The organism is Vibrio sp., from assembly GCF_047973365.1.
In the GTDB taxonomy this organism is placed as follows: Bacteria; Pseudomonadota; Gammaproteobacteria; order Enterobacterales; family Vibrionaceae; genus Vibrio.
In genome coordinates this window covers 1-46,912 of record NZ_JBKEBW010000157.1, presented here as the reverse complement: position 1 = coordinate 46,912, position 46,912 = coordinate 1, and the positions used below count along the sequence as shown (strand labels likewise).

General features: G+C 42.6%; 43 protein-coding genes, 1 pseudogene and 1 other annotated feature. Of the genes and pseudogenes, 28 read left to right on the top strand and 16 right to left on the bottom strand.

Annotated features, from left to right (window positions below; all coding sequences use genetic code 11):
- Positions 1-199 (bottom strand): annotated as a pseudogene (locus ACK5MF_RS18440) (helix-turn-helix domain-containing protein); the annotation flags it as partial.
- Positions 200-354: 155 nt separating this feature from the next.
- A complete protein-coding gene (arcA, locus tag ACK5MF_RS18435) occupies positions 355-1,071 on the bottom strand; it encodes a two-component system response regulator ArcA (protein ID WP_416923984.1) in 717 nt (238 codons plus the stop codon).
- Positions 1,072-1,388: 317 nt separating this feature from the next.
- Here arcA and ACK5MF_RS18430 point away from each other — a divergent pair, with 317 nt between their 5' ends.
- From ACK5MF_RS18430 to thrC, 6 genes are all read left to right on the top strand, one after another.
- On the top strand, positions 1,389-1,778 hold the full coding sequence (locus ACK5MF_RS18430; RefSeq protein ID WP_416923983.1) for a DUF3293 domain-containing protein: 390 nt from the start codon (positions 1,389-1,391) through the stop codon (positions 1,776-1,778).
- A gap of 73 nt (positions 1,779-1,851) precedes the next feature.
- A complete protein-coding gene (locus ACK5MF_RS18425) occupies positions 1,852-2,337 on the top strand; it encodes a putative 4-hydroxy-4-methyl-2-oxoglutarate aldolase (protein ID WP_416923982.1) in 486 nt (161 codons plus the stop codon).
- Between the two features lie 109 nt (positions 2,338-2,446).
- The gene (gene thrL / locus ACK5MF_RS18420) at positions 2,447-2,524 is read left to right on the top strand and encodes a thr operon leader peptide (RefSeq protein ID WP_416923987.1); all 78 of its coding nucleotides are present in this window, start codon (positions 2,447-2,449) and stop codon (positions 2,522-2,524) included.
- Positions 2,463-2,577, top strand: a sequence feature (Thr leader region). It overlaps the preceding gene by 62 nt.
- A gap of 30 nt (positions 2,578-2,607) precedes the next feature.
- On the top strand, positions 2,608-5,067 hold the full coding sequence (gene thrA / locus ACK5MF_RS18415) for a bifunctional aspartate kinase/homoserine dehydrogenase I (RefSeq protein ID WP_416923981.1): 2,460 nt from the start codon (positions 2,608-2,610) through the stop codon (positions 5,065-5,067).
- 18 nt (positions 5,068-5,085) lie between these two features.
- Positions 5,086-6,042, top strand: a complete 957-nt coding sequence (thrB, locus tag ACK5MF_RS18410) for a homoserine kinase (RefSeq protein ID WP_416923986.1) — start codon at positions 5,086-5,088, stop codon at positions 6,040-6,042.
- Positions 6,039-7,325, top strand: a complete 1,287-nt coding sequence (gene thrC / locus ACK5MF_RS18405) for a threonine synthase (protein WP_416923980.1) — start codon at positions 6,039-6,041, stop codon at positions 7,323-7,325. The genes thrB and thrC overlap by 4 nt, the downstream gene beginning before the upstream one ends.
- Before the next feature lie 110 nt (positions 7,326-7,435).
- Here the strand turns inward: thrC and grcA are convergent, their stop codons facing one another.
- Complete coding sequence (gene grcA / locus ACK5MF_RS18400) at positions 7,436-7,813, bottom strand: autonomous glycyl radical cofactor GrcA (RefSeq protein WP_416923979.1); 378 nt, start codon at positions 7,811-7,813, stop codon at positions 7,436-7,438.
- A 339-nt stretch (positions 7,814-8,152) separates the two neighbouring features.
- Here grcA and nfo point away from each other — a divergent pair, with 339 nt between their 5' ends.
- The 4 genes from nfo (at position 8,153) to ACK5MF_RS18380 (ending at position 10,699) form a co-directional block, all read left to right on the top strand.
- On the top strand, positions 8,153-9,028 hold the full coding sequence (gene nfo, locus ACK5MF_RS18395; RefSeq protein WP_416923978.1) for a deoxyribonuclease IV: 876 nt from the start codon (positions 8,153-8,155) through the stop codon (positions 9,026-9,028).
- 79 nt (positions 9,029-9,107) lie between these two features.
- Entirely contained in the window at positions 9,108-9,233 is a 126-nt protein-coding gene (locus tag ACK5MF_RS18390) for a hypothetical protein (protein ID WP_416923977.1), read from the top strand.
- A 120-nt stretch (positions 9,234-9,353) separates the two neighbouring features.
- Entirely contained in the window at positions 9,354-10,040 is a 687-nt protein-coding gene (ung, locus tag ACK5MF_RS18385) for a uracil-DNA glycosylase (RefSeq protein WP_416923976.1), read from the top strand.
- A gap of 107 nt (positions 10,041-10,147) precedes the next feature.
- Positions 10,148-10,699, top strand: coding sequence for a hemerythrin domain-containing protein (locus ACK5MF_RS18380; RefSeq protein ID WP_416923975.1), 552 nt, complete (start codon positions 10,148-10,150; stop codon positions 10,697-10,699).
- Between the two features lie 47 nt (positions 10,700-10,746).
- On the opposite strand, the gene ACK5MF_RS18375 is transcribed toward ACK5MF_RS18380, so the two are convergent.
- Positions 10,747-10,935 carry a DUF3545 family protein gene (locus ACK5MF_RS18375; protein ID WP_416923974.1) on the bottom strand — a complete coding sequence of 63 codons (189 nt, stop codon included), beginning with the start codon at positions 10,933-10,935 and terminating at the stop codon, positions 10,747-10,749.
- Between the two features lie 675 nt (positions 10,936-11,610).
- On the opposite strand from ACK5MF_RS18375, the gene ACK5MF_RS18370 reads away from it, so the two are divergent.
- The 4 genes from ACK5MF_RS18370 (at position 11,611) to ACK5MF_RS18355 (ending at position 14,922) form a co-directional block, all read left to right on the top strand.
- Positions 11,611-13,050 (top strand): alanine/glycine:cation symporter family protein, encoded by a 1,440-nt coding sequence (locus tag ACK5MF_RS18370; protein ID WP_416923973.1) that lies wholly within the window; start codon positions 11,611-11,613, stop codon positions 13,048-13,050.
- Positions 13,051-13,177: 127 nt separating this feature from the next.
- A complete protein-coding gene (gene yaaA / locus ACK5MF_RS18365) occupies positions 13,178-13,951 on the top strand; it encodes a peroxide stress protein YaaA (protein WP_416923972.1) in 774 nt (257 codons plus the stop codon).
- A 19-nt stretch (positions 13,952-13,970) separates the two neighbouring features.
- Positions 13,971-14,144 carry a DUF5363 family protein gene (locus tag ACK5MF_RS18360; protein WP_416923971.1) on the top strand — a complete coding sequence of 58 codons (174 nt, stop codon included), beginning with the start codon at positions 13,971-13,973 and terminating at the stop codon, positions 14,142-14,144.
- Positions 14,101-14,922, top strand: a complete 822-nt coding sequence (locus tag ACK5MF_RS18355) for a TatD family hydrolase (protein ID WP_416923970.1) — start codon at positions 14,101-14,103, stop codon at positions 14,920-14,922. Before ACK5MF_RS18360 ends, ACK5MF_RS18355 begins: the two co-directional genes overlap by 44 nt.
- A 52-nt stretch (positions 14,923-14,974) precedes the next feature.
- On the opposite strand, the gene ACK5MF_RS18350 is transcribed toward ACK5MF_RS18355, so the two are convergent.
- The 4 genes from ACK5MF_RS18350 to ACK5MF_RS18335 all read right to left on the bottom strand — a co-directional run bounded on the left by ACK5MF_RS18350 (position 14,975) and on the right by ACK5MF_RS18335 (position 19,764).
- Positions 14,975-15,940, bottom strand: a complete 966-nt coding sequence (locus tag ACK5MF_RS18350) for an ABC transporter permease (protein WP_416923969.1) — start codon at positions 15,938-15,940, stop codon at positions 14,975-14,977.
- A 2-nt stretch (positions 15,941-15,942) separates the two neighbouring features.
- A complete protein-coding gene (locus ACK5MF_RS18345) occupies positions 15,943-17,055 on the bottom strand; it encodes an ABC transporter permease (protein ID WP_416923968.1) in 1,113 nt (370 codons plus the stop codon).
- A complete protein-coding gene (locus ACK5MF_RS18340; RefSeq protein WP_416923967.1) occupies positions 17,052-18,650 on the bottom strand; it encodes an ABC transporter ATP-binding protein in 1,599 nt (532 codons plus the stop codon). Before ACK5MF_RS18340 ends, ACK5MF_RS18345 begins: the two co-directional genes overlap by 4 nt.
- Positions 18,651-18,768: 118 nt before the next feature.
- On the bottom strand, positions 18,769-19,764 hold the full coding sequence (locus tag ACK5MF_RS18335) for a BMP family lipoprotein (protein WP_416923966.1): 996 nt from the start codon (positions 19,762-19,764) through the stop codon (positions 18,769-18,771).
- 888 nt (positions 19,765-20,652) lie between these two features.
- Here ACK5MF_RS18335 and ACK5MF_RS18330 point away from each other — a divergent pair.
- From ACK5MF_RS18330 to deoD, 5 genes are all read left to right on the top strand, one after another.
- Positions 20,653-21,927 carry a NupC/NupG family nucleoside CNT transporter gene (locus tag ACK5MF_RS18330; RefSeq protein WP_416923965.1) on the top strand — a complete coding sequence of 425 codons (1,275 nt, stop codon included), beginning with the start codon at positions 20,653-20,655 and terminating at the stop codon, positions 21,925-21,927.
- A gap of 457 nt (positions 21,928-22,384) precedes the next feature.
- The gene (gene deoC / locus ACK5MF_RS18325) at positions 22,385-23,164 is read left to right on the top strand and encodes a deoxyribose-phosphate aldolase (protein ID WP_416923964.1); all 780 of its coding nucleotides are present in this window, start codon (positions 22,385-22,387) and stop codon (positions 23,162-23,164) included.
- 270 nt (positions 23,165-23,434) lie between these two features.
- The gene (deoA, locus tag ACK5MF_RS18320; RefSeq protein WP_416923963.1) at positions 23,435-24,778 is read left to right on the top strand and encodes a thymidine phosphorylase; all 1,344 of its coding nucleotides are present in this window, start codon (positions 23,435-23,437) and stop codon (positions 24,776-24,778) included.
- A 32-nt stretch (positions 24,779-24,810) separates the two neighbouring features.
- Complete coding sequence (locus ACK5MF_RS18315; RefSeq protein ID WP_416923962.1) at positions 24,811-26,031, top strand: phosphopentomutase; 1,221 nt, start codon at positions 24,811-24,813, stop codon at positions 26,029-26,031.
- A 15-nt stretch (positions 26,032-26,046) separates the two neighbouring features.
- Positions 26,047-26,772 (top strand): purine-nucleoside phosphorylase, encoded by a 726-nt coding sequence (gene deoD / locus ACK5MF_RS18310; protein ID WP_416923961.1) that lies wholly within the window; start codon positions 26,047-26,049, stop codon positions 26,770-26,772.
- A 76-nt stretch (positions 26,773-26,848) separates the two neighbouring features.
- Here deoD and ACK5MF_RS18305 read toward each other — a convergent pair whose 3' ends face one another.
- Positions 26,849-28,666, bottom strand: a complete 1,818-nt coding sequence (locus ACK5MF_RS18305) for an aryl-sulfate sulfotransferase (RefSeq protein WP_416923960.1) — start codon at positions 28,664-28,666, stop codon at positions 26,849-26,851.
- Positions 28,667-29,123: 457 nt separating this feature from the next.
- On the opposite strand from ACK5MF_RS18305, the gene ACK5MF_RS18300 reads away from it, so the two are divergent.
- The 3 genes from ACK5MF_RS18300 to ACK5MF_RS18290 all read left to right on the top strand — a co-directional run bounded on the left by ACK5MF_RS18300 (position 29,124) and on the right by ACK5MF_RS18290 (position 32,666).
- A complete protein-coding gene (locus ACK5MF_RS18300; RefSeq protein ID WP_416923959.1) occupies positions 29,124-29,885 on the top strand; it encodes an outer membrane protein OmpK in 762 nt (253 codons plus the stop codon).
- Between the two features lie 19 nt (positions 29,886-29,904).
- The gene (locus tag ACK5MF_RS18295) at positions 29,905-31,371 is read left to right on the top strand and encodes a sulfatase (protein ID WP_416923958.1); all 1,467 of its coding nucleotides are present in this window, start codon (positions 29,905-29,907) and stop codon (positions 31,369-31,371) included.
- Between the two features lie 86 nt (positions 31,372-31,457).
- The gene (locus ACK5MF_RS18290; protein ID WP_416923957.1) at positions 31,458-32,666 is read left to right on the top strand and encodes an anaerobic sulfatase maturase; all 1,209 of its coding nucleotides are present in this window, start codon (positions 31,458-31,460) and stop codon (positions 32,664-32,666) included.
- On the opposite strand, the gene ACK5MF_RS18285 is transcribed toward ACK5MF_RS18290, so the two are convergent.
- Positions 32,658-33,818 carry a hypothetical protein gene (locus ACK5MF_RS18285; RefSeq protein WP_416923956.1) on the bottom strand — a complete coding sequence of 387 codons (1,161 nt, stop codon included), beginning with the start codon at positions 33,816-33,818 and terminating at the stop codon, positions 32,658-32,660. The genes ACK5MF_RS18290 and ACK5MF_RS18285 overlap by 9 nt on opposite strands.
- Before the next feature lie 261 nt (positions 33,819-34,079).
- Entirely contained in the window at positions 34,080-34,685 is a 606-nt protein-coding gene (locus ACK5MF_RS18280; protein ID WP_416923955.1) for a YtjB family periplasmic protein, read from the bottom strand.
- A gap of 107 nt (positions 34,686-34,792) precedes the next feature.
- On the opposite strand from ACK5MF_RS18280, the gene serB reads away from it, so the two are divergent.
- Entirely contained in the window at positions 34,793-35,758 is a 966-nt protein-coding gene (gene serB / locus ACK5MF_RS18275) for a phosphoserine phosphatase (RefSeq protein WP_416923954.1), read from the top strand.
- A 62-nt stretch (positions 35,759-35,820) separates the two neighbouring features.
- On the opposite strand, the gene ACK5MF_RS18270 is transcribed toward serB, so the two are convergent.
- The 3 genes from ACK5MF_RS18270 to ACK5MF_RS18260 form a co-directional block, all read right to left on the bottom strand.
- Positions 35,821-36,702 carry a U32 family peptidase gene (locus ACK5MF_RS18270; protein WP_416923953.1) on the bottom strand — a complete coding sequence of 294 codons (882 nt, stop codon included), beginning with the start codon at positions 36,700-36,702 and terminating at the stop codon, positions 35,821-35,823.
- A 15-nt stretch (positions 36,703-36,717) separates the two neighbouring features.
- Complete coding sequence (ubiU, locus tag ACK5MF_RS18265; RefSeq protein ID WP_416923952.1) at positions 36,718-37,731, bottom strand: ubiquinone anaerobic biosynthesis protein UbiU; 1,014 nt, start codon at positions 37,729-37,731, stop codon at positions 36,718-36,720.
- Between the two features lie 171 nt (positions 37,732-37,902).
- Positions 37,903-39,951, bottom strand: a complete 2,049-nt coding sequence (locus ACK5MF_RS18260) for an EAL domain-containing protein (RefSeq protein ID WP_416923985.1) — start codon at positions 39,949-39,951, stop codon at positions 37,903-37,905.
- Positions 39,952-40,161: 210 nt separating this feature from the next.
- Between ACK5MF_RS18260 and ubiT the strand changes: the two genes are divergently transcribed.
- The 4 genes from ubiT to rimI all read left to right on the top strand — a co-directional run bounded on the left by ubiT (position 40,162) and on the right by rimI (position 42,385).
- On the top strand, positions 40,162-40,683 hold the full coding sequence (gene ubiT, locus ACK5MF_RS18255; RefSeq protein WP_416923951.1) for a ubiquinone anaerobic biosynthesis accessory factor UbiT: 522 nt from the start codon (positions 40,162-40,164) through the stop codon (positions 40,681-40,683).
- Positions 40,673-41,179: a GNAT family N-acetyltransferase gene (locus ACK5MF_RS18250; RefSeq protein WP_416923950.1), complete on the top strand. Its 507-nt coding sequence runs from the start codon at positions 40,673-40,675 to the stop codon at positions 41,177-41,179. Before ubiT ends, ACK5MF_RS18250 begins: the two co-directional genes overlap by 11 nt.
- Positions 41,180-41,526: 347 nt before the next feature.
- Entirely contained in the window at positions 41,527-41,931 is a 405-nt protein-coding gene (locus ACK5MF_RS18245) for a DNA polymerase III subunit psi (protein ID WP_416923949.1), read from the top strand.
- Between the two features lie 4 nt (positions 41,932-41,935).
- On the top strand, positions 41,936-42,385 hold the full coding sequence (rimI, locus tag ACK5MF_RS18240; RefSeq protein WP_416923948.1) for a ribosomal protein S18-alanine N-acetyltransferase: 450 nt from the start codon (positions 41,936-41,938) through the stop codon (positions 42,383-42,385).
- Positions 42,386-42,472: 87 nt separating this feature from the next.
- Here rimI and ACK5MF_RS18235 read toward each other — a convergent pair whose 3' ends face one another.
- Complete coding sequence (locus ACK5MF_RS18235; protein ID WP_416923947.1) at positions 42,473-44,530, bottom strand: putative bifunctional diguanylate cyclase/phosphodiesterase; 2,058 nt, start codon at positions 44,528-44,530, stop codon at positions 42,473-42,475.
- Positions 44,531-45,033: 503 nt separating this feature from the next.
- Here ACK5MF_RS18235 and prfC point away from each other — a divergent pair.
- On the top strand, positions 45,034-46,623 hold the full coding sequence (prfC, locus tag ACK5MF_RS18230) for a peptide chain release factor 3 (protein ID WP_416923946.1): 1,590 nt from the start codon (positions 45,034-45,036) through the stop codon (positions 46,621-46,623).
- Positions 46,624-46,707: 84 nt separating this feature from the next.
- Here prfC and ACK5MF_RS18225 read toward each other — a convergent pair.
- Positions 46,708-46,912: IS3 family transposase (locus ACK5MF_RS18225; RefSeq protein ID WP_416920240.1), on the bottom strand; the 205-nt coding region annotated here is incomplete at its 5' end.

Sequence of the window (46,912 nt, the reverse complement as noted above, 5' to 3'; positions counted from 1 at the left end):
ACGCTTCCAGCTTAGCTTCCGCACTAAGAGAATGGCCATCAATTAAAAATGAATTTGAACCATGCATAGTGAAAACATGAGCCCAATAACGAACATGTTTTGTTGGGACAGAATATTTTTCAGCGAGCTCTCGAGGAGTGGAGCCATCAAGATACTTTTTAGCTACTTTGAACTTTAACTCGCGACTGTATTTGGACATAAATAAAAGACCCCCAATAATTGGTTGTCCAACTATTGGGGGTCACTTCAGATCGTGGGAACGAGAATTAAAACACTTGATCAAATAAACAAAAGTAAAGCCCCATTAAGAAGGGGCTTTCTAGTATTCTTTTTTTAGAGGAATTCGCTGTTGGCTTATTCTTCTAAATCACCACAAAAACGGTAACCTTCACCGTGAATGGTTGCGATGATTTCTGGTGTACCAGATACAGACTCGAAATGTTTACGGATACGACGAATCGTTACGTCTACAGTACGGTCATGTGGTTTTAGCTCGCGACCCGTCATCTTCTTCAGAAGATCGGCACGAGTTTGAATTTTACCTGGGTTCTCACAGAAGTGCAGTAGAGCACGGAATTCTGAACGAGGTAGTTTATAACCATCACCACTTGGGCTAACAAGAGAACGGCTGTTGATATCCAATACCCAACCGTTAAATTCGTATTTCTCAACTGAGCGTTTCTCATCTTGAGTTGCACCCGTGTTCATAGAACGGCTAAGTAGGTTACGAGCACGAATCGTCAGTTCACGAGGGTTAAATGGTTTAGTGATGTAGTCATCTGCACCAATTTCCAGACCTAGGATTTTATCGACTTCGTTGTCACGGCCCGTTAAGAACATTAGTGCAACGTCAGCTTGCTCACGAAGCTCACGAGCCAGTAACAAACCGTTTTTACCCGGTAGGTTGATGTCCATAATGACTAGGTTGATGCTGTTGTCAGATAGCTCATGGTGCATCTCTTCACCGTTACTAGCTTCAAAAACAGTGTATCCCTCGGCTTCAAAAATACTCTTTAGAGTGTTACGAGTTACTTGCTCATCTTCAACGATAAGAATCTGCGGGGTTTGCATTGGCGGTACCTAAACTTGTGAATAATTTGTGCTAATAGAACTCATTCTAGGCAAAAACATAACATAGGGTAGCTTGATGTTAACAATAAATCTTAATTTACGTAAAAAATCTACTCTCGGGTTGCCCGTCATCCATGGGCACTAGTTGAAGAGGAATCCAATACCTCTTTGGTCCTACTAGTCTTTGAGCCGGATTCTATAATGTTAACAGCATGCTAACAATGACCAAATGTTAATTCCAATCACTTTGTTGATTTATATCAATTGGTAAAATGTAACGTATATTAAAGCTAATAACGAATTGTAAAATTTGCAACATGATGAAAATAAATGCAAAGCTGTGGCAAGCCTATTCCATTGTGAAGTTTGACCTTCAATATAAGATTACCTTTGAAAATTATGCCATTATTACCGCATGGAACCCTGAAAGTGCTAAGTTGTCACAATATGAGAATTGCGTAAATAATCAACATTTACAGAATGAATTGATTGGTTATGATTGGTATTGTGTTCGCGTTGGTGACCCTGATTTCAATTGGTTTGAAGAGAGCTTTGCAGTGAATATGCCTTTGGATAAGGCGTTAGCACTCGGCAGAGTTTATAGGCAGAATGCCATTTATTACGTGTGTAACAACATGCTTTATTTACATTCCTGTAAGGGAGAACTACGGGAATGTTTAGGGGATTTCAATTTATTCAAACTGTAACCCAAATGAGGTTGCTCCCCCTTTAAAGCCTAATTATTTTTAAATTTACAATTACGAGAATCATGGAGGAACGATGAAAGATATCACACCGGATATATGTGATCGTTATGAATCACAAGTGACTTTACTCGACTTACCTTTGCAGAATTACGGTATGAGAAGCGATTTTTGCGGACAAATAGTGACCGTTCGTTGCTATCACGATAATTCCAAGGTCCGCGAAGTGCTGAGCCAGAATGGCAAAGGTAAAGTATTGGTGGTTGATGGTAATGGATCTCGTCGAAAAGCCCTGCTAGGTGACCAGATCGCTATGACGGCGATTGATAATGGTTGGGAAGGCGTGATCATCTACGGTGCTGTTCGAGATGTTGTTGCGCTATCCCAGATGGATTTGGGTATCAAAGCGTTAGATGCCTGTCCATTTAAAACCGAAAAACGAGGTGTCGGCAAGGTGAACGTTACCTTGACCATGCAGAATCAAATGGTGCAACCGGGTGATTATATTTATGCGGATTGGAATGGAATTTTGCTGTCAAAACATGCGCTCGATTTGAGTTAGCTAACCAATCCGCATGAAACTTAAAAAAAAACGACTTTTTCATTGACTATACGATGAAAAATAAGGTAAACGTAGTAGTAAGCAAACACACAAACGAAGTAAGATTTCTATGTTTAATCACAGCCTAGTAATGATGATCACCACCATTATTATTACCGACATTACGCATGTTGGGGCAGGCTGCTAAGCGTAAAATTTACAAAAAAGGCCTGTATCCCCACCGATACAGGCCTTTTTTTATGTCTATTTAAAATGACTTGGAGTAAAGGAATGCGAGTTCTAAAGTTTGGAGGTTCATCGTTAGCAGATGCTGACCGTTTATTACGGGCAGCCGATATCATTGCCAATAATGCTCAGCAGGAAGACGTTGCCGTTGTTCTTTCTGCACCGGGTAAAACAACTAATAAATTGGTGGCAGTGATTGAAAGCGCGATGCGTAATGGAGAAGCAGAGCTACAAATCAAAGAGTTAGAATCGTCTTTCAACACTTTGTTTGCCGATGTAAAAGCAGTGTTGCCAAACATCGATGGCACTGCGTATGAGAATCAAGTCAATACATCAATGTTACAACTGCGTCAGTTCGTACACGGTATCAGCCTATTAGGTATGTGTCCTGACAACGTCAATGCTCGTATCATCAGTAAAGGTGAGCGTGTTTCAATCCAGCTAATGAAAGCGGTGATGGAAGCCAAAGGATTAGCCGCTAACCTGATTGACCCGGTTCAATATCTGCTAGCCAAAGGCGATTACTTAGAAGCTATGGTGGATGTGGAAGTATCAACACAAAACTTCAAGTTGAACCCACTTCCGGAAAAACACGTTCATATTATGCCGGGCTTTACCGCCGGCAATAAAAAAGGCGAGTTGGTTTGCCTTGGCCGTAACGGCTCTGACTACTCCGCTGCTGTATTAGCTGCGTGTTTACGTGCTGAGTGCTGTGAAATTTGGACTGACGTGGACGGTGTTTACAACTGTGACCCACGTTTAGTTGAAGATGCTCGTTTGTTGAAGTCTCTGAGTTATCAAGAAGCGATGGAGCTTTCTTATTTTGGCGCTTCGGTTCTTCATCCAAAAACTATCGCTCCAATTGCTCAATTTCACATCCCTTGTCTAATCAAAAACAGTTTCAATCCTCAAGGCCCTGGTACTTTAATTGGTCTTGATACTGGTGAAGACAATCTAGCAATCAAAGGCATCACAACGCTAAATAATCTGACTATGGTTAACGTTTCAGGCCCTGGCATGAAAGGCATGGTGGGTATGGCGAGTCGCGTATTTGGTGCGATGTCTGCATCCGGAGTGTCTATCGTTCTGATCACTCAATCTTCGTCTGAATACAGCATCAGTTTCTGTATTGAAGCTGAGCACAAAGTGCTTGCTCAACAAGCTCTGTCAGAAGCGTTTGAGTTGGAACTGAAAGAGGGGCTGTTAGAGCCAGTTGAGTTTACCGAAGATCTTTCGATCATCACGCTGGTTGGTGATGGTATGCGGACTTCTCGCGGTGTGGCATCTCAGTTCTTTGCATCTCTGGCAGAAGCTCATGTGAATATTGTCGCTATTGCTCAAGGTTCATCAGAGCGTGCAATTTCAGCGGTTATCCCTGAGGACAAAGTCTCTTTAGCTATCAAAGCGTGTCACGAAAACTTGTTCAATTCTAAACACTTCCTTGATGTATTCGTTGTCGGCGTTGGTGGTGTCGGTGGAGAGCTGGTTGATCAAATTAACCGCCAACAAGCGAAGCTGGCTGAAAAAGGTATCGTGATTCGTGTATGTGGTTTGGCAAACAGCAAAGGCTTACTGCTTGATAGCGAAGGCCTACCTCTTGATAACTGGCGTGACCGTATGGGATCTGCGTCTGAAGAGTTCTCGCTGGCTCGCTTGATCGCGTTAGTTAACCGTAACCACATCATTAACCCTGTGTTGGTGGACTGTACTTCAAGTGAAGCGATTGCCAATCAATACACAGACTTCTTGGCGGCGGGTTTCCACGTTGTCACGCCAAACAAAAAAGCGAACACAGCAAGCATGGCGTACTACCATCAGTTACGCGAAGTGGCGCGTCACTCTCGCCGTAAATTGATGTATGAAACAACTGTTGGTGCGGGTCTGCCTGTGATTGAAAACTTGCAGAACCTGATTGCTGCGGGGGATGAACTGGAGAAGTTCAACGGTATCTTATCCGGCTCGTTATCATTCATCTTCGGTAAGTTAGACGAAGGATTGACGCTTAGCCAAGCAACCGCTATCGCCAAAGAGAAAGGTTTCACTGAGCCAGATCCACGTGATGATCTATCGGGTATGGATGTCGCCCGTAAGCTACTTATTCTTGCGCGTGAAGCGGGAATGGTATTAGAGCTAGAAGATATTAAAGTGCAACAAGCGCTACCACCGGGCTTTGATGCATCAGGCAGTATTGACGACTTTATGGCTCGTCTGCCGCAAGCGGATGAATACTTCCAGCAGTTGTCAGCTACAGCGGCGGCTGAAGGCAAAGTTCTGCGCTATGTGGGGGAAATCGCGCAAGGTCAATGTCAAGTACACATCACTATGGTCGATGAAAATGGCCCAATGTTCAAAATTAAGGATGGCGAGAACGCATTAGCATTCTACAGCCGCTACTATCAGCCGATTCCATTAGTGCTACGCGGTTACGGTGCGGGTACTGAAGTAACAGCAGCAGGTGTATTCTCGGATGTCATGCGTACGCTTGGCTGGAAATTAGGGATTTAATCAATGAGTTCAAGTGACATGGGCGTAGTGGTCTACGCCCCAGCCTCAATCGGTAACGTAAGTGTCGGTTTCGACGTATTAGGCGCGGCGGTTTCGCCGATTGACGGAACGCTGCTTGGTGACCGAGTTCAAGTTAAAGCAGGCTCAGAGCCTTTTACACTTAAAACAGCAGGCAGCTTTGTTTCCAAGCTGCCTGAAAACCCAAAAGAAAACATCGTTTATGATTGTTGGGTAGTGTTTGCTCGTGAGTTAGAGAAAAAGCAGATTGCTCTTAAACCACTCGAAATGACGTTAGAAAAAAACATGCCTATCGGTTCTGGTTTAGGCTCAAGTGCCTGTTCAATTGTGGCTGCACTGGATGCGCTCAACCGATTCCACGCTCAACCATTAAATGAAACAGAGCTGTTGGCGTTAATGGGGGAGATGGAAGGTAAGATCTCTGGTGGCATTCACTATGACAACGTAGCACCTTGTTATCTTGGTGGCGTGCAATTGATGCTGGAAGAGCTTGGCATTATCAGCCAAGAGGTGCCGTGCTTTGATGACTGGTATTGGGTCATGGCTTATCCGGGTATTAAGGTTTCAACGGCTGAAGCGCGAGCTATTTTGCCAGCTCAATACCGTCGTCAGGATATTATTGCTCATGGTCGCTATTTGGCGGGCTTTATCCATGCTTGCCACAGTAATCAGCCAGAACTCGCGGCAAAAATGATCAAAGACGTGATCGCAGAACCTTATCGTGAGAAACTGCTGCCTGGTTTTGCTAAAGCTCGCCAATATGCGCTTTCTGCTGGCGCTCTGGCGACAGGCATTTCTGGTAGTGGTCCAACGCTATTTAGTGTGTGTAAAGAGCAAGATGTTGCTGAGCGCGTTGCGCGTTGGCTAGAGCAAAACTACGTACAAAACGAAGAAGGATTCGTTCACGTTTGTCGTCTAGACAAAAACGGTTCAAAAGTGACAGGAAGTGAGCTATGAAGCTTTACAACATAAAAGAAAATGATCAACAAGTATCCTTTGGCCAAGCCGTACGCCAAGGGTTAGGCCGTAATCAAGGTCTGTTTTTCCCGTCGGAATTACCTAAATTTAATGATATTGATGCGCTATTAGCCGAAGATTTCGTTACTCGCAGCACTAAAATTCTATCCGCTTTGATCGGTGATGAACTGCCAAGCAAGAAAGTGAATGAGATGGTGGCATCTGCGTTCCAATTCCCTGCGCCAATCAAAGCGGTAAAAGAGGGTGTTTATGCGCTTGAACTGTTCCATGGTCCAACGCTTGCGTTTAAAGACTTTGGTGGCCGTTTTATGGCTCAGTCTCTTGCAGCAGTATCTAATGGCGGAAAAATCACCATTCTAACAGCAACTTCTGGCGATACCGGCGCGGCAGTTGCTCATGCTTTCTACGGCATGGAAGATATCAATGTCGTGATCCTCTATCCAAAAGGCAAAATCAGTCCACTTCAGGAGAAGCTGTTCTGTACTCTAGGCAAGAACATTCACACTGTAGCGGTCAATGGCGATTTTGATGCGTGCCAAGCATTAGTTAAAAGTGCTTTTGATGATGCAGAGCTGCGTGAGAAAGTTGGCCTAAACTCGGCTAACTCAATCAATATTAGCCGTTTGATGGCACAAATCTGCTATTACTTCGAAGCTGCGGCGCAAATGAGCAAAGCTGAGCGCGAAAACTTAGTTATCTCAGTACCCAGTGGTAACTTCGGCAACCTTACTGCTGGTCTATTGGCAAAAGCATTAGGCTTGCCAGTGAAGCGTTTTATTGCCGCAACTAACGCTAATGACACAGTACCTCGTTACCTGGAAACCGGCAAATGGGATCCAAAACCAACAGTGGCGACCACTTCAAATGCGATGGATGTGAGCCAGCCAAACAACTGGCCGCGTATCGAAGAGCTGTGCAGAATCAAAGACTGGGGCTTGGAAACCTTAGGTAAAGGTGCGGTTCTGGATGCGGAAAGTGCCGAGTCGGTAAAAGAGCTGAACGCATTGGGATATCTGTGTGAACCACACGGTGCCATTGCTTACCGCGTACTTGATCAGCAACTTCAACAAGGTGAAACCGGTCTGTTCTTATGTACTGCGCACCCAGCTAAGTTCAAAGAAGTGGTGGATGATATTTTAGGTACCGATATCGAGCTACCAGCACCTTTGGCTAAACATGCTGTGATGGAACTACTGTCTGATGAGATGGACGTTGACTTCGCTGCACTGAGAAAGCTTCTGATCAAGGTTCGTGGCGAGTAATACAAGTTAGAGAATCATGACTGATTCTCTACCAACAAAGCATAAAAAAGCGGTGCTCTTATTTTACACAATAGTAAGGGCACCGCTTTTTTTTAATTTGCGAAACTGAATTATAGCGATTCAGTAAAAGTACGTGCGATAACGTCGCGTTGTTGCTCTGGCGTTAGAGAGTTAAAACGAACAGCATAACCTGATACACGGATAGTTAGCTGTGGGTATTTCTCTGGATGAGCAACGGCATCTTCCAATGTTTCACGTTTAAGTACGTTAACGTTTAGGTGTTGACCGCCTTCAATTTTTGGCGCTGTTTCAATCGCCACTTCGCGGCTTTCGTATTCGCCAAGGTCTGATACTGGAACAACTTGATCGGCAGCGTAGCGACCAGATGCTGCAACGCAACGAGCTTCATTTGTTTCGCTATCGATTAGCCAAATTGAGTTAAGTAGATCATCATTAGCTGCTTTAGTGATTTGAATACCTTGGATCATCAATATCTCCTAATCCACTTTAAGTGGCGTATTATTGGTGTTAATTTTCGTAAATTCTGTTGAGCTTGGTATTATATAGTTTATGTCCATAATTATAGTATTGATTTAGATCAAAATACAACAATAAACCTTTCTTGTTTTAGGGTTTAAAATTTGACTTTAATCAATAACTAGTTAATAAATATAGATATTCAATTAAATTTTAACTATTAAAAAAATATTTTATTACTGTTTTTTGTTCTATATGTTGTAATAAAACTACATTTTTGTGTGCTGGAAGGTAACAAATAGAACAAATCAGCAACTTATACAGCCAAATTGAAAGTAGAAAGTGATTAAATGACAAAAGAAGTAAAGCTTGTGGGTAATAAGTACATTGGTGCACATGTGTCTGCTGCTGGCGGTGTCGATCAGGCGCCATTAAGAGCCAAAGAAATTGGCGCGAATGCGTTTGCGATCTTCACCAAAAACCAACGTCAATGGGTGGCGAAGCCGCTAGAAGCCTCAACAATAAGACGCTTTAAAGATCAGTGTCAGCGATTGGGATTTTCTGCCGATTATATTCTGCCTCACGACTCATATTTAATTAACTTAGGTGCTCCGGAAGCCGATAAGCTGGAAAAATCACGTGCGGCCTTTATTGATGAGATGGAACGTTGTAACCAGTTGGGCTTGAAACTACTCAACTTCCATCCAGGCAGCCATTTAAAGATGGTTTCAGAGCAGGAGTGCCTCAGCACTATTGCTGAATCCATTAATCTGGCGCATAAAGCGGTACCTGAGGTGATTGCCGTGATCGAAAACACCGCAGGGCAAGGGACTAACCTTGGATGGCGTTTTGAACATCTAGCGGCAATTATTGAGCAAGTGGAAGACAAATCGCGTGTTGGTGTTTGCCTTGATACTTGCCACACCTTTGCCGCTGGGTACGATTTAAGTAGCTTTGACGCTTGTAAGGCAACCTTTGCCGAGTTTGATCAAATTGTCGGTATGCACTATTTGAGAGCAATGCATATTAATGATTCAAAAGGTGGATTGGGCAGCAAACTTGATCGTCACCACTCTTTGGGCAAAGGTGAAATCGGTTGGGACTGTTTTGAATATATTGCTAAAGATCCACGTTTCGATTATATCCCATTGATTTTAGAAACAATTGATCCTGAAATTTGGCATCTGGAAATCCAAGCTATGCGTGATCATCATTTAAGTGCGTAATTCCCTCGTTTGAGATCACAATATTGGCATGTTTTTCTCATGACGATTGCATGAAACGTTGTAAAGAAGGATGCCCAGTATGTTCTCTTCAGTTTGTGTTATCTCATCAAGCTCTGCCCGCCCTGTGGCTCGCATGCCCGTTCCTAACCGTCATGTCACAGGGCGAGGGCATCATCGCTCTCCGCAACCGAGCAAAGGACATTGATATTTAGCTTGTGACTGTCTGTTTAATCACTGGTTGTAGCATGCGAACTCGGTTATCTAGCTGCAACTTTGTAGCTATGGGTATAAAATAGCATCACTATATTTATACTCAGGAGCGGTTATGAGCCATTCTTTGACTTGGCATGATGTCATTGGCATAGAGAAAGAACAAGAATATTTCCAGCAAACACTCCAGTTTGTTGAGGCTGAACGTGCTGCTGGTAAAGTTATTTTCCCGCCGGCAAAAGATGTATTTAATGCTTTTCGTTTCACTGAATTCAACGATGTAAACGTGGTCATTTTGGGGCAAGATCCTTACCACGGGCCTAACCAAGCGCATGGCCTCTGTTTTTCAGTTCTTCCGGGAGTGAAAACACCGCCTTCTTTGGTCAACATGTATAAAGAGCTGTCTCAGGATATTGCAGGGTTCCAAATCCCCACTCACGGCTATTTGAAAAGCTGGGCAGAACAAGGTGTATTGCTGCTCAATACCGTTTTAACGGTAGAGCAGGGGAAGGCACATTCGCATGCCAAGACGGGGTGGGAAACATTTACTGACCGTGTGATTGATGCATTAAACCAGCATCGCCAAGGCGTGGTCTTCCTCCTTTGGGGATCTCATGCTCAGAAAAAAGGTCAGATGATCGATAGAAACAAGCATCATGTACTGATGGCTCCGCATCCATCGCCATTATCCGCTCATCGTGGATTTTTAGGCTGTCAGCATTTTTCGCAGACAAATCAGATACTCAAGCAATTAGGTAAAACACCAATCGATTGGCAACCAACTCTTGATTCGAATCAATGATGTGGTGAATGGTTGTTCGTGTTGCTGTTTTTTCGACCAAAATCAAAGCGTGTTAGGCAATCCTTATATAGACTTTGTTTTACCAGACTGTGTAAGGGAGACGCACAATGATGATTGAAAGAATCAGACGTGAACATGGATACATGACTCGACTGTTGGCTATTTTGCGTGGAAAGTTACAGCTTCTTAAAGATGAACAACCGATTAACTACAGCCTAGTTAAGGAGATTGTGGATTATCTTTCCCGCCATTCGGAAAGTATCCATCATCCTAAAGAAGATATTCTTTATCGCCATTACATGCAGCATTACGGTGAACATGAAGAAGTTTCGGATCTGGAAAAAGAGCATGTACTATTATCGGAAACAACGCATGAATTTTTGAACACGGTTGAGATGATCTTAAATGACGCCGTGGTTCCTCAAGATGTGTTTATTGCTCAACTGGAGCAATTTATCTCTTCTCAGCGACAACATCTGGAAATGGAAGAGCAATCCGTTTTGCCTTTGATCAATCGAACTTTTAGTGTGGCTGATTGGCAACAGGTCGAATCTCAATGGCACTGCAATGAAGATGATCCCGTCTTTGGTTCAACCATTGCAGAAAGATACGCTCAACTTGCTCGTCGAGTAAGACAAAGCGAAACAGAATGTAATTAGTCAAAACAGTCAAAATAATAGAGGCGCCCAGTGAAGGCGCCTCTATTTTATATTTTGAGGTCATCAAGCTCTAGACATACGTCCATTTCTAACAACTCTCGTTCCAACCGTTTTCGATCTCGTATTGCTTCTATCTCACGCCACATCCTTTTAGCTGGTTTCGCTCTACTACTCGCGTTTGAGCGAAGTTTCGCGATTTGCGCATCTAACAGTTCAGCGAAGTGCAAGTCATCCATAAAACAAGCCTCTTTTGGTTGTCTCCGTTCCTGGAGTTTTTTCTAAATATCATATTTTGATGGACAATAACTATGATTTATTTCTCATTTGTTTCATTAATATTAAATTTTTATGGATTACGCCTAACGAAATAAATCTTGCCAACACAGGGTTGGTCGTTATTTAACCGGTTGGTCGTGGTGTTTCTTATTTATTGATAATTAGTTGATGTTAACAAAATGTTGTTAATCGAGCTTGCAGAATGCTCTGATGGTTAAAAAATGCTCATTAAGTTTCCCACCGTTCTTCTATGAATAATTGGAAATCATATTATGCTGAGTCATACGATTTATAGGGCAGCAGTTACTTGGGGATAATTGCGAATGATCTGATATTGAATATGAGATTTTTGTTATTTTAAGTTGAATTAAATGTTGCTTTAATGTCTCCTTTGGTCGACTAAATCTTAGTGATGCAAGATAGAAGGCTACATAATAAGCAATAATGATTATATTGATTTCTTGCCCCCCTCGCTGCATCATTCTCGCCCATCGAATTGATACCTAAACTGATTGGGTATCCCCAATCTCCTGAATTACACATCATAATAAGAGCATTTTGCAGTCAGCGAACGCATAGCTAACGTGTTAACTTTTATATTCAGGTTTTAATATTTACTCTATTTAGAGGTTCTTGTGACAGACTTAATTAACCTAATGAACGACCTGCTTTGGGGTTCGATACTTGTGTATCTCCTCGTGGGTATCGGCATCTATTTCACCTTCCGTCTGGGCTTTATTCAATTTCGCCATTTCGGTCATATGTTTAGCGTGCTGAAGAATAGCCGTAAAGCTGATAATGCTGGTATTTCCTCTTTCCAAGCGCTTTGTACTAGCCTTGCTGCTCGTGTTGGAACGGGCAACATGGCAGGTGTTGCCGTTGCCTTAACCGTTGGAGGCCCTGGTGCCATCTTCTGGATGTGGATGACCGCAATGTTAGGTATGGCAACGTCATTTGCAGAAAGTACGCTCGCACAGCTTTATAAGTCGCGCGATAAAGATGGTAACTACCGAGGTGGTCCAGCTTACTACATGGAAAAAGGCTTAGGCATGCGTTGGATGGGGGTGCTTTTCTCTGTCTTCCTAATTATTGCCTTCGGCTTAGTGTTTAACGCTGTACAGGCTAACTCAATTTCAAATGCGATGAACAATGCATTTGGTTTTGATCCTATGATGGTTGGTATTGGTATTGTGGTGCTGACTGCGTTCGTTATTTTTGGTGGTATCCGTAAAATTGCCCGTACTGCTGAGCTTATCGTTCCATTTATGGCGATTGCCTATTTAGCGATTGCGATTGTGGTTGTGTTGATGAATATCGAGAAAGTACCTGCGGTATTCTCGCTAATTATTAAAAGCGCTTTTGGTTTTGAACAAGCCGCTGCTGGTGGGCTAGGTTATGCAATTGCTCAAGCGATGATTAACGGCGTGAAACGTGGTTTGTTCTCCAACGAAGCGGGTATGGGCTCTGCGCCTAACGCTGCGGCTTCAGCAACGCCATATCCTCCTCATCCTGCGTCTCAAGGTTATGTGCAAATGTTGGGCGTATTTGTCGATACCATTGTTATCTGTTCAGCGACGATGGCGATTATCCTTGTTTCTGGTGAGTACGTTCCTCACGGTGAAATTACCGGTATTGAGCTGACCCAACGCGCATTGAGTTCCCAAGTTGGCGATTGGGGTGGCATCTTCATTGCGATGGCGATTTTCTTCTTCGCGTTTACTTCAATCATTGCCAACTATTCATATGCCGAAACCAATTTAGTTTTCCTTGAGCACAACAACAAGAAAGGCTTAGTGGTATTTCGTCTGATTTTCTTAAGCATGGTGATGTTTGGCGCGTTAGCAACTTTGCCTACTGTTTGGGCGATGGCGGACGTGTCAATGGGCTTGATGGCAATTGTTAACTTGATTGCGATTCTGCTTCTGTCTGGAACCGTAATTAAACTTGCGAAAGACTACAACCGTCAGCTAGACGCGGGTAAAGTACCGACTTTCAATGCCAATGATTACCCAGAACTAAAAACTCAACTAGAAGATGGAATCTGGGATCAATCGAAGTCGAATAAAGTAAACTAAGTACACTAATAGATAGTACCAATGTTATAGATTGGAAAAGCCATGCAGACACTGTATGGCTTTTTTTGTAAGCTATGGGTATAGGTAATAAAAAGCCAGCTCAACAGAATTTATAAAAGGAAACCTTATGCTTGTCGTGGTCTCTCCAGCAAAAACATTGGATTATGAATCGCCATTGCCGACAACTCGTTTTACTCAACCTGAGTTGACGTCACATTCAGCACAACTGATCAAAACATGCCGTACGCTCACACCGGCTGATATTGCCGACTTAATGAAAGTCAGCGACAAAATTGCAGGCTTGAACGTAGCGCGTTTTGAGCAGTGGAGAGAAACCTTCACGCCTGATAATTCTCGCCCGGCGATTTTTGCATTTAAAGGGGATGTCTACACAGGTTTAGCCGCGGAAACGTTGTCGGAAGATGATTTAGATTACGCACAAACACACCTGCGCATGTTGTCTGGTCTATACGGTTTGCTCAAGCCTCTCGATCTTATGCAGCCCTACCGTCTTGAAATGGGGACTAAGCTGGGTAATGAACGTGGCAGCAATCTTTATCAGTTCTGGGGCAACATCATTACCGATAAGCTCAATGAAGCGATTAAAGCACAACAAGACAACGTGCTGATCAATCTGGCTTCGAATGAATACTTTAAAGCCGTTAAACCGAAAGCTTTAGATGCCCAAGTGATCACTCCTGTGTTTAAAGACTGCAAAAATGGCCAATATAAAGTGATCAGCTTCTTTGCAAAAAAAGCGCGCGGTATGATGGCGCGCTATATTATTGAAAACCGCATCGAATCAGTGAAGCAATTGCAAGCTTTTGACTCTGCTGGCTACTATTTCTGTGCCGCAGAATCGACAGCAACAGAATTAGTATTCAAGCGCGAAGAACAATAAGCCTATAGATGAGGTGGTTATGCTAACTTGGTTTAAAAAATGGCTGGCACGTTATGATGATTGGTGCCAAAACATGGGGTTAACACCGGATCAAAAACGTTGCTGCGTTCCTTATCGTAAAGATCCAATTCACGATAAAGAACCGACTGATGACAAAGCCCCTGCTCATGCTAATGACAGCGAAAAATCATAAGCTGCGGCTGTTTGACACTCATTGTCACTTTGATTTTGATGAGTTTGCCGCATCGTTTCCGGAGCAAATGTCCGCCGCAACGCATGCTCAGGTAGATAAAATCCTTATTCCATCGGTTGGTGTTTTCAATTGGCTGCGAGTGAAAAATCTCGCAGCACAATACCCAGCGATTCTTCGATACGCTCTCGGTTTTCATCCTTATTTTCTTGAACACTTTGCCGATGGACAGTTGCAGCAGTTAGAAGTTGAATTAACACAGCGAGAAAGTGCTTGTGTTGCCGTTGGCGAATGTGGATTAGACGCTATGGTTGAGGCCAATGCCTCGCTGCAAGAGCGTGTTTTCATCGCTCAACTCGCCATGGCACAACACGCCCGTCTTCCCGTCATTGTGCATAGCCGTAAAACACACAATCGACTGCTGCAATTAATTAAACAACATCGCTTTACTCAAGGTGGTGTATTGCATGCTTTTTCCGGTAGTGAGCAGCAAGCCAGACAGTTTATCGAGCTTGGATTTAAAATCGGTGTAGGCGGAGTGATTACTTACCCACGAGCTAATAAAACTCGACAAGCTATCCGTCAATTACCGATCGAGTCTCTGGTTTTAGAAACCGATGCGCCGGATATGCCTTTATGTGGCAGACAAGGAGAGGTAAACCATCCCCAATATCTCATTGATGTGTTAGACGAGTTGGCTCTATTGAGAAATGAAGATCAAGAGCTACTGGCATCGCAGCTTTGGGCAAACAGTATTGAGCTGTTTCGGATTAAGGAATAGCAAAGGGGAGCGAAATTCGCTCCCCTTTGTGTTAAGTAAAAAGATAAAATCGTTACTCGCGCTCTTTGGTGTATGGAACACCAATTGCTTTTGGCGCAACTGCTTTGCCAATAAATCCAGCCAGTAGAAATACCGTCAAGATATAAGGTAGCGCCTCGATGGCTTGAACCGGAATAGGGAAGTCACCAACGCTCACGCCTTGCAGACGAATAGCTAACGCATCAAGGAAGCCAAACAGCAAACATGCACCCATCGCTGTGAACGGACGCCATTTACCAAAAATAAGCGCGGCCAGTGCCATATAGCCTTTACCTGCGCTCATGTTCGGAATGAACTGCGCTGTTTGACCAACAGAAAGATAAACACCGGCCAAACCGACTAGCAATCCACAAAGCACCATCGCGCTGTAACGCATGCCTGCCACTGAGATACCGGCAGTATCGACAGCGGCTGGCGCATCACCTACCGCTCTTAAACGTAAGCCAAAACGAGTTTTAAACAATACATACCAAGAGAGTGGAACCGCAGCTAAAGTCACATACTCGATGATAGAGTGACCACTGATTAACTCAGAATAAAGCAGACCAATCACAGGCGTATCCTGAAGCGCATCGGCACCCGGTAAAGATATAGGCGCAAAGCGAGCATCACCAGAAAGCGCTGGCGTTTGACCGCCTTGATTGAACCAGTAACGTCCAAGAGTTACGGTTAAACCTGTCGCCAGAATATTGATTGCCATACCGCTGACCACCTGATCACCACGGTGTGTAATCGAAGCGAAGCCATGCAGTAGCGCAAGCAGAATAGACACTAATACGCCAGCACAAACACCTAACCAAGCAGAGCCTGTGATGTAAGCGGTTGCTGCACCTGAAAAAGCGGCTGCCAGAAGTTTACCTTCCAGAGCGATGTTTACTACGCCGGAACGTTCACTAAACATACCAGCAAGGGCGGCAAGAATCAGTGGCGTCGCAACACGAATGGTGGCATCAGCCATTAAAATGATGGTTTCAAACATGATTACGCAACTCCATGTTCTTGTTTGCCAAATAAGCGCAGATATATGCGTTCAATTGAAGGTTTGAACATGTACTCAAGCGCACCAGAGAAAAGGATGACCAGACCTTGCAGTACCACAACGATGTTACGGTCAACGCCATAGTCGAAACTCAATTCCGCCCCACCTTGATACAAGAAGCCAAACAGCAAACTTGCCAGAACAACACCTACCGGATGGTTTCGCCCCATCAGAGCTACCGCGATACCAGTGAAACCGAAGCCTTCGACGAAGTTCAGTTTGATCTGATGAAGTTCACCTTGCAGTACGTTAATACCAAAGAAACCCGCCAACATGCCTGAGAGCAGCATAGTGATGACGACTATTTTGAGATAGTTGATACCCGCATAAGACGCTGCTGACGCATTTGCACCGATAGAGCGAATTTCATAGCCCCAACGTGAGTGCCAAATAAATAGCCAGACAAACACACAGCAAATTAACGCAAAAATGAAACTGATGTTGAGTGGGCTTGGCGCAAGATGGATACCAAACATCGCGAAAAATTCATGCATTTTCGGTAGCCAACTACCTTGGGCAAACACGCGGCTTTCCGTTGCCATTGTTGTTTCTGGCTTGAGAATGTCGACCAATAGATATGCCATCAATGAAGCGGCAATAAAGTTAAACATGATAGTGGTGATAACGATATGCGAGCCACGTTTCGCCTGCAAATAAGCAGGAATGAATGCCCAAGCCGCGCCAAAAGCACCGCCAACGATAACTGCTACGGGAAATACCACATACCAAGGTGCATATTCGCCGAGGGTTAAACAGATTATTCCAACGCCAAGACCACCAATGTACGACTGACCTTCCACACCGATGTTGAACAGACCTGCATGGTAAGCCACCGCCACCGCTAAACCGGTGAAGATAAAGCCGGTGGTGTAGTAAAGGGTATAACCGATACCTTCCGCATAACCAAAAGCGCCTGTCCACATGACCTTGATAGCATCTAATGGGTTGATATCAATATAAATAAACAATAAAGCTGAAACTAAAAATGCGATCAATACGTTGATCGCCGGTAACAGCGCAATGGTTACCCAAGCGGGCACTTTTGCCTGACTCATGCCGTCTCTCCTTGGGCAAGGCTCTCTTTTATATGGTCTGGAACGATATTCGCCATCATAAGGCCTAATGTTTTTTCATCCGCTTGATGCGCTTGCAGTTCACCTACGATTGCGCCATCAAACACAACCAAGATACGATCGGCAAGGCTTAAGATTTCGTCTAATTCTACGGAAACTAACAACACAGCTTTGCCTGCATCGCGGCTGGCAATGATTTGCTGGTGGATGTATTCAATCGCACCGATGTCGACACCACGAGTGGGTTGACCGATCAAAAGCACATCCGGGTTCTCTTCCATCTCGCGGGCAATCACCAATTTTTGCTGGTTACCGCCTGAGAAGTTGGCGGTTTTTAGATGGATATCATTCGGGCGAACGTCCCATTTATCCATGCTCTCTTGGCATATTCTCGAGATTGCCACTTTATCTTGCAGTAAGCCTTTGTTGTATTTTGCCAGGTTGTGATAACCCAAGATGTACGCTTCTTGAGCTTCAAATTTGTTGATTAAGCCTTGTTTGTGGCGATCTTCTGGAATATGACCGACACCCATGGCTCGAACCTGCTGAGGATCCGCCGGTTTATCGACAGAAATGGTATGTCCGTTTAGTTCAAAGCTACCTGAGGTTGGCTTTAAGATCCCAGACAGCAAAGATAAGATCTCGGATTGGCCGTTACCCGATACACCAGCAATCCCGACCAGCTCACCTGCACGGACCGAAAAGCTAATATCTTTAACACGTTGAACGCCGCTATGGTCTACGTAACTAAGATGGTTTACCTTAAGTAGTTCTTTCGCCGGATTTGCTGGTGATTTATCGACTTTTAAGCGAACTTTGCGCCCCACCATGAGTTCGGTAAGTTCTTCACGACTGGTCTGTGAAGTTTTGACATCGGCAACCATCTCGCCTTGGCGCATCACTGAAATGTTATCGGTAATAGCCAGTACTTCACGCAGTTTGTGGGTGATGATGATGACTGTGGTGCCTTGGCTACGTAGTTTGTCCAGAATAGCGAACAAGTGATCCGCTTCTTGAGGTGTTAACACGCCTGTAGGTTCATCAAGAATAAGCAGTTTCGCATCGCGGTAGAGCGCTTTAAGGATCTCGACTCGCTGCTGTAAACCAACGGGTAGATCACCCACCAATTTATCGAGTGGAACATCTAAACCGTAGTCTTTTTCAATTTGGTGCAGTTTCTTTCTTGCCGCTTTTAAGCTGTCTTCTAGTTTCCAGCCAGATTCAGCGCCGAGAACGACGTTTTCAAGAACCGTGAAGGTATCAACCAGCATAAAGTGTTGGTGAACCATGCCGATTCCCGCAGCAATGGCTTGCTGAGAATTACTAGGGCTGTATGGTTTGCCATCGACAAACATCTCGCCTGAATTTGGGTGATAAAAACCGTATATGATGCTCATCAAGGTAGATTTACCAGCGCCATTTTCACCGATAATGCCGTGAATGGTACCTGCTGGAACTTTTAAATCGATAGCTTTATTCGCGTGAACGGCACCAAAGCGTTTATCGATTTTTTTAAGCTCGATGGCATAGTTTTGAGATTGCGTCACGTAAAAACTTCCTGAACTAATTAAGGCCATATTCAAGTGGATGCGCTTAAAAAGAACACCCAAATAAAATCATACGCCGCTGAGTGAGCAGCGGCGTATAACATTTCCAAACGGAATGTATTGTTTTAACTAAGCGCAGAGAGCTAAATTAGTACTCACACTTGTTGTCGGACATGTAGTCGTGGATCTTGATTTTGCCTGCTATGATGTCTGCTTTTAGAGTATCCATGTAAGCTTTCATTTCGTCAGTGATCAGAGCCTTGTTGTTATCATCGTATGCCCAGTCAACAGCATTCTCCTGAAGGCCCAGAGCTTTGATACCTGGTTGCCAAGTACCGTTCATCTCTTCTTTCCAACTTTCAACTGAAGCTGCACCGACCAGTTTAACCATTGACGTTAACATAGTGCCAGGTTGTAGATGGTTTTGGTTTGAGTCCACGCCGATAGCAAATTTACCTGCATCTTTCGCTGCTTGGTAAACACCTAGACCTGTGCCACCCGCTGCCGCGTAAACTACGTCAACACCTTTAGAGAATTGAGATTTAGCCAGTTCAGAGCCTTTTGCCGGGTCAGCAAACGCGGCTGGCGTTGAACCTGTCATGTTTTGTAGCACAGTGATGTTTGGGTTGGTGTATTTAGCACCTTGCTCGTAACCGCATTCGAATTTACGGATTAGAGGAATATCCATACCGCCAACGAAGCCAACTACACCCGATTTAGACGCTTTTGCTGCAAGTGCACCCACAAGGAATGAACCTTCATGCTCTTTAAATACGATGGATTGTACGTTTGGTTTGTCAACCACTGAATCAAGGATGGTAAAGTGAATATTTGGGAACTCTGTTGCTACTTTTTCTACGGCTGATGCCATATTAAAGCCTACCGCAACAATTGGGCTAAACCCGCGGCTGGCAAGACGACGAAGACCTTGTTCACGTTGAGCCTCGTTTTGAGGTTCAAATTCGCGAACTTCAGTGCCTTCTGCAGCCATCACTTTTACACCGTTTTGATAGACAGCTTCATTGAACGACTTATCGAATTTACCCGCTGTATCATAAATTACCGCTGGTTTCGCCTCTGCTAAAACGTGAAATGAAGAGACCGCTAAAGCAAGTGCTGAGAGTTTTATAATAGATTTTTTCACTGTTATATACCTATTCTGTTTATATCATTTTTTGTTTATATCGTTATGACTGCAATACCACTGTACCAGACGAGAGACTGCTGACCTTTAACAAAAGTTCAACAAACCCAAAAATAAAATATCAATAGTTTGAATGAATTATCGGCGAGCAAATTTGATCGCGTATAAGTTTATCGTTTGCGCTGTAAAAAAAAGTCGAATCTCTCACGTCAAATCACATTTTTTTGTAAATAAAAGAAAGTAATAAGTAATTAGTCGCAAATGTATATCTATTTGTTAATTACAAACGATTGAGAGAAATTGAGCTCACCATAACTGTGATTTTGGTCACCAAAATAGTGCAAGCAATAATATTTCTTACTCTATTCGGCTTTGAATTCGCTATTGAGTGGTCACTAAGCAAGTGGCAAGCCAACTTATTGCTCTGAAGTATGACTATGCACGGTATTTAATTTGTATCGGTTGGTTTGGGGATTTTTATCGTGTTTGTCGTAGAGTTGAATGAAATATGTAACGTTTGAGTGTGATGGGACACTCATGTTTGTGTTTAAGGTTAAATTGAAATTAATGGCTAATTTGGTGGTTAAATGACGCAAAATTGAGTCTAAAGTTTAGCAACTTGCTTTGTTCTTTGATGAGCAAACGGTTGCAGCATTTTGTTGTTATTGAACTACAATTTGTTGGCGAGATGTTGCTATTACGCTATTGGATAAGTCCATTTGAGGGTTTATTGTGATTTAGTTCTTGTTTTTAAGTGTAATATATTACTATTGCCTAAAAATGCGTGATGAACGTATTACTTTTTACCGTGGGAGATGCGTATAATCGCACCCCGAAAACAACCCAATGTTTAACACGCCAAATTAAACTATAAGGAAGCCATAAACTATGAGTACGTTTATGAGCCTAGTCGGTATGATCGTTCTACTTGCAATCGCAGTACTACTGTCAAATAACCGCAAAGCTATTAATTTAAGAACTGTGGGTGGCGCATTTGCTATCCAATTTGCACTAGGTGCATTTGTACTGTATGTCCCATGGGGCCGCGATTTACTTGCTGGTTTCTCTAATGGGGTATCTAACGTTATTAACTACGGTAATGACGGTGCTTCTTTCTTATTCGGTGGTCTTGTTTCTGACAAGATGTTCGAAGTGTTCGGTGGCGGCGGCTTCATCTTCGCTTTCCGTGTTCTTCCAACACTAATTTTCTTCTCATCACTCATTTCGGTTCTTTACTACCTAGGCATTATGCAATGGGTAATTAAAATTCTTGGTGGTGGTCTACAGAAAGCTCTAGGCACATCTCGCGCAGAATCTATGTCTGCAGCAGCTAACATTTTCGTTGGTCAAACTGAGGCACCACTTGTTGTTCGCCCATTTGTTCCAAAAATGACTCAATCTGAGCTGTTTGCGGTAATGTGTGGTGGTCTGGCTTCTGTTGCTGGTGGTGTTCTTGCAGGTTATGCATCGATGGGTGTGCCACTAGAGTACCTAGTCGCAGCATCTTTCATGGCGGCACCTGGCGGTCTGCTGTTCGCTAAGATCCTATTCCCTGAAGTTGATCAACCACAAGAGAACATTGAAGATGCGCTTGAAGGTGGCGACGACAAACCAGCTAACGTTATCGACGCAGCCGCGGGCGGTGCAGCAGCAGGTCTACAACTTGCTCTAAACGTTGGTGCAATGCTAATCGCATTCATCGGTTTGATTGCTCTAATCAACGGTATCCTAGGTGGCCTGGGTGGTTGGCTTGGTATGCCTGAGCTAACTCTAGAGTTACTGCTTGGCTGGCTATTTTCTCCTCTGGCATTTGTTATCGGTGTGCCATGGGAAGAAGCAACGATTGCTGGTTCATTTATCGGTCAGAAGACGGTTGTCAACGAATTCGTAGCTTACCTAAACTTCGTACCATACGTAGGTGACAACGCTCAAGTTGTTGCTGCGACTGGTCAAATAATGTCCGAGAAGACTCAAGCAATCATCTCATTCGCTCTATGTGGCTTCGCGAACCTATCTTCTATCGCGATTCTACTCGGTGGTCTTGGTGGCCTTGCTCCTTCTCGCCGTCACGACATCGCTCGTATGGGTATCAAAGCTGTGATTGCGGGTACGCTATCTAACTTGATGGCTGCAACCATTGCTGGCTTCTTTATCTCGTTCTAATTTGATTTAGAGTACGATATATAGACGCCGTTTAATCTCACCCCGTAGCAAGAACATTGCTGCGGGGTGTTTTTGCTTTTCAGGACATAACAAAGCGTGATTTTTGTAATGGATTGCATTGAAAAGCCTTGTGTTTCAGGGATGTCAGAATATGACCATTTTTGAGATACAAACCGTTTGCTCTTCGAATGGGACTACAGTTTTGTGATAAATATCTATACTGTATTCACTTGCCGAAGGAAGTAAGCGAAAACTGAAACTGAAAGACACCGCAATCACAGATTGTTGTGCCATAGACCCAAATGGGTACTGTGCGGTGACAAGGATAGCAATTGGTGAACGTTAAACCGTCACCGAGTCTTCAAGGAACCAAGTCCGTTCATTTGTGACTATCAAAATAGACGTATGACAGTCGCCTTGGTAGTGAACTAATTGAATATATTGATCGGAGTTAGAAATGAGCGATTTAAAAGCAGCAGCACTACGTGCACTTAAACTGATGGACTTAACAACACTGAATGATGATGACACGGATGCGAAAGTAATCCAGCTTTGTCACGATGCAAAAAGCCCAGTAGGCAATACTGCTGCAATCTGTATTTACCCTCGCTTTATTCCTATTGCTAAGAAGACCCTTCGTGAGCAAGGCACCCCAGAGGTTCGCATTGCTACAGTCACGAACTTTCCACACGGTAATGACGATGTGGAAATTGCAGTCGCTGAAACGAAAGCAGCAGTAGCATACGGCGCTGACGAAGTAGACGTCGTTTTCCCTTACCGTGCTCTCATCGCTGGTAACGAGAAAGTGGGTTTTGAGCTAGTTAAGCAATGTAAACAAGCGTGTGGTTCAACTGTTCTGCTTAAAGTGATCATCGAAACGGGTGAACTAAAACAAGAAGCCCTCATCAAGAAAGCGTCACAAATCTCTATCGAAGCGGGTGCAGACTTCATCAAAACCTCAACCGGTAAAGTGCCTGTGAACGCAACACCGGAATACGCTCGTATGATGTTAGAAGTGATCCGTGACATGAACGTGGCTGAAACGGTAGGTTTTAAACCTGCCGGTGGTGTGCGCACCGCTGAAGATGCTCGTGATTATCTGGCGATGGCTGACGAAATCTTAGGTGATAAGTGGGTGGACAGCCGTCACTACCGTTTCGGTGCGTCAAGCCTGCTAACCAATCTACTAAATACATTAGAAGTAACAAACGAGAAAGCGGATCCAGCGGCTTACTAATCGTTCTGTTTTACAAGATGGCGCATAGCACCATCTGAGTTTGCTGACAAAATCGGTGTTCGATTTATACTCGTCATCCCGGAAAATACGCAGTATTTATACGGGATCTTGCTCTTGTGCATGATGTTGGGATTTAGATTCCTGACTTCGAAGGAATGACGATATTGGGTTTGTCATCAGCCTGAGATGGCGCACAGCGCCATCTTCATTTCTAAATAGCAAAAAACCATAGCTACCCATCCAATGTTTTCGGGGGCTAGGGAGGCACTAATGTATTTACCTCAAACTTTCTTACCACAAGAAATAATCAGAAGAAAACGTGACGGTGAAATCCTGACCACAGAAGAGATCAACTTCTTCATCCAAGGTGTGGCGAATAACACGGTTTCTGAGGGACAAATTGCCGCTTTCGCAATGGCGGTATTCTTTCGTGAAATGACCATGCCAGAGCGTATCGCACTCACTTGTGCCATGCGCGATTCAGGCATGGTTATCGATTGGAGCCATATGAACTTTGATGGCCCGATTGTTGATAAACACTCGACAGGGGGGGTGGGTGACGTAACTTCACTGATGCTAGGCGCTATGGTTGCGGCTTGCGGTGGTTATGTTCCTATGATCTCTGGTCGTGGATTAGGCCACACTGGCGGTACTCTTGATAAATTAGAGTCTATCCCTGGCTATAACATCACTCCAACGAATGACGTGTTTGGTCAAGTGACTAAGCAAGCCGGTGTGGCGATCATCGGTCAGACGGGTGATTTAGCACCAGCAGATAAACGCGTGTACGCAACACGTGATATCACAGCAACCGTTGATAATATCTCGCTGATCACTGCTTCTATTCTTTCGAAGAAATTAGCCGCAGGTCTTGAATCATTAGTAATGGACGTAAAAGTAGGCTCTGGCGCATTTATGCCAACTTATGAAGCGTCAGAAGAGCTAGCAAAATCTATCGTTGCGGTTGCCAATGGTGCTGGCACCAAAACAACGGCAATTTTAACCGATATGAACCAAGTATTGGCTTCTTCTGCGGGTAACGCTGTTGAAGTACGTGAAGCGGTTCGTTTCCTAACGGGTGAATACCGTAACCCTCGTCTACTTGAAGTGACTATGGCTTGTTGTGCTGAAATGTTGGTGCTGGGAAAACTTGCCAAAGACAGCGTTGAAGCTCGTCAAAAACTGCAAGCAGTATTAGACAACGGCCAAGCAGCAGAGCGCTTTGGTAAGATGGTAGCAGGGCTTGGCGGCCCAGCAGACTTCGTTGAAAACTACGAAAACTACTTAGATAAAGCTCAAATCATCAAACCTGTTTACGCAGCGCAATCGGGTGTGGTATCGGCTATGGATACTCGTGCGATTGGTATGGCTGTGGTTGGTATGGGCGGTGGTCGTCGTGTAGCAACAGATACTATCGATTACGCAGTTGGCTTTGATAACTTCATTCGCCTTGGTGAAGTTGCAGATAGCAACAAACCGTTAGCGTTCATTCACGCTCGTAGTGAAGAGCAGTGGCAAGAAGCGGCAAACGCACTACAAAATGCGATTAAAGTCGGTGGTGAATACGTCCCAACTCCTGATGTTTACCGTCAGATCCGTGCAGAAGATGTGTAGTTCGTTCAGGAAAGATTGGTGAGGAAAGAGTTATGAAAAGAGCATTTATTTTAGTTTTAGATTCATTCGGTATCGGCGAAACCGCGGATGCTAAAGATTTTGGTGACGTTGGTGCAGATACACTCGGTCACATTGCAGATCAATGTGCACAAGGTTTAGCAGATAACGCTGATCGTAAAGGTCCACTAACATTGCCAAACCTGTCTAAGCTTGGTCTTGCAATGGCGCACAAAGAGTCTACTGGTCGTTTTGCTCCGGGATTGGATGATAAAGTAGGCATCATTGGTGCTTATGGCCATGCGGCTGAACTGTCTTCTGGTAAAGATACTCCGTCTGGTCACTGGGAAATTGCGGGTGTTCCTGTGCTGTTTGAATGGGGTTATTTCACTGACAAACAAAACAGTTTCCCTAAAGAGCTGACTGATCGCATTCTTGCTCGCGCAGGTCTGGATGATTTCTTAGGTAACTGTCACGCTTCTGGTACGCAGGTTCTGGATGATCTGGGTGAAGAACATATGAAGACTGGCAAGCCTATCTTCTATACTTCTGCTGACTCAGTATTCCAGATCGCCTGTCACGAAGAGACTTTTGGTTTAGATCGCTTACTTGAGCTTTGCCAAATTGCCCGTGAAGAACTGGCGGATTACAACATTGGTCGTGTGATTGCGCGTCCATTCGTTGGTGCTGGTAAAGGTCAATTTGCGCGTACGGGTAACCGCCGCGACCTTTCTGTTGAGCCACCTTCAGCAACAGTGCTGCAAAAGCTGGTTGAAGAGAAGCAGGGCAATGTAGTGTCTATCGGTAAGATCGCAGACATCTACGCAAACTGCGGTATCACTAAGAAAGTGAAAGCAACGGGTATTCCTGCGCTGTTTGAAGCAACACTAGAGCAGATTCAACAAGCGGGTGATGACACTATCGTCTTCACTAACTTTGTTGATTTTGACTCAGCTTACGGTCACCGTCGTGATGTAGCAGGTTATGCCGCAGCACTAGAATATTTCGATAAGCGTCTGCCTGAAGTTCTAGAATTAATGCAAGAAGATGATGTACTGATCCTGACGGCTGATCATGGTTGTGACCCAACATGGCAAGGTACTGACCATACTCGTGAACACATCCTAGTGATTGTTTACGGTAAGAAGGTGGCTCCGGGTTCATTAGGTCGTCGCGAAACATTCGCTGATATCGGTCAAAGCCTAGCAAGCTACTTTGGTATTTCACCAATGGATTACGGTAAAAACTTTTTGTAATTAAGGAATAAGATAATGGCTACTCCTCATATTAATGCTGAAATGGGTGCATTCGCAGACGTTGTACTGATGCCGGGTGATCCACTACGTGCGAAATACATCGCTGAAACTTTCCTAGAAGACGTGGTTCAAGTGTGTGACGTACGTAATATGTACGGTTTCACAGGTACTTACAAAGGCCGTAAGATCTCTGTTATGGGCCACGGTATGGGTATCCCATCATGTTCTATTTACGTAACTGAGCTAATCAAAGATTACGGCGTGAAGAAAGTGATTCGCGTTGGCAGCTGTGGTGCTGTTAACGAAGGTATCAAAGTGCGCGACGTGGTTATCGGCATGGGTGCATGTACCGATTCTAAAGTGAATCGTATCCGCTTTAAAGATCACGACTTTGCTGCAATTGCCGACTACAAAATGGTAAAAGCGGCAGAAGAAGCAGCAAAAGCCCGTGGCATCGACGTTAAAGTCGGTAACCTTTTCTCTGCTGAACTGTTCTACACGCCAGATCCATCTATGTTCGACGTCATGGACAAATACGGTATTGTTGGTGTGGAAATGGAAGCGGCGGGTATCTACGGTGTTGCTGCTGAATACGGTGCAAAAGCGCTGGCTATCTGTACTGTATCTGACCACATCAAAACAGGCGAAGCGACCACATCTGAAGAGCGTCAAACCACGTTCAACGACATGATGCTTATTGCATTAGATTCAGTATTGATTGGTGATCAAGAAGGTTACTAAGCTGTACATAAAAATCCGAATGTATTCAATACATTCGGATTTTTGATACACTTTCCTTGAAACTCGTTGATGAAGCTTATTCGCTTACGGATGCCTTCAATGTTGCTGTGGCATTAACATAGAGTGGCCATTTATAAGCTCTGAAACCTGATACGTCCATTCGATAATATGGACCAAGTTGTTCATAAGTTTTTGTAAAGCCCGATTTAAATTCAAGCTCTAACAATAGTTCATTGTTAGATGGATCAATTTCTTGAATAAATGGTTGTCCATTTGCGGTACCATCTTCAACACCGATAAGATCGCTGTAACCAGGAGATGATGTTAAGATATTACCACTATTATCTACCACAACAGAGCCAAAATTGATAAGTACATTGTTATTAGAAAGTGGGACTACTGAACCGACATAAGAAGTATATCCTCTATTGCCAACTTCCTCATTTCCATATTCCCAAATTTTTTCGACGGTTTTATTGCTCTGATTAACTCTAAATTGAACCACTCTAGACCAATTTTCTGTCGGAAGTAAACTCAAGGATTCAGTATATGAACGGTAATTACCATTATCAAATACATAAAACTCAAATATATTTTCATCGGTAGTACTAACTTCAACAACACTGTGTTGACCCCAAGTCCAAAACTCTTTATCTGCTAATTCAGCATCAACCGAATTATTCAGGTCATATAGAGATTCGCCTTGAGAGTTTACTGGTTCTAAAAGATAAGGGATAAATTCTTCAGACCAATTATCATGAGGGGAAAAAATAAATTTTTTACTACCGTCAGTTTTATTAATCCCTGCGATCATGTTTTGCTCTCGGCTAGAGAAAACTATAGAGCTACCATATCCATAATCACTAACATACGCTTGATTTATATGTAACCAATCATATGCAAGGGCAAACTCTTCCGTTGGTTGTGGTGTTCTTAATGGATCAAACTCGTCGATCATATCGTAATATGCAGATTCTTGACCTGTACTTAAATCAATAATGGATATTCCATCTTCTACTGTTTGAGGAGAGCCAGAACCATCTCGCCCCTCAGTCCATTCTGATGGAACAATAACTTGATTATTAGGTAAGTATTTAATACTGTGATGAATTTTATTATCCAATTTATATATAGCATGAACTCTTCCAACAATATCGAATTCATACATATCTAGAAAATTATTTGTGGCATCTTCAGTTGCAAGAAAATGCCCATTAGGTAAACGCTCATAGTTGTATGAAGGGATTGCTGTTGTGGTGTACCACCGGATCTTTCCATTATTGTCAAATGCAATGTTATTACGATTCCAATGAGTAACAAAGTACAAACCATCAGCGAGTCTTGATGTTTCTGTTGTTTTATATTTTAAGTTAGGAATAATGAAACCTTCACTCACAATTTCGGAATCTGAATCAGGAAGGGTAGGCGACTCTATATTTAGGCTATATGAAGGCAATCCTGGAGATTCTAATGTAATTTCATTGATAGTTTCAGGGACAAGTCCTGATATGGGTATTAAGTGAGATCCAGATTCAGTAAACGCTACTGTTTTAGAAATGATGATGCTGTTACTATCATTATATTCTTTAACGTTAATTGTTAAACCGTTTGATAATAGATCATCATCCACATAGATTCCAACATACGCACTAGATGGAGCTGTTGAATAAGGGTTAACAATAATTGAAGGGTTATTGATATCATTATCCAAAGTTATAAAACTAAGAAGCTCCTCGTAAATAATCTGATGTTCCAATACAAGTGCATTATTTTCATCGATACCTTGATTAATTGGAGGTCGAGAATCAGGGTTAGCTCTCGGTAGTTCTGAGGCTATAACTGGATAGTTACACATTACAGCTATCAGTGTAACGAGTTTTATTGATTTAATCATAGTAAACTCCATTATTAATAACAAACTGATTGCACATTAACCTTATGCTACTATTTTAATATTGCTCTGAACTAACATCACAAATTCTTTTGATAACATATAATTTTTCGTCGTTAAGAAATTTTCCTCTTTTCCGTCAGTACATTAGTTGCTTAAAGCAATAGCGCTAAAACATACATTAAGAGCTTATTCGATCAATTTATCGCTTTTACCTAAATCTTCTCAGCAAGCAGAGCAATAGCATTGTAAATAAATACCGCTACTTATTGCTCTAGATGGATTCCCCCCCCCTAGTCTTCATGCCAACCCCCATAATTTTTGCTCATCCCACCAACAAAAAATGTCACCCTAAGTGAAATTCTCATTTTTGCGGATTTTTTTGTGAACCGGATAGAATTTAACCAAGGTAAAAACCGATTTAATCCACCTGCCTAACAAATACAAAAAGGGTAGGAATATGAAAAAAAGAACAATGAAAGCAGTGATCGGTGGTTCGTTGATTGCAATGATGTCAGTGCCAGCAGTGAATGCTGCTGAACTGAAATACACTTTTGGTTCTATCAAGGCTGGTTATGCTAACTGGGATATGGGGTTAGAAGATACTAATCGAGGTAGTTTATGGAAAATTGTTGGTGATTACGGTGCTGCCTTTGACAAAGGAGAGTTCTACTCATTTTACGAGTACAACCGTTTTGACCATCCAACCGATACTCGCAATGTGTCATTGATGGCGAGCGGTCATTATCGTATCAATCAATCAGATTATACAGTTTTTGGTAAGGTTTATGGCTCGATTGAAAACAAATGGGGCGATGAACTCAATACTATGTTGGGGTTTGGCTACTTAGGTTGGCAAGGTCAACAAGGTTTCTTTAAGCCATTTCTAGCCATGCATGAGCTATCTTCTGATTACACTTCTGCGACTCATGGTTCAGCAAATGGAAACAATGGTGTCGTATTAGGCTGGACCGCTGCATATAACTTTAAAGTTGCAGGTGAAAATTTTGCACTATCGAACTGGAACGAGTTTGAAATAGGACGAAATGACGCTTATGCAGAGCAGCAATATTCTGATTTCGGCATCAATGGTGGTTTGACTTTAACTTGGAAAATGGCTCCGCATTTCAGCACCAATGTGACCTACCGATACTTCCAAGACAAACTTGGTTATGAAGGTTGGGGCGACCAGTTGATCTTTTTAGCTGGCTATCACTTCTAAGCGTCTTTAAGGAAATATTATGAGCAATAAAACGTTATTAGCTACGGCTATTTGCGCTTCATTTTTGGCTGCACCAGTAGTTCAAGCGGCACAAGAGCCTAACTTAGTTATTTTTTATGTTGATGATTTAGGATATGGCGACTTGGGTAGCTATCAGCACCCAATCGTTAAGACCCCAAATATTGATAGACTCGCTAGCGAAGGCATTCGTTATACTCAATATTACGCACCAGCACCGCTATGTTCACCGTCTCGCGCAGGTATGCTAACAGGGCGTACACCTTACCGAACCGGTGTTCGTTCTTGGATTCCTGAAGGGGGTAAAGAACACATTGGTGGTAACGAAATTACATTGGCGAATCTGCTAAAAGATAAAGGCTACGATACTGCGATTATGGGTAAGCAACACCTTAATGGCGGCATTGACATGAAAGATCATCCACAGTCGAAAGACATGGGGTTTGACTATAGCTTTGTTATTCCTGGTGGTTGGGCTGACAACGACGAAGTCAAATTTTCTAAGCCGACCAAAAACGGTTTCAGAGAAGGTAAAGTTTATCCTGATAACTTCTGGCGCAATGGCAAACGTGTAGATGCCATGAACAAGTTCAGCGCTGAGATGGTATCTGATGAAGTTATTTCTTACCTTGATGAACGCAAAGGTAGTAAGAAACCATTTTTCTTGTATGTACCATATTCTGAAGTTCATAGTCCATTGGCAGCGCCAGACCGATTCCTATCAATGTATTCTGATTACATTACACCATTCGCTCAGAAGTATCCTGATGCGTGGTACTTTGACTGGGCTAATCAACCATATCGTGGTCAGGGCGAGTACTACGCCAACATTTCATTTATGGATGAGCAGTTAGGTCGTGTGGTAGATAAAATCAAAGCATTAGGTGAAGAAGATAACACAATTATTATTTTCACCAGTGATAACGGACCAGTAACCCGTGAAGCTCGTAAAGCTTATGAGTTAAATGCTGCTGGTGAAACTAACGGGTTACGTGGTCGTAAAGACAACCTGTTTGAAGGCGGAATTCGTGTACCTAGTATCATTAAATACGACGGCATTAAAGCTGGTCAGGTATCAAATGTTCCTGTTACTGGACTTGATTGGCTACCAACGCTGGCAGAGATGATGAATTTTGCTGTACCGACAGACCGCGAAATAGATGGTCAATCAATTACCGCAACTTTCAATGGTAAAGATGTGAAGCGTAACAAACCGCTTATTTGGACCATCGACATGCCAGGGCAAGACGATCCAATCAATGAATGGGCAATTCGCGATGGTGATTGGAAACTCATTCTTGACCGAGATGAACAACCTAAGTATTTGTTCAATATTAGCAATGATCCATATGAAATGTGGAACCAACTTGGTAAGAATCAAGTTGTATTGGATAAGTTGATGAAGGAGTTTGTTCAATACAAACACAGTATTGATAACGACAAAATTAAAGCACAGCGCAAAGGCTAATTAGTCATCATAAAGCTCCCTGTTTTTGCTCAGGGAGCTTTGTTTATTCAATCTTTTAATTACGCTCACGCGAATAAGGCTAGAAAATGTCACAACAAAGTAGCTGTCATGTCATGGTTAAACCAACGGGTTCGGTGTGTAACCTCGACTGTGATTACTGTTTCTATCTTGAAAAAGAGCATCTATATCCTGAAAGAAATAAAGATTACAAGATGAGCTTAGAAATGCTAGATATGTATATAAAACAGTATATTGAAGCGCAGGATGCTCCGGAGGTTGTTTTTGCTTGGCAAGGAGGTGAACCGACTTTAATGGGTGTCGACTTTTTTAGGCGCGCCGTTGAACTCGTCAAAAAGTACAATGTTGATGACAAAAAAGTTATTCATACCTTACAGACCAATGGTTTACTTATTAACGATGAATGGTGTCAGTTTTTCAAAGAAAATGAGTTTTTAATCGGCATTTCTATCGATGGACCGCAAGAACTGCATGACGCATACAGAGTTACACGTTCAGGAAAGCCGACACACCACAAAGTAATGACAGCCATTGAATGTTTGAAAGCATTTCGAGTTGAGTTTAATACCTTAACCGTTATCAATAATATCAATGTGGAAAAACCTCTCGAAGTCTATCGATTCCTCAAAGATATTGGCAGTCGTAATATGCAATTTATTCCTTTAGTTGAAAGGAAGAGTAAGCAACCAAACAAAGATGGCTTATATCTAATTGATCCTGACTATGACCAAGCTGCGGATATGACTCCTCATTCAGTGGATTCCGACAAGTTCGGTTTGTTCTTAAATGCGGTGTTTGGTGATTGGCTGATTAACGATGTTGGTGATATATACATCCAGTTTTTTGAACATACTTTGGCTAAGTGGGCTGGTGAAATCTCCAACTTATGTCATTTCGCTGAAGAGTGCGGCAGTGCCTTTGCAATGGAGAGTAATGGTGATGTATATAGTTGTGACCACTATGTTTATTCAGAGCATATGTTAGGAAATATCCATGCTCAAACAATAAAAGATATTAATTTGAGTGAAAAAAATAAAAAATTTGGTTCTAATAAAGCTAAATTATGTTTGGATTGCAGTAGTTGTGATTACAAATTTCTGTGTAATGGTGGCTGCCCTAAATATAGAATTTTGCAAACTAATAATGTTGATTTAAAAAAGAATTACTTATGTTCCTCGTACAAAATGTTTTTCAAACACTCTGAACCATATATGGTTGCAATGCATGAGTTGATTAAAAGAGGGCTACCTGTAGAAACCATAAAAAATTTATTGTAAGTTCTTATTATAATGTGCGGAAACAATATCAAGTAATAGGGTTGCATTCTGAGCACTCATCTTGGTCAATTGATTGTAAAATGGGTGCGAATAAATATAATTAGTGAATTTTGTTTTAGTTAATAGATTGATAGGTCTAGTTATGTTTGATGATGAGGTAAGGTTACATGTTGCATAAGTGATACTGTTTATGATTGATATATTCCAAATGTCTTTCCAATAATTTTTTAGTATTAATTTGTTATTTGTATGGTTGTTTTGTTTTTTACCCATTCTTAGGTATAATATTTGGCAGCTTTTGTTTTTAACCTTATCTTTAAATGAAGATAGGCAAGAGGCGTAAATAAAACTTTCATGCTCGATGAAATGATTAATGGAATTTATACCAGTTAACTTTTTACTAAGTATATCGAAATGTCGGTAAGAAGAATAAGCTGGTTTTACAATATGACCTAATTCATTTTTCTTTAACTTTGATGTTCCATAATCAATCTCAAAAAATTTCCTTCTCAAACTAATCTCGTACTCTTTGTTTGAAATTTCATATGCAACATCACTACATGCATTTCTCTGTGGAATATTACCATTGTAGACCATTTCGTTTGTTAGTGGTGCACTCGAAAAATAATTGGTAGTGATTTGTAGTACTCGTCCTGTTTTCATACAGTATGAAACAATGACATACAATTTGTTATTTGATGAATTGTAGGGTATGAAAATGACTTCTGTTGCGACATCTAGGTGGTCGATAGCTTCTTTGTTGATAGTATTATTTTCTCTACCAAGTAACATCGCGAGTTTTTTTAGTTTCTGACTAATAATTTTTGCGCTAGTTTTATTTGATATTTTATAATCACTAATATTTCCACCAAAAAAAATGATGTCATTTATTTCTCTAAGATTATCAGGTATATCAGAAAAATCAGAATAATGTGTAAATACAGCGCCACAATTTAGACATTTTTTTCTTGATTTTTCTGACGAAGATTTTCCATAATCAATTAAGTTATTATTACAACCACATTTTCTACAATGACCAATTGACTTATATATGTTTTTGTTACTTTCTTGATTATATTGATAGAATTCTGATTCATGAAGTAAATAAAATGAATATCCACATTCAATGCAGAAAACTTCATCGTTATTCAATAATCGGTAAGAATTACTGTTTTTTATCCCAAAGCTAGGGCAACCAATGGTTTTACACGTGTTTAACATTATATTTAGATATATATATGACGTTTAAGATTTCAAATTTTATTTAATCTAGATATAATATTTTATCACATAGTGGTTATTTAAAAAAACAAAATGTTGAGTTTCAGGTATAGTAATTAACCCCTATAAACCAGTTCAGTATTTTAATCATGCTTCAATCTAAGGATTGTAATTACTTCGGCTTATTATTCATTATTCCACATTCTGCAACAGTAAGTTTTCACCTTTATCTTTTGGTTTACGCTTCAGTAGCAGAGTGAACAACACGCCACTGATAAAGCTCATGATAACCATCAGGTACATGTAGCGATCACTTTTTCGATAGTGATGATCGGAAATCGCTGTCACTTTACCTGTCTCAAACGTAATGCGCACAAAACCGATTAGGTTGCCATCATGCATCACTGGCTCTACAAGTTGCTGACGGCCAATACTTGCCGTTTGCAAAGGTGTATCCAAACCAAGCACTTCTCTTACGCTCATGGCTGAGTCGCTTGAAGCCAGTTTTACACCTTCAGAATCATAAATCGTGGCATCAAATACCAAGCGCTCTTGAGCTAATTGATTGGTGAGATTTAACAGACGTTCCTGATCTTGCTCAGCGATACCTCTGCCAGCAGAGAGTGAAGCTTGAGTAATTAATACCTTAGTAAGGGTTTCTAGCTGGTTAGCTTGAATCCTTTCGTTACCTTTACTGATCACCACACTATTTTTAATCGTGATGACGAACATGCCGATCAGCAACAGTAAGGTTAATAGGCGAATAACCATACGAAAGGAGAACAAAGAACCGTCCATAAGCGTTTTAATCCAAAGAAAATCAGACTTTGCACATATTGAGACTTGCGTTTTCAAATTGCAATAGGGTAACGTCTGCTTATACCAAGACATGGATGCCTTATAATATGCTAGCAATTAAAAAACATACCTCGCTTATCAATCGACTGCCTGAAACTCGTTTATCTTTGCAACTGGAAAAAAGCAAAGCAAGCTGGATTGTGTTTGGGGATTTCTTAACGGCACAGCAGTTTGAAGATATTGATTTTTTTACTGGTTATTACAACGCTATCGTTGATGTGTGGAAAGTCGGGCCTTATGAAGTGGCGCTGATGGACGGAGAATTAACGGTCGAACATGAGAAAATCTTACAAGGTTTAGGTTTAGATTACGCCTGCATCAATGAAGTGCCTGATTTATCAAAACCAGGTTTGATTGTAATGGATATGGACTCTACAGCAATCAAAATTGAATGTATTGATGAAATCGCCAAGCTTGCGGGGGTGGGTGATGAAGTCGCCGAAGTGACAGAACGTGCGATGCAAGGCGAACTTGACTTCGAACAGAGCCTGCGTCAGCGTGTCGGAAAACTGAGTGGTGCCGATGAATCGATTTTAGAATCTGTACGTTCAACACTGCCTTTGATGGAAGAGTTGCAAGAACTGGTAGAGACGCTGCAAGCATTTGGCTGGAAAACAGCGATTGCCTCTGGTGGCTTTACCTACTTCTCTGATCATCTAAAAGCGATGCTCAATTTGGATCATGCGCAGTCAAACACATTGGAGATCATCAATGGCAAGCTGAGCGGTAAAGTGCTTGGCGATGTGGTGACGGCGCAAACTAAAGCTGACATCGTTGAAGAGCTTGCAACTCAGTTTGATATTGAAATGCATAACACGGTTGCGGTTGGTGACGGCGCGAATGACTTAGTGATGATGGAAGCTGCGGGGCTTGGTGTTGCATTCCACGCCAAACCCAAAGTCGAAGCCAAAGCACAGACGGCCGTTCGTTTTGCAGGACTTGTCGGTGTGCTGTGTATTCTGTCTGCCGGTTTAGTAAAGCATCAGAAAATTAGCTGGCAATCTAAACCTTAACGGCAGAATTAAGTTAAAGAAAAAGCGAGCTTGAAACCTCGCTTTTTTTTAATGTCACTCAACTAGTAGATGTTTTTTACTGCCAGTCCCGCCAGTTGATGCCAGTAACCATTACATTGCTGGCTCTCTAACTTGGTTGGATGACCACCGTGTTCGTTTTGCCTGAAGTTGTTTAAGTGCTGGAAGGTTTCAACACCTAATGGACTTAAACGCACTACATCTACTAAACCGCCCATACTCGGTAAGTCGTTTATCAGGTTATAACAATAACCAGACTGAGTTTGAATACCGTTTAAGTTGAAAACGGATTGACCTTCCTGACTGCTGACTTGAATACCGGTTGGATACTTAATACAGCAGGTTTCGCATTCATCTTTCGCTCTGTTCTCTGCGCGAGCAGTAAAACAGCGAGCTGAATAGGCGAGAGGGAGATAGCCGTGACTAAAGACTTCCACTTCAAATTGATTGCGAATACCGATTTTTTCACACTGAAGCAAAACGTTGTTAAGCCAATCGCGTGACAGTTCAACCGGCATGCACCAGCGAGTCATCCCTTGTTTTAGGAATATTTGCAGCGCATAAGCGTTGTAAGTATTGACTGCTGGTCCTACAACGAAAGATAAACCTTTTTCGTGCGCCATTTGAATAGCAGAAACATCATTCGCTTCAATCGCGAAATCGCCATTATCAATGTACTTCTTTAGTACGTTGATTTCGCTTTGCGCTTCGAACAACGCCATGGTAGAAAGAACCACTTGTTTACCAGCCGAAGAAAGTTCTTTTGCGATATCAAACCAGTGCTGCGGTTTCATCTCACGACGCTTGGAACAAACGGTTTCACCAAGGTAAATAATATCGGCGCAGCTCTCTTTTGCTTGTTGATAGAAGCTTTCTACATCTTGTTTTGGCCAGAAGTACAGTAGCGGGCCCAGTGCGTATTTCATATTTCCCCCTTACTACTATTGCCATTTTCGGTGGTACGCACCGAGTGTGGTTTGTGTGCCTTCTGACACGTTAGCTAGCGTGGCATCCCAAGCACTTTCTACTTGGTAGCTATCAGGGTTAGCAAGATAGCTATCAATTGCCGCACGCCATGTACGAGTCACTTGTTCTACGTAAGCTGGGCTACGCTGACGCCCTTCAATTTTTACTGAAGCGACATTGGCTGCAAAAAGCTCTGGTAACAGTGAAAGAGTATTGAGGCTGGTGGGTTCTTCTAATGCATGGTAGCGTTTTTGTTCACCATCGATATTAGCAATAAAGCGACCTTTACATAGGGTTGGATAACCCGCATTTTCGCCCGTTGCGTACTTGTCGATAAGAATTTCATTCAGTCGCGACTCCAGGCCTGATTCAGTTTCTTGCCAGCGTACGTATTTTGCTGGAGAACAGGCGCCAACTGTGTTTGGTGATTCCCCTGTCATATAAGAAGAGAGGTAGCAGCGACCTTCCGACATAATGCATAAGCTACCAAAGGCAAACACTTCAAGATTGACGCCTTCAGGAATGTTACGTGATAGCTGTTTTACCTGATGGATAGAGAGTACGCGTGGCAATACTACGCGTTTCACGTTGAAGTTATTGTGGTAAAATTCCACTGCTTTGACGTTGGTTGCTGACGCTTGAACGGAAAGGTGTAATTCTAAATTTGGGTATTTGTTCGCAGCGTAATCAAGAATCGCAACGTCAGCGACGATTAATGCATCAATGTCGAGATCGGCAGCCTGATCGACAGCGTTAGTCCAGCGTTCAAAACCGTCAGGGTGCGCGAAAGTGTTTAATGCGACATGGATTTTTTTACCATGATCGTGAGTATACTGAACGGCTTTGTTTAGTTTGTTGCCTGTGAAATTCAACCCTGCAAAGTGGCGGGCATTGGTGTCGTCTTTGAAGCCGATATAAACGGCATCTGCACCACAATCAATGGCTGTTTTTAGCGCGGGCAAATTACCCGCGGGGCAGAGAAGTTCCATTGCTCGGTTACTTATTTTTTATGAAAAAGTGACCATATTCTATGAATAAACAAGGATTTTCGATTTGATGTAAGGCAGGTTTCAGCAAATAAGAATTAATTTACTCATTTAGAGTGATGTCTTTCAATTTTCAGGCTCTTTGCTTGATAACTAGATAGCTTTGCTTAAAAACTAAATAGCTTTGCGATGACGGCGGTGTTTGGCGAACAACTCTTCAACTTCATGTTTTGGCTGCGGGCGATGGAAGTGGAAACCTTGAATTGCATGACAATTCAAATTAGATAACAAGGTCGCTTGTTGTTGTGTTTCAACACCTTCTGCCACTACAGATAAGTTAAGGGACTTTCCAAGGTTAATGATGTTTTCGATGACAGTGATCTGCTTTGGCAAGGTATCGATGTCTGTGATGAACGCTCGGTCGATTTTAAGCTCATCAATTGGGAAGCGCGCCAGATACGCTAGCGATGAATAACCCGTACCGAAATCGTCGATAGAAAGGTTAAAGCCAAGTTTCTTAATCGCGTTGAGCATTTGCAACGTGTGTTCGCTATCGCTCATTACGGCACTTTCCGTCAGTTCAAAAGTGATACAGCTAGGATCGAGCGAAGTGGTGCGTAGCAGTTTTTCCAGATAGTCGATTAACTGTGGGTTACCAAATTGTTCAGGAGAGATGTTAATGGCCACTCGTCCCGGCAGAATACCTTGTTGCTTCCAACGTTTTACTGTGGCGAAAACATCACGCATCACCACACGACCAAGGTGTTCAATCAAACCGGCTTTTTCTGCCACTGGAATGAATGCCGCAGGGCTAATGTAACCTTCAACCGGGTGTTTCCAACGCACCAGAGCTTCAGCACCATTGACACTGAAATCACGGGCATTCACTTTTGGTTGATACCACACTTCTAAGCCATTTTGCTGAAGCGCTTTTTGCAGTTCGATCTCCAGCCATAAGCGCATGCGTGCTTCTTTGTTCATCTGATCATGGAATTTGATCAGGCGGTTACGACCGCGATCTTTCGCTTCATACATCGCGGTATCGGCATTTTGTAGCAAAATACGTGCGTCGTTACCGTCGCCCGGATATTGCACACTACCAATTGAACACGCTAAGCGCTTACTGAAGTGATGTAAATCAAATGGTTGGTTGATCAGCGAAATAATACGCTCTGCCAGCATTTCTGCCGAGCGATTGTGTTCCGGCTCTGGAAGAATCAGACCAAATTCGTCACCACCTAAATGCCCTAAAATGGCTTGTTGCGGTAGTAAACGCTTGAGGCGTGACGAAACTTCCTGAATCACTTTGTCACCAATATGGTGACCTAGCGAGTCGTTAATATTCTTAAAGTTATCGATATCCAGATACAACATTACCAGTGGCGTGTCGTTGTGAATTAAATGCTCCAGGCGCTTGGTAAAACCTAAGCGGTTGTACAAGCCCGTTAATGGATCAACGTGGAGATCGGTTTGGCTAGTGGCGGATAGCTGCTTGGTGGCTTGTGACGCATCCTGAATCAAAATCAGTTGCGAATTGTTGCCTAAAATTTGGGTTGTCCCAGCATGTAGCTGAACTCGACGCTCAAAACCACAGCGAGGACCCGTCAAACACTCTAGTGGATTTTCAGTTAATAGCTCGCCAAGTTTAGCGCTAAACACGCCTTTGGTTTTTTCATCAACAAATAAGCGTGACAGCTCTTCATCCAACAACTCGGAAGTATCTTCAAAACCTAGTAAGCGTGCAGCCGAAGGATTGGCTGAAATAATGAAATCATCTTCGACCAAAAGTAAGCCATCAGGTAATAAGGTTGTGAGGGTCGAAAATTTGTTTTCAGAGTCTTCTAACGAGCGGATAAGTATCTGTTTTTCAGACGTATCAATAGCATGGAAGACTATGTGATCCACATTTTTCTTGTCGTTGAAAATTGGCGAGAGCGAAAAATGAAGGCTCATGTCCATGTCGATATCATGGAGCGTCACTTCTGCTTCGAGAGTTTCGCCGCTGAATGCTCTTTGGTAATAACTTTTTAGATGGTTATAAAATTGTTCGCCAAGCACTTGCGAATCATTCATCCCAACCAATTCACTGGCTGTCAAGCCAGCAACATCGCAATACCTCTCATTGACCATAACATAATTATGTTGGTCATCTAATACGGCAAAAAAGAACGGACTGTTAGACGTTATTTTTGCGAACCAGTGCTGTAAGTGTTGCGAAGGCATTTGCGACGGCATTAAGAAACTACCAACTGTGTTTAAGCGCTTATTTGTTCAATAAGAATGAGTTAAGAGCGATACGTACTAACTATAACGTTGATTTCACGGTTAGAAAAGCTTCGCTGTGTTGTTCAATTTCTTGATGCATAACAGGGTTAACCACAATCACATCCCGTATGATGAGTGTTCCAAACACCAAGGTAACGGATAAAGGTCGTGATTAACAATATTCGTATTCAACTAGTTCAAAACGCAGCATCAATTTTGAGATCTCCAGTCCACTTATTGCCTAAATTTGTGCAAAAAAAAGCCTTACTTGATGGTATGACGATGGTGTTTCATGAAGCTCTTGATGATGGTGATTTTGAATTTCTGCAAGGCAAATGGCTTAAAGTTGAAATTCGCGATATGAACTTGTGTTGGTACATCAGTTATGAAGATGACAAACTGGTCGTTGCGGACAACATCAAAGATGAAGATGTGAGCTTTAGTAGCAACTTAAATGATTTGGTTTTGATTGCTGGTCGTAAAGAGGATCCGGACACTTTGTTCTTCCAACGCAGATTATCAATTGAAGGCGATACAGAGCTTGGTCTGGAAGTCAAAAATTTGATGGACAGTGTGGATTTGCAACAATTACCGAAAGCTTTGCAAATTTTACTTCACCAACTGGCGGAATTTGTGCATAAAGGCATGCAAGCACCTAACGCACATAAAGAGGTAGTGAATGCTTATTAGAAGTGAAGCGCCTGCTGATATTCTGGTTGTTGACCAATTGCTGAAATCGGTCTTTGAAACTGACGCTGAAGCCAACCTGGTGATGGCACTGCGCGAGAATGGCAATCGCACACTGTCACTGGTTGCCTGTGAAGATGACGGTGAAGTGGTCGGTTTCGCGATGTTTAGCCCTGTTTCCCTGGAAGGTGAGCATCTTAACTGGCAAGGTCTGGCCCCTTTGGCTGTGAAAGCTGAATACCGTAAACAAGGTATCGGTGCTGAAATGGTGAAAGAAGGTTTAAGCTCTTTGGGTGAGCTTGGCTATCCTGTCTGTGTGGTTCTTGGCGATGCAAATTACTACCAGCGTTTTGGTTTTGAATCTGCAAGTCAGTACGGTTTTAAATGCCAGTGGGACGTGCCTGCTGAAGCGTTTCAAATTGTCGCATTGTGGGAAAACGAGCTGGATAACCGCCAAGGGTTGATTGAATATTGCCCAGAGTTTAATGAACTCGCGTAAATCACCAATCTAAATAGTAATGCGATCATATTGAACTCTGGTGTATCAGCCAGGAATCGAACACAAACACGCATGAATCCATCCGTGGAGCTTCAATTTGCCATCCATGGCAAATAGAGTTTGTTTATCGACACCTGTTTACTGAACAGTTAGTTTTCCAGATGGCTATCAATCGTCTTTTAAGAACAAGCATTCGCTTCTTCTTACCTTTATCGAAGCGACTTGTTAAACAAGTCGCTTCGGCTTATTTGCTTAACAGACTTTGCGCTCTCTACGAACGGTGGTGATTCCGTAGGAAGTTTGTTAGCATTCCTTTCTCGGTCATCCTGCATTACTGATTGTTCATTATGCCTAATCAAGAGCAACAATATTTACAAGCTATGGGAATTCAAAGTTGGGACTTGATTCATCCAGAGCGTTTACAAGGTTATCAGCCAGAAAAAACGGCCTTGGATAATAACTGTAAATTGCTATTGGTGAGTGAATCGTACCCAACATCCAGTGAAGTTGTGCTATTTGAAAAAGTACTGAAGAGCTTCAATGTTGAGTTACAGCAAGCTCAGCATGTTAATTTGCATAATTTAGCAAATATAGAACTCTCAACACTCGAGTGGATCTGGTTTGCAGGATGTGATGACCAAAGCATTTCTGACATCAAAATACTTCGCACACCGTTTTTATCTGAAGTGGATGGTAACACTCAACATCGCCGTAATTTATGGCAACAAATTTGTTCTTACCAGGCAGATTAATCTTATGTCGATTCAGTTTTTACCTTTAGCAGAGCAACATTTGCATCAAGTATGGCAAATAGAGCAGCAAGCCCATAGCCACCCTTGGAAAGAATCAATGATTCGTCAACTTGATAGCCGTGGCGCATGCCATTTTTGTATGTTGTTAGATGATAAAGTCATTGGCTACTTCTATGCGCAAAATATTGTTGGTGAAGTTTCTTTGTTGAATATCGCGATTGATCCTGCAGTGCAGGGCAAAGGCTATGGCAAGCAACTGGCTGAGTTTTTCCTCACTCATTGTGAACAAATTAAAGCGGAGAGTGCATGGCTTGAAGTGCGAGAAAGTAATATCCGTGCGTTTGATCTTTACCAAAATCTCGGTTTCAACGAGATAGATCGTCGGGTTAACTACTATCCGACAGAAAAAGGTAAAGAAGACGCCATTATCATGAGCTATTACTTCTTCTTATAATTGGTGGTTCTTATGGCTGGTAGATCTTATAACTGATAGTTCTTGCCACTGCTAGCTCTTGTAACTGACAGTCGCCGTGGCTGGAGGTTATTTGTTACCGAGACGAATCACGTCACTGTGGTTGGTTATCTCTTTATAGTTATTACTTTGAAAACGCTGCTCAATGTCGTTCACTGGTAGTGGTTTATCAAACAGATACCCTTGGAACTGCTCACATCCTAGTTCTTTTAACGCGTTAAGCTCATCTACATTTTCTACTCCTTCCGCGATCACTTCTAAATTGAGTCTGCGAGTCATCATCACAATCGTATCGACAATGGCTTGATCGCTTTCGTCTAGATGCAGTTGAGTAACGAAAGAGCGGTCAATCTTTAGCATATCGACAGAAAGGTGTTTTAGATATCGCAATGAAGAGTAGCCGGTACCAAAATCATCAATCGAGATATTGATGTGGTTCTCTTTGAGTTTCGTCATTTTCTCTATCGAATTTTCCACATTCTCTAACAGTAAGCCTTCGGTTATTTCAAGCTCTATATGCTCGCCTGAAATTTCGGCTTGTTGCAAGGTGTCGTTAATAAACTCGACAAAACTATCCTGAGCAAACTGAAGTGGACTGATATTGATGGCCAAACGGCGAAAATGAGGTGGTAGTACGCCGGCTTTTTTCCACTGTGCATATTGATAACAAGCTTGCTCGATTATCCAACTACCAATTTGCAGAATTTGCCCCGTTTCCTCGGCAATCGGCATGAACAACCCTGGTGGTAATACCCCTTTTCTTGGATGATTCCAGCGAATAAGCGCTTCGACACCAATAATATTGTGGTGGATATCGACTTGCGGTTGGTAATAAAGCTCAAGTTGATTGTTTGACAGCGCCTCATGCAAACCTTTTTCTATGGCGAGGAAAGATTCAATTTGTGCCTGCATTTCCGGCTTATAAAACACGTAATTGTTTCGACCACCGACTTTTGCTCTGTATAGGGCGGTATCAGCTTGTCGAAGCAGATCAATATTGGTAGTGATATTCTCTGGAAAAGTGGTAATACCGAGACTAACGGTGCAATAGAGCTGGTGACCATCAATGGAGTAAGGGTTTGAAATCAATGCCAGTAGCTGTTTGGCTGCTTGCTCTATATCGTGGGCCGCCACGTTGGAATTCAGTATCGCAAATTCGTCACCGCCGATTCGTGCAGGGATATACCCCGTCTTTGCCCAAGCTTCCATTCTCAGCGCAATCGCCTTAATCAGCTTGTCGCCAATGGTGTGACCTAACGAATCATTGATGGTTTTAAAACGGTCAATATCAATATAGAACAACACGCCACTGGTTTTGTTTAGTCGAGCTTCATCAATAGCTTCGGACAATTTTTGTAGTAACAAACTGCGATTGGCTAGCCCGGTTAAACTGTCGTAATAGGCGAGTTGGTTAAGCTTAATCTCCGCTTCTTCTCGTTGTTTCCATAATTTGTGGAATGTAAACGCTAATTCACTGATCTCATCTCGATGCTCAGCAATCGGTGGTGGCGTTAAGTGCTGCTTTCCTTGTAAAGAACGAACCCATTTGTTGAGCCGAATAATCGGTCGCGACAATTTTCGATAGAAAAATATCAGTAAGATGCTGGTTAGTAGGACGTTCCTAAGCAGATCAAACAACAGAACCTGTGTCATTTTGCTGATGAATTCAGTCGCCAGTGACGTTCCGTCAATGGCAAAACTCAAGCTTCCGACTAACACACTGGAGTCAGGTTTGTGTAGATCGGTCGTGAATGTAGGGATCTGTGGAGTGAAATAGCCGGAAAGCAGTTTGATGAACGGATTCATTTTCGTGATAGGGCGCTGCTTAACGATTAAAGTGTCACCAAAATCATCAATGATTTCTACTTTATAAATGGCAGGGTCAGCCATCAAACTGTCGGCGACTTGTCCGGCAAGAAGATTGTTTAAGTGATAAGCGGCAAGACTGGCATTGTCATAACTTTGCATCAACTTGACGTGATAACCTTCTGCTACTTTTTTTTGCTCTTGATGAAGGTCAACGAGAATATGGTAAAAGCTAAAGCAAATTCCCAGTATCACTGATACCAGAAATACAGTTTTGGCTTGTTTGAATGCCAATGAGTGTCGTTGCTTTGATTTAGCCATAGCGCTCCAAAGTCCTGATATCCTCTTAAAGTTATAGCTCATATTGGCAGATAAATTAATGCTCAATAATGACTATACATTTAACTTTCGAATGATGATATACCCTTATTGCTTGAAGCGGTTGCACTTTATCTTTTTCTATTAAGTTAACCTAATTGTATGAAATTATTGGGGTTTGCTCGTTGATTTTAGGGTTGGTTATTGAGTTAACATCACTTTATATAAGCTTTGATTGTTTATGACGGCAGAATCAGCGAAAATACCCGCCAATCACGATTAACTAACGGATTTGTGCCAGTAACACCTCGCAGGTCAGACTGATGACAAACCCAACATCGTCATTCCAGAATTTCGGAACGAAATATCTGGAATCTAATAAAAGCGCATGCTGTAAGTAGATTCCTGCTTGCGCAGGAATGACGGAAAGGGACTTTGTCAACAAACTCACCTTGCAGGTGGCTGTTTGTACTCTGAATCCGTGCTCAAACGAAAAGAATGATCAAATGGCAGACCCGATTTTTCTAAGCGAAGTCAATAAACGTAGGACTTTCGCGATTATCTCGCACCCGGATGCTGGTAAAACAACCATCACTGAAAAGGTGTTGTTATTCGGACACGCAATCCAAACCGCAGGCTCAGTAAAAGGACGTGGTTCATCTCAGCACGCTAAATCTGACTGGATGGAGATGGAAAAAGAGCGTGGTATCTCGGTTACAACTTCTGTAATGCAGTTCCCATACCGTGATGCGTTGGTGAACCTACTGGATACTCCGGGGCACGAAGACTTCTCTGAAGATACTTACCGTACACTTACTGCAGTTGACTCATGTTTGATGGTTATTGATGCCGCAAAAGGTGTAGAAGACCGTACGCGTAAACTGATGGAAGTGACTCGTTTGCGTGATACTCCCATCGTCACTTTCATGAACAAATTGGACCGTGATATTCGCGACCCAATGGAACTGCTAGATGAAGTTGAGAATGAGCTAAAGATTGCTTGTGCGCCGATTACCTGGCCAATTGGTTGTGGTAAAGAGTTCAAGGGTGTTTACCATATTCACCGTGATGAAACGATTCTCTACGCAACCGGTCATGGTCACACGATTCAAGAAGAGCGCATTATTAAAGGCCTGGATAACTCAGCATTAGATGCTGAAATTGGTGAAGACTTGGCAATGCAACTGCGTGAAGAGTTAGAACTTGTTCTCGGCGCTTCGCACGAGTTTGATAGTGAGTTGTTCCTCAAGGGCGAATTAACACCAGTATTCTTCGGTACAGCATTAGGTAACTTTGGTGTTGACCATATGCTTGATGGTTTGACGGAGTGGGCTCCTGCGCCACAACCTCGTCAATCAAACGAACGTATCGTAGAAGCAACAGAAGATTCATTTACCGGTTTCGTATTTAAGATCCAAGCGAACATGGATCCTAAACACCGTGACCGTATCGCGTTTATGCGTATTGTCTCTGGTACTTATAATCAAGGTATGAAGATGAACCATGTACGCATCGGTAAGCAGGTGAATATCTCTGATGCGGTGACGTTTATGGCTGGTGACCGTTCACGTGCGGAAGAAGCATATGCTGGCGACATCATTGGTCTTCACAACCACGGTACGATTCAAATCGGGGATACTTTCACTCAAGGTGAAAAACTCAAGTTCTCTGGTATTCCCAACTTTGCGCCTGAGTTGTTCCGTCGCATTCGTTTGCGAGATCCATTGAAGCAGAAACAGTTGCTTAAAGGTCTTGTTCAGTTATCTGAGGAAGGTGCAGTTCAGGTGTTCCGTCCATTGCAGAACAACGATCTGATCGTTGGTGCGGTGGGTGTGCTTCAGTTTGATGTGGTTGTTGCGCGTTTGAAATCTGAATACAACGTAGAAGCGATTTATGAAGGCGTCAACGTGGCAACAGCGCGTTGGGTTGAATGTTCAGATGCGAAGAAGTTTGAAGAATTCAAACGTAAGAACCAAAGCAACTTGGCACTAGACGGCGGCGATAACCTAGCGTACATCGCACCGACCATGGTTAACCTGAACCTGGCTCAAGAGCGTTCACCAGAGGTTGAGTTCCGCGCAACCCGCGAGCATTAAACAATCTTTCGTCATCCTGAAAAATGCGTAGCATTTCCATCGTTCCCACGGTCTGAAGTGACCCCATAAAGTTGGACATTTCTGTTAAGCGGCTTGCAAGGCCTGATTTCGATATTCTATCGGAGTCAGGCCTTTAAATTTCACCTTAATCCGTTTTGTATTGTAATACTCTATATATTCTTCGATATTTGCAATCAGTTCATCAGCATCAGTGAAGCTTTGACCGTGATACATCTCTGTTTTGAGTAAAGCGAAGAAGTTTTCAGCCACTGCATTATCTAAACAGTTT

Coding starts and splice junctions, on each gene's coding strand:
- arcA (WP_416923984.1), bottom strand. CDS start 1,071: ATGCAAACCCCGCAGATTCTTATCGTTGAAGATGAGCAAGTAACTCGT.
- ACK5MF_RS18430 (WP_416923983.1), top strand. CDS start 1,389: ATGATGAAAATAAATGCAAAGCTGTGGCAAGCCTATTCCATTGTGAAG.
- ACK5MF_RS18425 (WP_416923982.1), top strand. CDS start 1,852: ATGAAAGATATCACACCGGATATATGTGATCGTTATGAATCACAAGTG.
- thrL (WP_416923987.1), top strand. CDS start 2,447: ATGTTTAATCACAGCCTAGTAATGATGATCACCACCATTATTATTACC.
- thrA (WP_416923981.1), top strand. CDS start 2,608: ATGCGAGTTCTAAAGTTTGGAGGTTCATCGTTAGCAGATGCTGACCGT.
- thrB (WP_416923986.1), top strand. CDS start 5,086: ATGGGCGTAGTGGTCTACGCCCCAGCCTCAATCGGTAACGTAAGTGTC.
- thrC (WP_416923980.1), top strand. CDS start 6,039: ATGAAGCTTTACAACATAAAAGAAAATGATCAACAAGTATCCTTTGGC.
- grcA (WP_416923979.1), bottom strand. CDS start 7,813: ATGATCCAAGGTATTCAAATCACTAAAGCAGCTAATGATGATCTACTT.
- nfo (WP_416923978.1), top strand. CDS start 8,153: ATGACAAAAGAAGTAAAGCTTGTGGGTAATAAGTACATTGGTGCACAT.
- ACK5MF_RS18390 (WP_416923977.1), top strand. CDS start 9,108: ATGTTCTCTTCAGTTTGTGTTATCTCATCAAGCTCTGCCCGCCCTGTG.
- ung (WP_416923976.1), top strand. CDS start 9,354: ATGAGCCATTCTTTGACTTGGCATGATGTCATTGGCATAGAGAAAGAA.
- ACK5MF_RS18380 (WP_416923975.1), top strand. CDS start 10,148: ATGATGATTGAAAGAATCAGACGTGAACATGGATACATGACTCGACTG.
- ACK5MF_RS18375 (WP_416923974.1), bottom strand. CDS start 10,935: ATGGATGACTTGCACTTCGCTGAACTGTTAGATGCGCAAATCGCGAAA.
- yaaA (WP_416923972.1), top strand. CDS start 13,178: ATGCTTGTCGTGGTCTCTCCAGCAAAAACATTGGATTATGAATCGCCA.
- ACK5MF_RS18360 (WP_416923971.1), top strand. CDS start 13,971: ATGCTAACTTGGTTTAAAAAATGGCTGGCACGTTATGATGATTGGTGC.
- ACK5MF_RS18355 (WP_416923970.1), top strand. CDS start 14,101: ATGACAAAGCCCCTGCTCATGCTAATGACAGCGAAAAATCATAAGCTG.
- ACK5MF_RS18350 (WP_416923969.1), bottom strand. CDS start 15,940: ATGTTTGAAACCATCATTTTAATGGCTGATGCCACCATTCGTGTTGCG.
- ACK5MF_RS18345 (WP_416923968.1), bottom strand. CDS start 17,055: ATGAGTCAGGCAAAAGTGCCCGCTTGGGTAACCATTGCGCTGTTACCG.
- ACK5MF_RS18340 (WP_416923967.1), bottom strand. CDS start 18,650: ATGGCCTTAATTAGTTCAGGAAGTTTTTACGTGACGCAATCTCAAAAC.
- ACK5MF_RS18330 (WP_416923965.1), top strand. CDS start 20,653: ATGAGTACGTTTATGAGCCTAGTCGGTATGATCGTTCTACTTGCAATC.
- deoC (WP_416923964.1), top strand. CDS start 22,385: ATGAGCGATTTAAAAGCAGCAGCACTACGTGCACTTAAACTGATGGAC.
- deoA (WP_416923963.1), top strand. CDS start 23,435: ATGTATTTACCTCAAACTTTCTTACCACAAGAAATAATCAGAAGAAAA.
- ACK5MF_RS18315 (WP_416923962.1), top strand. CDS start 24,811: ATGAAAAGAGCATTTATTTTAGTTTTAGATTCATTCGGTATCGGCGAA.
- deoD (WP_416923961.1), top strand. CDS start 26,047: ATGGCTACTCCTCATATTAATGCTGAAATGGGTGCATTCGCAGACGTT.
- ACK5MF_RS18305 (WP_416923960.1), bottom strand. CDS start 28,666: ATGATTAAATCAATAAAACTCGTTACACTGATAGCTGTAATGTGTAAC.
- ACK5MF_RS18300 (WP_416923959.1), top strand. CDS start 29,124: ATGAAAAAAAGAACAATGAAAGCAGTGATCGGTGGTTCGTTGATTGCA.
- ACK5MF_RS18295 (WP_416923958.1), top strand. CDS start 29,905: ATGAGCAATAAAACGTTATTAGCTACGGCTATTTGCGCTTCATTTTTG.
- ACK5MF_RS18290 (WP_416923957.1), top strand. CDS start 31,458: ATGTCACAACAAAGTAGCTGTCATGTCATGGTTAAACCAACGGGTTCG.
- ACK5MF_RS18280 (WP_416923955.1), bottom strand. CDS start 34,685: ATGGACGGTTCTTTGTTCTCCTTTCGTATGGTTATTCGCCTATTAACC.
- serB (WP_416923954.1), top strand. CDS start 34,793: ATGCTAGCAATTAAAAAACATACCTCGCTTATCAATCGACTGCCTGAA.
- ACK5MF_RS18270 (WP_416923953.1), bottom strand. CDS start 36,702: ATGAAATACGCACTGGGCCCGCTACTGTACTTCTGGCCAAAACAAGAT.
- ubiU (WP_416923952.1), bottom strand. CDS start 37,731: ATGGAACTTCTCTGCCCCGCGGGTAATTTGCCCGCGCTAAAAACAGCC.
- ACK5MF_RS18260 (WP_416923985.1), bottom strand. CDS start 39,951: ATGCCTTCGCAACACTTACAGCACTGGTTCGCAAAAATAACGTCTAAC.
- ACK5MF_RS18250 (WP_416923950.1), top strand. CDS start 40,673: ATGCTTATTAGAAGTGAAGCGCCTGCTGATATTCTGGTTGTTGACCAA.
- ACK5MF_RS18245 (WP_416923949.1), top strand. CDS start 41,527: ATGCCTAATCAAGAGCAACAATATTTACAAGCTATGGGAATTCAAAGT.
- rimI (WP_416923948.1), top strand. CDS start 41,936: ATGTCGATTCAGTTTTTACCTTTAGCAGAGCAACATTTGCATCAAGTA.
- ACK5MF_RS18235 (WP_416923947.1), bottom strand. CDS start 44,530: ATGGCTAAATCAAAGCAACGACACTCATTGGCATTCAAACAAGCCAAA.
- prfC (WP_416923946.1), top strand. CDS start 45,034: ATGGCAGACCCGATTTTTCTAAGCGAAGTCAATAAACGTAGGACTTTC.